Raw genomic sequence first — 54802 nt, forward strand, 5'->3', positions numbered from 1 at the left:
GATCTCCAGTAGGGGGCGAACAGGCCGGAGAAGGCCGGGACGAAGTAGACGCCGCCGTTGTCGTCGACCTGCCGGGCCAGCGACTCGCTCTGCGCAGCGCCGGAGATGATGCCGAGCTGGTCGCGCAGCCACTGCACCGCCGACCCCGTCACCGCGATCGAACCCTCCAGCGCGTACACCGGCTTCTCGGATCCGAACTGGTAGCAGACGGTCGTCAGGAGCCCGTTCTTCGACCGGACGAGCTCCTCTCCCGTGTTGAGCAGGAGGAAGTTGCCGGTGCCGTAGGTGTTCTTGGCCTCGCCGGGGGAGAAGCACACCTGCCCGACCGTCGCCGCCTGCTGGTCGCCGAGCGCTGCGGTCAGGGGCACCTCGCCGCCGAGCGGGCCGTTCGCGCGGGTCGTGCCGTAGGCGTCGGGCGCCGAGGACGGCTTGATCTCCGGCAGCATGGAGCGCGGGATCCCGAACAGCGCCAGAAGCTCGTCGTCCCAGGAGAGGGTCTCCAGGTCCATGAGCATGGTCCGGCTGGCGTTGGTGGGGTCGGTGACGTGCACGCCGCCGTCCGTCCCGCCCGTGAGGTTCCACAGCACCCACGAGTCGGTCGTACCGAAGATCGCGTCGCCCTTCTCGGCGGCCTCGCGGACGCCGTCGACGTTCTCCAGGATCCACTGGATCTTCCCGCCGGAGAAGTACGTGGCCGGGGGGAGGCCGGCCTTGCGGCGGATGAGGTCGCCCTTGCCGTCCCGCTCCAGGGCCGCGGCGATGCGGTCGGTGCGGGTGTCCTGCCAGACGATCGCGTTGTAGTAGGGGCGGCCGGTGCGCCGGTTCCACACCACGGTCGTCTCGCGCTGGTTGGTGATCCCGAACGCGGCCAGGTCGCCGTGTGACAGGTTCGCCTTGTTCAGGGCGGACTGGATGACCGAGCGCGTCCGCTCCCAGATCTCGGTGGGATCGTGCTCGACCCAGCCGGCCCGGGGCAGGATCTGCTCGTGTTCGAGCTGGTGGCGGGCGATCTCGTTGCCGCCGTGGTCGAAGATCATGAATCGGGTGCTGGTCGTGCCCTGGTCGAGGGCCCCGACGAAGTCAGCCATGCGCGCGTTCTCCTGGAGTCGTGGTGGACGGGACGGGGCGGTTCACGCCGCCTCGTACTCGGGCTCGGGCTTCGTGAGCCCCTGCGGGTCCTCCTCGGCGGGGGGCAGGAACCGTCCGATCAGGACCTTGTAGAGCCCGACGCCGAGCACGCCGCCGATGAGCGGGCCGATGATCGGCACCCAGAAGTACAGGTCGCCGTTCTGGTCCCGCCAGGCGGTGCCGTAGCCGGTGAGGAACGAGGCGAGCCGGGGGCCGAAGTCGCGGGCCGGGTTGATCGCGTAGCCGGCGTCGGTGCCCCATGCCATGCCGATCGCGACGACCAGCAGGCCGATCATGAACGGGCCCAGGTTCGCCAGCGGCGGGGAGTTGCGCACGTCGGTGAGCGCCTTGATCACGAAGAGCAGGATGGCGGTGCCGATCACCTGGTCCCGGAACGCGCCCCAGGTGCCGACCGGCAGCGTGCCGTTGCCCGGCAGGGTTGAGAACACGCCCTGGGTCTTGATGGTGTGGCCGGGGTCGACCTTGGCCAGCACCTCGCTGTAGTTCCAGCGGACGATCAGCGCCGCGACGAACGCCCCCGCGGTCTGCGCGGCGATGTAGGGCGCCGTCTTGCGCCAGGAGAACTCCTTGAAGACGGCCAGGGCGACGGTGACGGCGGGGTTGAGGTGGGCGCCGCTGATCCTGGCCGCGACGTACACGCCGAGCGTGACGCCGAGGCCCCAGGCCCAGGCGATGCTGTCGTGGTCGCCGATCTCGGCTCCGGCGACCTGGGCGACGACGCCGACGCCGAACAGGATGAGGATCAGGGTGCCGGCGAACTCGGCGGCGAGCTCGCCGGCCAGTGCGGGGATTCGGGTGCGTTCCGCCATGGGTACTCCTCGGGAGGTGGGGTGGACGCGAGCCCCGTGAGGCTGGCTGGACGGTAAGCCGGGACGGAACGCCTGACAACGGGAGCCTGCCGACAATGTCGAACACTTTCGTCCCGGCGCGGCGGCGGTTACCCTCCACCCTGTGCACCAGATCACACAATCCGGGCAGTTCAGGACGCATCGGACGATGATCGCGGCGGCTGCCGACATTGTCGGCATGTCGCCGGTGGACCTACCATCGGCTCCATGCCCGGACCTGTGCAGTCGATCGAGCGGGCGGCCGCGATCCTGCGCCTGCTGGCGGCGAGCTCGGGACGGCTCGGGGTCGGCGAGATCGCCAGTTCGCTGGGCCTGGCCCGGGGCACCGCGCACGGCATCCTGCGCACCCTGGAGCGCGTCGGCTTCGTCGAGCAGGACGGCGGAACGGGCAAGTACCAGCTCGGCGCCGCGCTGCTGCACCTCGGCACCAGCTACCTGGACGTCAACGAGCTGCGGTCCCGGGCCATCAACTGGGCCGACGCGCTCGCCTCGCGCACCGGCGAGGCCGTCCGGATCGGGACGCTGCTGGACGGGAAGGTCCTGGTCGTCCACCACGTGTTCCGCCCGGACGACACCCTCCAGGCCATGGACGTCGGCTCGCTGCTGCCGCTGCACGCCACCGCGCTCGGCAAGGCACTGCTCGCGCACGACGCCAACGCGGCGGCGTCCATCCGCGACACCGTCCTCGAGTCCTACTGCCGGCGCACCGTCACCGACCCCAAGGAGCTCGCACGGGCCGCCTCCCGCGTCCGGGAGAACGGCTGGGCCGCCGAGGCCGAGGAGCTGTCCATCGGCGAGGCCGGGATCGCCGCCCCGATCCGCGGGCACGGCGGGCTCGTCGTCGGGGCCATCGGCATCTCCGGCGCGGTCGAGCGGATCTGCGACTCCCGCCGCGTCCCCGACCCGAGGCTCGTGGCCTACGTGCGCGACGCCGCCCGCGCCGTCTCACGGGATCTCGGCGGCTCGCGCTGGTGACGCCCCGCCGTCCGTCTCGCCGTCCGTCCCGACGCCGCCGCGGCGGCGTGGGGAGGCGCGTCCTGGGGGAGGGGGCCGACCGTGACCGAACGGTACGTGATGTCGATCGACCAGGGCACCACGTCCACCCGGTGCATCCTGTTCGACCACGGCGGCCGCCTGGTGTCGGTGGCGCAGCGCGAGCACCGGCAGCACTTCCCGAAGCCCGGCTGGGTCGAGCACGACCCGATGGAGATCTGGCGCAATCTCGAGCGCATCGCACCGGAGGCGCTCGCCCAGGCCGGCGCGACGCCCGGCCAGGTCGCGGCGGTCGGGATCGCGAACCAGCGGGAGACGACCGTCCTGTGGGACCGGCTGACCGGCGTCCCGATCGGCCGCGCCATCGTCTGGCAGGACATGCGGACCGGCCCCCTCGTGGACGAGCTGGCCCGCGCCCCCGGCGCCGCGATGGTCACCGAGCGCAGCGGGCTGCCGCTGGCCACCTACTTCTCGGCCCCGCGCGTGCGCTGGATGCTGGACCACACGCCGGGCCTGCGGGAGCGCGCCGAGCGCGGCGAGGTCCTGTTCGGCACGATGGAGAGCTGGCTGATCTGGAACCTCAGCGGCGGCGTCGACGGCGGCGTCCACGTGACCGACGTGACCAACGCCAGCCGCACGCTGCTGATGGACCTGCGCACCCTGTCCTGGGACGACGGCCTGCTCGACTTCTTCGGGGTGCCGAAGGCGATGCTGCCGGAGATCCGGTCGTCCACCGAGACCTACGGGACGGCCCGCCGCGTGTTCCCCGGCGTGCGCGTCGGCGCCGCCCTCGGCGACCAGCAGGCCGCGCTGTTCGGGCAGGCGTGCTTCTCGCCGGGCGAGACCAAGTGCACCTACGGGACGGGCGCGTTCCTGCTGATGAACACCGGCACCACGCCGGTGAGGTCGGACAACGGGCTGCTCACCACCGTCGGCTACAAGATCGGTGACGAGCCCGCGGTGTACGCGCTGGAGGGCTCGATCGCGATCACCGGGGCGCTGGTCCAGTGGTTCCGGGACGGCCTCGGGCTGATCAGCACGGCGCCGGAGATCGAGACGCTGGCCCGCACCGTCGGGGACAACGGCGGCTGCTACATCGTCCCGGCCTTCTCCGGGCTGTTCGCCCCGCACTGGCGCAGCGAGGCACGGGGCATCATCGTCGGCCTGACCTCCTACATCACCAAGGGCCACCTGGCGCGGGCCGTGCTGGAGGCGACGGCCTGGCAGACCCGCGAGGTCGTGGACGCGATGAACGCCGACTCCGGCCTCTCGCTGAAGGAGCTGAAGGCCGACGGCGGCATGACCTCGGACAACCTGGTCATGCAGATGGTCGCCGACGTGCTGAACGTGCCGGTCGCCCGGCCGATGGTGGTGGAGACGGTGTCGCTCGGCGCCGCCTACGCCGCCGGGCTCGCGGTCGGGTACTGGGCGGGGCTGGAGGGGCTGCGCCGCAACTGGCACCGCGCCGCCCGCTGGGTCCCGGCGATGGAGCCCGCCTGGAGGGCGGCCGAGTACGACAACTGGAAGCGCGCGGTTGAGCGCACGTTCGACTGGATCCGCGCGGGGGAGGACCCGGCCGCGGCGCCCTAGGCTCGGCGCCGCCCTAAGCCCGGTGCAGCCCTAAGCCCGGTGCAGCCCTACGCCCGGTGCCGCTCGACGAGCTGCCGGACGATCACGTTGCGCTGGATCTCGTTGGTCCCCTCGCCGACGATCATGAGCGGGGCGTCCCGGAAGTAGCGCTCGACGTCGAACTCGGTGGAGTAGCCGGCCGCGCCGTGGATGCGGACCGCGTTGAGCGCGATCTGCATCGCCGCCTCCGAGGCGTACAGCTTGGCCATGCCCGCCTCCATGTCGCAGCGCTCGCCCGCGTCCAGGCGTTCGGCGGCGTCGAGGGTGAGCAGCCGGGCCGCCCGCAGCTGGGTGGCCATGTCGGCGAGGTAGTTGCCGATCGACTGGTGCTGCCAGATCGGCTTGCCGAAGGCCTCGCGCTGCTGGGCGTAGCGCAGGGAGTCCTCCAGGGCGGCGCGCCCGACGCCGAGGGCGCGCGCCGCGACCTGGATGCGGCCGACTTCGAGGCCGCGCATCATCTGAGCGAAGCCGCGCCCCTCCTCGCCGCCGAGGACCGCGTCGAGCGGCGCCTCGTAACCGGCGAAGGACAGCTCGCAGCTCTCCACGCCCTTGTAGCCGAGTTTCGGCAGGTCGCGGGAGACGGTCAGGCCGGGGCCCTTCTCGACCAGCAGGATGCTGATGCCCCGGTGCCGGGGCGAGGCGGCCGGGTCGGTCTTGCACATCAGCGCGATGAGACCGGACGTGCGCGCGTTGGTGATCCACATCTTGGCGCCGTCGACGCGGTACCGGTCGCCGTCCCTGCGCGCGGTCGTGCCCATGGCCTGGAGGTCGGAGCCGCCGGACGGCTCGGTGAGCGCCATCGTGGCGCGCAGCTCGCCGGTCGCCATCCGGGGCAGGTAGCGGTCCTTCTGCTCCTCGGTGCCGTACACGGCGAGCAGGTGGGAGACGACCGTGTGCCCGCCGAACGCGCCCGCGAGCGTCATCCAGCCGCGCGCCAGCTCCTCGGTGACCAGCGCGTAGCAGGCCTTGGAGACGTTGGCGTCGCCGTACGGTGCGGGCACGGCGAGTCCGAAGACGCCGAGCCGCTTCATGCGGTCGATGAGGTGGGCGGGGTAGGTTCCCGCGTGCTCCAGGTCGCGGGCGACCGGGCGGACCTCCTTGTCGACGAAGTCCGCGACGACCTCGACGATGGCGCGCTCCTCGTCGCTGAGCGTGAACACGGCTCCACCCCCTCCGGTTCTGTGTTTCATATATTTGATAGGAAAATACCGGCTGTCAACGGGAGGGCGGGCCGCCGCCCGTCCATAATGTGAACCCACCACCAGGCGCACGGGAGACGATGAGAGTGGCACTTTCCGGTGACCGGGCCCTCGGCCGGCGCCGCCAGCTGAGCGACGAGGTGGCCGCCTACGTCCGCGAACTCATCATGTCGGGCCAGGTCAGGCACGGGGAGTTCCTCCGACTCGAGCGCATCGCCGAGGACCTCGGGATCAGCGTGACCCCCGTCCGGGAGGCCCTGCTGTCGCTGCGCGGCGAGGGCTTCGTCACGCTGGAGCCGCGCCGCGGGTTCATGCCGGCGCCGCTCACCCGCCAGGACGTCCAGGACCTGTTCGAGGCGCAGGCGTACTTCGCCGGCGAGCTGGCCGCCCGCGCCGCCGGAAGGATCACCGAGGCGGAGCTGGAGTCGCTCGACCGCACGCAGGCGCTCCTGGAGGAGGCGTCCAAGGCTCGCGACTCCGCGGCCATCGAGCGCGCCAACCACCAGTTCCACCGGATCGTCAACCTGTGCGCGGGCTCGCCCAAGACGTCCTGGCTGCTCCAGCTCGTGGTGCGGTACGCCCCGCGCCGCTTCTACTCCAGCATCGAGGGCTGGACGCAGGCGTCGGTCGACGACCACCACCTCGTGCTGGCCGCGCTGCGAGCCGGGGACGCCGACGCGGCGCGGCAGGCGATGCGCGCCCACATCCGGCATGCGGGGACGCTGCTCGTGGTGCACCTGGAGGCGCAGGGCTTCTGGAACGAGCAGCCCGGCTGATCCACCGGGACCCTTTCCCCGGCTTTCCGGTTCGCATATCGTATAAAAAATTTCCAGGAGGGTTGATGGACGACCGGGACTCCGAACCGGCGCGCGGCGCCGTGGTCGCCACCGCCGACCACGGCGCGACGCGGGTGCTGACGCTGAACCGGCCCGAGGCCCGCAACGCGATCGACATCCCGATGCGCGAGCGGCTCGCGGACGAGGTGCGGCGCGCCGCGGACGACCCCGGCGTCCGGGCCGTGGTGCTGACCGGCGCGGCGGGGACGTTCTCGGCGGGCGGCGACGTCCGCTCGATGGCGCGCGCCGGACCGGACGCCGTCCGGGCGCGGCTCGACCCCGTGCACGAGACCGTCCGGCTCATCGCGACCTGCGGGACGCCGTTCATCGCCGCGGTCGAGGGCGCCGCCGCCGGGCTCGGCGTGTCCCTCGCCGCCGTGTGCGACCACGTGGTCGCCGCCGAGGACGCCCGGTTCGTCGCCGCGTTCGGCAAGGTCGGCCTCGTCGCGGACGGCGGCCTGCTCTGGACCCTCCCGCAGCGCGTCGGCATGGGCCGCGCCAAGCAGATGCTGGTGTTCGGCCAGACCGTGCCCGCGCCGCGCGCCTACGAGATCGGACTGGCCGACTCCCTGGCGCCGCCCGGCGCGGCCCTGGACGCCGCGCTGGAACGCGCCGCCGAGGCCGCCGCGCTCGCCCCGCTGTCGGTCGCCGCGGCCAAGCGCCTCCTCGCCCGGACCGACCAGAGTCTGGACCGCCTGCTGGACGCGGAGCGGGAGGAACAGACAGCGCTGTTCGCCAGCGCCGACTTCACCGAGGGCCGGGCCGCGTTCGCCGAGCGCCGCCCGCCGCGCTTCGAGGGCCGCTAGGGAGGACCGGGACGTGAGCAGGCTGCAGCAGACCCACGGGCTCACGGACGAGCAGCGGGAGATCATCGCGACCGTCCGGGCGTTCGTCGACAAGGAGATCCTCCCGGTCGCGACCGGGCTGGAGCACGCCGACGCCTACCCGCAGGCGATCGTGGACGGGATGCGGGACCTCGGGCTCTTCGGCCTGACCATCGCCGAGGAGCACGGCGGGCTCGGGGAGTCGCTGCTGACCTACGCGCTGGTGGTGGAGGAGCTGTCGCGCGGCTGGATGAGCGTGTCGGGCATCGTCAACACCCACTTCATCGTCGCGTGGATGATCGCCCAGCACGGCACCGCCGAGCAGAGGGCGCACTACCTGCCGAGGATGGCGACCGGCGAGATCCGGGGCGCGTTCTCGATGTCGGAGCCGGGCTGCGGGTCGGACGTCTCGGCCATCAGGACCCGCGCCGTACCGGACGGGGACGACTACGTGATCGACGGCCAGAAGATGTGGCTGACCAACGGCGGTTCGGCGAACCTGGTGGCGACGCTGGTCAAGACCGACCCCGCCGCCGGCCACCGCGGCATGACCGCGTTCCTGGTCGACAAGGAGCCCGGTTTCGGCGAGGTCGCGCCCGGCCTCACCGTCCCCGGCAAGATCGACAAGATGGGGTACAAGGGCGTCGACACCACCGAGCTGCTCTTCGACTCCTACCGGATCCCGTCCGCGCAGGTCCTGGGCGGGACGCCCGGACGCGGCTTCTACCAGATGATGGACGGCGTCGAGGTCGGCCGCGTCAACGTGGCGGCGCGCGGCTGCGGCGTGGCCCGCCGCGCCTACGAGCTCGCCCTGGCCTACGCGCGGCGGCGCGAGACGTTCGGAAAGCCGATCGCCGAGCACCAGGCCGTCCTTTTCCGCCTGGCGGAGATGGCCACCAAGGTCGAGGCGGCGCACCAGATGATGGTGATGGCGGCGCGCCGCAAGGACTCCGGCGAGCGCAACGACCTGGAGGCCGGGATGGCCAAGTACCTGGCCAGCGAGTACTGCAAGGAGGTCGTGGAGGACGCGTTCCGCATCCACGGCGGCTACGCCTACTCCAGGGAGTACGAGATCGAGCGCCTGTACCGGGAGGCCCCGATGCTGCTGATCGGCGAGGGCACCGCCGACATCCAGAAGATGGTCATCGGCCGCCGGCTGCTGGAGGAGCGGTGACCGGTGCGGCCGCCGGACCGCCGCTCGCGGGGATCACCGTCGTCGCCCTGGAGCAGGCGGTCGCGGCGCCGTTCGCCACGCGGCAGCTGGCCGACCAGGGCGCCCGCGTCATCAAGGTGGAGCGCGTCGACGGCGGCGACTTCGCCCGCGCCTACGACACGGGCGTGCGCGGCGGGCTCGGCACGCACTTCGCGTGGCTCAACCGGTCGAAGGAATCGGTCGCGCTCGACCTCAAGCGCGAGGAGGGCCGCGCGGTGCTCGCCGACCTGGTCGCGCGCGCCGACGTGTTCCTGCAGAACCTGGCGCCCGGCGCGGCCGCCCGGCTCGGGTTCGGCGCCGAGGAGCTGCGCGCCCGCGACCCCCGGCTGATCGTGGTCGAGATGTCGGGCTACGGCTCGCGGGGGCCGTACCGGGACAAGCGCGCCTACGACATGCTGGTCCAGGCCGAGGCGGGGCTGATCTCGGTCACCGGCACGCCGGAGACGCCCGTCAAGGCGGGCTCGCCGCTGGCCGACATCGCGGCCGGGATGTACGCCTTCTCCGGGACGCTCGCCGCGCTCGTGCGGCGCGGCGCGACCGGTGCGGGCGCGTCCATCGAGATCACGATGTTCGACGCGGTCGCCGAGTGGATGGGGCAGGCGATGTACACGACGCTCTACACCGGCTCCCCGCCGCCGCGCACGCGGCTGAGCCACCCCGTGATCGCCCCGTACGACGCCTACCCGACGTCCGACGGCGCGGACGTGGTGATCGGCGTCCAGAACGACCGCGGCTGGGCGGCGCTGGCCGCCGGCGTGCTGGAGCGGCCCGACCTCGTGACGGACCCCGAATACGCGACGAATCGGGCAAGGGTCCGCAACCGGGAGAGGGTGGACGCGCTGGTCGCGGGCGTCACGTCCCGCATGGGACGGGAGGAACTGCTGCGGCGGCTCGACGAGGCGGGAGTGCCGAACGCGTCCCTGAACGACGGGCACGGACTCGTCGCCCACCCGCAGCTCGCCGAGCGGGACCGGTGGCGGGAGGTGGGCTCGCCGGTCGGCGGCATCCGGGCCCTGCTCCCGCCGATCACGTTCGCCGACGCCGAGCCGCGCATGGACCCGATCCCGGCGCTCGGTGAGCACACCGACGCCGTGCTGCGCGAGCTGGGACGCGACGACGCCGCCATCGAGGCCCTGCGCTCCGCCGGCGCGGTCGCCTGACCTCCGCGCCGGCGCCGGTCTCCGACGGCGACGCCCCGAAGGCCGGCGGATATCGTGGCGGCATGGCCAGTCAGACCCCCGCCTCAGCCCCCGGTCGCCGCAGGGAGGAACTGCGCGACTTCCTGCGCACCCGCCGCGCCCGCCTCGCCCCCGGCGACGTCGGCATGCCCGACGGGGGACGGCGCAGGACGCCGGGCCTGCGCCGCGAGGAGGTCGCCGTCCTCGCGGGGGTCGGGGTGTCCTGGTACACGTGGCTGGAGCAGGGCCGCGACATCAAGGTGTCCGGGGACGTCCTCGACGCGATCGGGCGGGCCCTGCGGCTGGACGGCGCCGAGCGCGAGCACCTGTACCTGCTCGCGGGGCTGAACCCGCCCCGGGCGGAGGCCGGCCCCGCCGTGCCGATCACGCCCGAGCTGCGGCGGGTGCTGGACGCCTGGTCCCCGCGCCCCGCCTACGTCCGCGACCGCCACTGGAACTTCGTCGCGATCAACGACGCGGCCCGCGAGGTGTTCGGGTACGGCGACACCGACCACAACTGCCTGGTCACCTACTTCACCAACGTCCGGTACCGGTCGATGCACACCCACTGGGCCGCCGCCGCGCCCGACGTCGTGGCGCGGTTCCGCGCCGACGCCGCCCGCTACCCCGATGACCCCGAGTTCGAGCGGATCGTCGAGGACCTGCTGGCGGTCAGTCCCGAGTTCGCCGAGCTGTGGCCCCGCCACGAGGTGAGCGCGGGCGCCCAGGCGGTCAAGGGCATCAGGCACCCGGACGCGGGGGAGCTGGTCTTCGAGGGCACGCTGCTGCCGCTCGCCGACCGTCCGGGCCACCACCTGGTGCTGCACAACCCGCGCCCCGGCACCGGCACGCAGGAGCGCCTCGAACGGCTGATGGCGCGCCGCGAGCTCGCCGCCGCGGGCTGACCCGGCCCGCCCAGGGTGGTGGTCCCACACCCAGGATGAGCAGAGTCTGTTCGCCCTCCGGTCCGTCCAGCACGATCGTCCTCATGAGGAACGAAGGAGACATCATGAGGACGCGGGACTTCGCGGGCACGCCGGTGGGCGCCGTCGGCCTCGGGTGCATGGGCATGAGCTGGGCCTACAGCGAGTCCGAGCGCGACGACGACGCCTCGGTGGCGCTGATCCGGGAGGCGCTCGACCTCGGCGTGACGTTCCTGGACACCGCGCAGCCCTACGGCGACGGCCACAACGAGGCCCTCGTCGGGCGGGCGCTGGCGGGGCGCCGGGACGAGGCGGTCGTCGCCACCAAGACGGGCCTGGTCGTGGAGTCGCCGGCCACCCGGGAACTCGTCCGGAACGGAACGCCGGAGCATGTGAAGGCGTCCGCCGAGGACAGCCTGCGCCGCCTCGGGACGGACGTGATCGACCTTTACTACCTGCACCGGGTCGACCCGCGGGCGCCCCTCGCCGACACGTGGGGCGCGATGGCCGAACTGGTCGCCGAGGGCAAGGTCCGCAGGCTGGGCCTGTCGGAGGTCAGCGTCGCGCAGGCCGCCGAGGCGCACGCGATCCACCCGGTCGCCGCCGTCCAGTCGGAGCTGTCGCTGTGGACCCGCGACGCCGTGGGGGCGCCCGGGGGGATGGCCGGCACCCTGCCGGGCGACGCCTCCGGGACGGGGGACGGGCCGGGCGACGTGGTCGGCTGGTGCGCCGCCAACGGCGCGGTGTTCGTGCCGTTCTCGCCGCTCGGCCGCGGCTTCCTCACCGGGACGGTCACCGCGGCCGACTTCGAGGACACCGACTTCCGCGGCGGCAACCCGCGATTCCAGGAGGAGGCGCTGAAGGCCAACCTGCGCATCGTCGAGGTGGTCAAGGCGGTCGCCGCGCGGCACGGCGCCACGCCGGCCCAGGTCGCCATCGCCTGGACGCTGGCGCAGGGCGAGCACGTCATCCCGATTCCCGGCACCAAGAAGCCGAAGTACCTGCGCGACAACGCCGGCGCCGCCGGCCTGGACCTCACCGAGGCCGACCTCGCGGAGCTGGACGGCGTCCCCGCGGCCGTCGGGGGGCGTTACTGATGCGGGCCGTCACGATTCCCGAGTTCGGTAGCGCGGACGTGCTGCGCCAGGCCGAGGTGTCCATCCCCGAGCCCGGGCCGGGTCAGGTGTCCATCGACGTGGCGTACGCGGGCGCGAACTTCGCCGAAGTCCTCTACCGCCGGGGCGTCGTGAACGTGCCGCTGCCGTTCGTCCCCGGCATCGAGGTGTCCGGGCACGTCCGGGCGGTCGGGCCGGACGTGGAGGGGCTGCGCAGGGGCCAGCCCGTCGCCGCGCTGACGATCGTGGACAGCGGCGGCTACGCCGAGGTCGCGGTCACCTCCGCCGACCTCGTCGCGCCGCTCGACGGCCTCGACCTCGGGCTGGACGTCGCGGCGGCCGTCCCGTCCAACGGGGCCACCGCCTTCCTCGTCCTGGACCGGGTCGCGCGCATCGAGCCGGGCGAGACGGTGCTGGTGCACGCGGCCGCCGGGGGCGTCGGCAGCCAGCTCGGCCAGGCCGCCCGGCTGCTCGGCGCGGGCCGGGTGGCCGGCACGGTCGGCGGCCCCGCCAAGATCGAGACCGCGCGCGGGTTCGGCTACGACGACGTCGTCCTGCGCGACGCGCTGCCGGGCGAGGTCGCGGGCCTCACCGGCGGGCGCGGGTTCGACATCGTCGTGGACATGGTGGGCGGCCCCGCCCGCCGCGCGAGCCTGGACGCCCTCGCCCCGATGGGCCGGATGGTCGTGATGGGCAACGCGTCCGGCGCCGACGACGTGGGCATGTCGGCGAACGAGCTGTGGTTCGCCAACAAGACGGTGTCCGGGTTCAACCTCGCGGCGTTCGCGGGCGTCGCGCCGGCCGACGCCGGACGCGCCCTGCGCCGCGCGGTCGCCGCCGCCGCGTCCGGCGACCTGCGGGTCCAGGTCGAGGCACTGCCCCTGGAGCAGGCGGCCGAAGCGCACGAGCGCATCGAGTCGGGCGCCACGACCGGCAAGCTCGTCCTGGCGGTCAAGGGCTGACCTTCAGGAGTCGTCCCCCGGCCTGCGGGCGGTCATCGCGCCGCGTTCCGGCCGGGGGCCGGGGCCTGGGCGGCCAGGGCCAGCAGTTCGTCGACCGTCCACTGGTCGTAGGCGTGCTCGCCGTACTTGGCCGCGACGAGCCTGCCGTCGGAGCCGATCAGGAAGTCGGCGGGCAGGCCGAAGCGGCCGCCGTCGGGCAGCAGCCTGGGAGCGCGCTCGCGTCGCCGCAGGACGTCCCAGGTGCCGCGGACGACGGCGCGGAGGACCGTCCCCCACACGCGCGGGGCGAGCAGCGCGCGCCGCGCCGACTCGACGCCGAACTCGGCGTACAGCCGCTTCGCCGGGTCGCCGACCACGGGGAACGGCAGGTCGCCGACGTACTCGCGCAGCTCCTCCGCGGTGGAGTGGAAGACCACGACCTCGCTGATCCCGGCGGCCTCGATCTCGCCGTGCCGCAGCACGATCGAGCGCAGGTGCAGGTTGCAGATCGGGCAGCCGGCGAACCGGCGGAACTGCAGGTGGACGAGGCGGCCGGGGTCGGGGACGGGAACCGGCGGCCCGGAGACCGGGGTCAGCTCCCGCGCGGGGACATGGGAACCGGGTGCCAGATGCATGGGCGGTCCTTTTAGGAGTATGACGTACGCCTACGAGGGTAAGCGTATGTCATACGCTGTCAAGCGCCATGCCTCGACCACGCTCCCTCAGCACCGAGCGGCTCGCGGGAGCCGCGCTCGCCGTCATCGACCGGGACGGCCTCGCCGGGCTCTCCATGCGCGCCGTCGCCGAGGAGCTCGGAATGAGCACCATGGCGCTCTACCGGTACGTGCGCGACCGCGAGGAACTGGAAGGGCTGGTCGTCGACCTGGTCTACGCCGAGGTCGACGCCGCGCCGCCGCCCGCCGGGCCGTGGGAGGCGCGGGTCGAGACGATGGCCCTGCGGCTGCGGGACGCGTTCGGCGCCCACGCCGCGATCATGCCGCTGACGCTCACCCGAAGGCACGAATCGGCGGGATCGCTCTGCTGGGGCGAGACGGTCGCCGGAATCCTCGCCGACGCGGGCTTCGCCGGCCCGCGCGCGGCGATCGCGCTCCGCGCGCTGATCGCCTACATCGTCGGCGCGATCCAGCTGGAGCACCTGGGCGGGCTGGAGGGGGAGGGGACCGCCGTGCTCGCCGGGCTGCCCGCCGACGCGTTCCCCCACCTGTCGCGGACCGCGCGGCACGGCCGCCGGATCGGCCCCGACGAGGAGTTCCGCGGGGGCCTGGCGGCCGTGCTGCGCGGCCTGGGCGAAGGCCCGTCCTAACCGTTGCGGGCCCCGTCGCCCGCCAGGTACGAGCGCTGCGCGGCGATGGCCTCGGCCGCCTGCCGCACGATGGAGCCGATCAGGTCGGCGCAGTCCGGCAGGTCGTCGATCACGCCGACGACCTGCCCCGACGCCATCACGCCGAGGTCGGGCCGGCCGTCCACCATGGCGGCCTTCAACAGCATGGGCGTGTTGGCGGCCATCAGGACCTGCGACCACGACAGGTCCTTGCCGTGCTTCATCGCCTTCCCGTCGGCGATCATCTCCCGCCACGACATGCCGGACAGCTTCTTGAACCGGGCGCCGTTGCGCAGCGCCCGGACGAGCCCGCCGACGCGGCCGGAGTCCTCCAGCGCGTCGACCAGGCCGCTGCGCAGCACGCGGTGCGGCATGCCGTCCACCTGGCGCGTCACCACGGTCTCGCCGGTCCGGAGGTAGACCTGCTTGACCGCGTCCGGAACCGAGCTGTCGGACGTCAGCAGGAACCGGGTGCCCATCGCGACGCCCGCGGCGCCGTAGGCGAGCGCGGCGGCGAGGCCGCGCCCGTCGAAGAAGCCGCCGGCCGCGATCACCGGGATGTCGACGGCGTCCACAACCTGGGGGAGCAGCAGCGTGGTGGCGACGGGGCCGGTGTGCCCGCCGCCCTCTCCGCCCTGCACCAGGACGGCGTCGGCCCCCCAGCCCGCGACCTTCTCCGCGTGCCGCCGCGCGCCGACCGACGGGATCACCACGAGCCCGGCGTCCTTGAGCTTGGCGATCAGCTCCCGCCTGGGCGCGAGCGCGAAGGAGGCGACCTTCACGCCCTCCTTGATGAGCAGGTCGATGCGGTCGCCCGCGTCCCCGGCGTCGGCCCGCAGGTTGACCCCGAACGGGGCGTCCGTGCGCTCCTTGACCTCGTGGATCGCGTCCGCGAGCTGGTCGAGCGTCATCGTCGCCGACGCCAGCACGCCGAGCCCGCCCGCGTTCGCCACGGCCGTGACGAGCCGCGGCCCGGCCACCCATCCCATGCCCGTCTGGACGACCGGGTGCCGCACACCCGTCAGCCGGGTCAGCGGAGTGTCGAGCACCTGCCCGGCGCCCGCCCCGCTCACGCCTGCTCCTTGCGAGGAGGCGACCCCCCGGTTCGCTTCGCTCATGCTGGGACCTCCCGCTCGCGCAGTCCCTTGGGGTCGAGGACCTCGCGCATGATCCGCAGTTCCTCGGCGTCCGGCAGCCGCGTCTCGGGCACCTCGGCCGGGACGGCGAGCTCGAAGCCGGTGGCCGCGACCACGTCCTCGACGCCCACGCCGGGGTGGACCGAGCGCAGCCGCATCCGTCTCTCGGGGGTCTCGAAGTCGAGCACGGCCAGGTTGGTCACCACGGCGCGGATCTCGTGCGCGCCCCGGTCCCAGCCGACGCCGCTCACCATGTCGACCTTCTCGGTGAACACGCGCGCCGAGTGCTTCGGCACCCAGTAGCTCGTCGTGTTCAGCAGCGTGTTCCCCGGCCCGCCGCGCACGCCGAGGAGCTGCCGCGAGGGCTGCTTCCAGTCGCCGATGCACGAGATGTTGGTGTTGCCGTGCGCGTCGATCTGGCTCGGCCCCATCACCACGTGCCGCCGCCCGTTCAGGACGAGCCACAGGTGGTCGCGGAAGGGCAGCCAGCCCTCGACCGTCCCTGCCTGCGCGCCGAGCGGGACGGGCTCGGCGCTCAGCGACGGCCCGCCGTCGGTGGTCAGGAGGTCGGGCGCGAACGTCGCGCGCGCCAGCCGGGACCCCAGCATCGGGACGAACCCGGCCACCGCGGCCGCGACGATCTCCCCGTCGCCCCGGAACAGGTCCGCGCACGCGGCCGCGCACACCTCGGCCCTCGTCGCCTCGCTCATCGCGCCTCCTCCCGCCAGACCCGGACCGCGTCCTGGTAGGCGGCCTCGTCGCCGGAAAGGAACCGCTCGCTGAAGGCCGCCCACCGGTCGGGATCGGCCGCCGACTGCGCGTACAGCTTCTGGAACGCCTCGTCCCGCCCGAAGTCGGGCAGGCAGTCGGTGAAGTGCGCGCCGTTCGGGGTCTCCACCACGCCCGCCACCTGCGACCGGCTGATCAGCAGCGACTGCACCGGCCCCTCCTTGGCGAAGTCGGCGGTGTCGACGAGCCGCTCGCACGACACGTAGGTCCGGTCGGCCGCCTTGGCGAACAGGTCGTCCATGTACGGGTCGGGGCCGAGGTACTGGGCGTTGCCGCGCGCGTCGGCGCGGTTCATGTGCACCAGCGCCGCGTCCATCCGCAGGGCGGGGACGGCGACGAGCTCCTGCCCGTCCTCGTAGGGCGACCGGACCGTCCGCAGTTCCGGGTTGACCCTCATCACGTCGGAGCCGAGGCCGACCGGGGTGGGCAGGAACGGCAGCCGGTGCGCCGCCGCGTACAGCCCGAACATGAATATGCCCTCGTCGTACTCGGTCAGCTCGATGGCCCCGGACTGGCGCGCCTGCCGGAAATGCGGCTCCAGCGGGATCGAGTCCATCGTCACGAACGCGGTGACGAGCCTGCGGACCTTGCCCGCCGCGCACAGCAGCCCCACGTCCGGCCCGCCGTAGGCGACGACGGTGAGGTCGGTGACGGGGGAGCGCAGGATCGCCCGCACCAGCGCCATCGGCTTGCGCCGCGAGCCCCAGCCGCCGATCCCGATCGTCATGCCGCTCTCCAGCGACCCCGCGATCTCCTCGACGGACATCACCTTGGAACTCATCGGCCCCCCTTGGCGACGAAGGCGTCGCGGTGCTCGTCGCCCGCGCCGACCAGGTTCAGCTCGAACGTGAACCCCTGCTCGTAGCGGTAGCTGCGCCTGACGTCGACCGGGTCGATGCCGTTGAGCGACTCCTTGGCACGCCGGATCACGTACCGGTCCTTCGCGGCGATGCCGGCGGCGACCTCCATCGCCTTGGCGCGCAGCTCCCCGGCCGGGACGACCTCCAGCACCGAGCCGTGGTGGTGCAGCTCCTCGGCCGTGACGTTGCGGCACGTGTAGACCATCGCCCGCATCAGGTGCTGCGGGACGAGCCGGGCGAGGTGGGTGGCGGCGCCGAGCGCGCCCCGGTCGACCTCGGGCAGCCCGAAGTAGGCGTCCCGCGAGGCGATCACGATGTCGGCGTTGCCCGCCAGGCCGACGCCGCCGCCGAGGCAGAAGCCGTGCACCGCGGCCACGACCGGGACCTCGCAGTCGTAGACGGCCGCGAACGCCGCGAAGCAGCCGCGGTTGGCGCCGACCAGCGCGGCGTGGCCCTCGGTGCTCTGCATCTCCTTGATGTCGACGCCCGCGTTGAAGCCCCGGCCCTCGGCGCGGAGCACGACGGCGCCGACCCCGGGGTCGCGGCCCGCCGCGAGCACCGCGTCGGCCAGCTCGTACCAGCCCGCGACGGTCAGGGCGTTGACCGGCGGCGCGTCCACGACGATCTCGGCGACCCCGTCCAGGGTCGTGGTGGAGACTCCCATGCGCTACCTTTCCACCAAACATTTGTTAGAACAGACGGTAGCAGAGCCGTCCGGAGGAGGCGGAATGTCATCGGAGCCGGAGGGCGCGGGGTACTCGGAACCGGAGGCGGCATGTCACTGACGCTCGACCTGGAGGGCAGGACCGTCGTGGTGACGGGCGGCGTCCGCGGGGTGGGCGCCGGGATCAGCCGCGCCTTCCTGGAGGCCGGAGCCGACGTGGTCGCGGTCGCCCGCCGCGAGCCGGAGGCGGTGCCCGAGGCCGGAGGGCGGGCCGCCCGGTTCGTCTCGCTGGACGTGCGCGACCCCGACGCCGTGCAGGCCTTCGCGGACGGCCTCGACCGCGTGGACGTGCTCGTCAACAACGCGGGCGGCGCCCCGTACCTGCCGGTGGCCGACGGCTCCCTGCGCACCCACGTCAAGATCATGGAGCTGAACCTGACGGCCCCGCTGATCATGGCCCGCGCGCTGCGCCCGCGGATCATGGAGGCCGGGGGCGGCTCGGTGATCAACATCGGCAGCGTCAGCGGGGTGCGCCCCTCGCCCGGCACCGCCGCCTACGGCGCCGCCAAGGCGGGGCTGCACAACCTCACCCAGTCCCTGGCCGTCGAGTGGGCGCCGCACATCCGGGTCAACACGCTGGTCCTCGGGATGGTCCGCACCGAGCTGGCGCACCTGCACTACGGGGACGAGGACGGCGTCGCCGCGGTGGCGGCGACCGTCCCGCTGGGCCGCCTCGCCGACCCCTACGACATCGGCGCCGCCTGCGTGTTCCTGGCGTCCGACCTGGCGTCCTACGTGACCGGCTCGTCGATGCAGGTGCACGGCGGGGGAGAGCGCCCCGCCTTCCTGGACGCCGCCACCGTCATCAAGGAGGAAACGCGATGATCTGCAAGGACCGGGTGGTCGCCGTCACCGGCGCCGGACGCGGCCTCGGCCGCGCGCACGCGCTGGAGTTCGCCCGGCAGGGCGCCCTCGTCGTCGTCAACGACCTCGGCGTCGCGCGCGACGGCACCGGCGACGCCTCCGAGGGCCCCGCCCACGACGTCGTGCGGGAGATCGAGGCGCTCGGCGGGCGGGCGGTCGCCAGCACCGACGACATCGCCACCGACGAGGGCGCCGCCGCGCTGGTCGCCGCGGCGACCGGCGCGTTCGGGCGGCTGGACACCCTCGTCAACAACGCCGGGTTCCTGCGCGACCGGATGCTGGTCAACCTCGGCGAGGACGAGTGGGACGCCGTCATGCGCGTGCACCTCAAGGGCCACTTCCTGCCGCTCAAGCACGCCGGGCGGTACTGGCGGGCCGAGAGCAAGGCCGGCCGCGCCGTGGACGCGCGCGTCGTCAACACCTCCTCCGGCGCCGGGCTGCTCGGCAGCGTCGGCCAGGGCAACTACTCCGCCGCCAAGGCGGGCATCGTCGGGCTGACCCTCGTGGCCTCCGCCGAGCTCGCCCGCTACGGCGTGACGGTCAACGCGATCGCGCCCGCCGCCCGCACCCGGATGACCGAGGAGGTCTTCGCGCAGACGATGGCCGCCCCCGCCGAGGGCGAGTTCGACGCCATGGCGCCCGAGAACGTCTCGCCGCTCGTGGTCTGGCTCGGCTCCGCGCAGTCGCGGGACGTCACCGGGCGGGTGTTCGAGGCCGAGGGCGGCAGGATCTGCGTGATGGACGCCTTCCGCCACGGCCCCGCCGCGGACAAGGGCGCGAGGTGGGACCCGGCGGAGGTCGGCGACGTCGTCACGGACCTCCTGGCGAAGGCCCCCGCCCCCGAACCCGTCTACGGAGCCGGCTGACCGGCGGCCGCCGCCCGGCGCGGCGGGTCGTCGTCAGCGCGGCCGGTAGTCGTTCAGGTACCAGCGAACCTTCTCGGCGTACGGCCGGACCCGCGCCGGGACGCCGCCCGACTTCACGACCGTCGTGGCGGAGGTGCGGTAGGCGGCGGCCAGGTTCAGGGCCGGGTCGCCCGGCACGTTCTTGAGGTCCTTCCCCCAGTAGCACAGGAACCGGCCCATCGCGGGGATCGACAGCTCCGGGGTGATCTGGGCGGGCCTCGGCTCGGGGTTGTCGAGGCCGCCGGGCTGCCAGAACGCCAGCACATGCGGCGTCCACCGGGCGATGCCGTACTCGTCGTGCGCCGGGTCGGACAGGTGCGGGTCGTAGCCGCTCTCCGCCTTCAGCATCGCCGCGATCAGCGCCGGGCTCAGCCCGCGCAGCTCGCACCACGTCCCGGCCTGGACCACCAGGTCGCGGTAGCGGGCGGGGACGTCGGACCCCGCCCGCAGCCACTGCCTGTTCCGCTCCTGCGGGGGAGTGCCGCCGTCGCCCCGGTGGGGGAGCCCCGCGAACGCGACGGCGGCCACGGCCACCGCGGCGGCCGCACCGGCCGCCGCGACCGCCGCCCGCCGGCCGCGCCGGTGCTCGCCCGGCGGGCGCCCTCTCGGCGCGAGCGCGCCGGTGCGCGTCTCCCCGGAGGCCCGCGCCAGCGCCTCCCCGAAGTCCGCCGCCGTCGCCCAGCGCCTGTCACGGTCGGGATCGAGCGCGCGCATCACGGCCGCGCCGACCCCGGAGGGGACCGCGGCCAGGGTCTGCCCGAGCGGGCGCGGGGGCATGGCCGGCGGCTCCCCGGTCAGCAGGTGGTGGGTCAGCGCGCCCAGGCCGTAGACGTCCGCGCGGCGGTCCGGCGCGCCGTCCACCTGCGTCTGCTCGGGCGCCATGTAGCCGGGCGATCCGGCGGGCAGCGTCAGCCTCGACAGGTGCTCCCCGGTGCGCGCGATGCCGAGGTCGGCGATCATGATGCGCTCGCCGCCGCCGGGGGCCGACCGCAGCAGCACGTTGGACGGCTTCAGGTCGCGGTGCACGATGCCGAGGTCGTGCAGCTCCTGCACGCCCCGGATGATCTCCTGTGCGGTGCGCAGCGCCTCGCCCGGCGGGAGCGGCCCGCCGGCGAGCCGCTCGGCCAGCGTGCCGCGGTCGGCGTAGGTCATCACGAAGTAGGGCCGGCCGTCCGGCAGCTCCCCGATGTCGAAGACCTGCACCAGCCGGTGCGAGTCGGCGCGGCGCAGCAGCCGCGCCTCCTGGACGAACCGGTCCCGCACGTCGGTGCGCAGGGTCCAGTGGCCGGCCAGGATCTTGATCGCGACGGGGGAGTCGAGGTCGGGGTCGTGCCCCAGCCAGACCGAGGCGAAGCCGCCGGATCCGAGGTGGCTGTCGATCCGGTAGCGCCCGGCGGCGATCGGGGTCTCCACGTCTCCCAATCATGAATGACGGGCCGGGCCCCGCGCAGTGGCTTTGGGTGAAGGATCAGGCGCGGATCGTGGCCGGGGGAGGAGGAATGCGGCTTACCGGCACGGCGTTGTAAGGGCCGGATAATGGATCGCACTGGCCGGGGTGTTCCGGCTACGGTGCGAAGGTTGTGGGGTGAGCGGGGCCCTGGGGGCCTGGAACCCTATCCTTGTCGATGGTTATGGGGACGAGTGTGGAATCGCCGCTCGCCGGCCTGCGCGCGCGCCTGCCGCAGTTGATGCTGCGCGACCAGCACCGGCTGCGCCGCAGGATCGACGGCGCCCAGAAGACGCGGGACGCCGCGCGCCGGGCGAAGGTCGCCGAGGAGATCGCCGCCGAGGTCGAGGCCGCCGAGCGGCGGGTCGAGCGGCGGCGTCTCGCCGTGCCCGAGATCACATATCCGGCGCAGCTGCCGGTGTCGCAGAAGAAGGACGACATCCTCGCCGCGATCCGCGACCACCAGGTCGTGATCGTCGCGGGCGAGACCGGCTCCGGCAAGACGACTCAGATCCCCAAGATCTGCCTCGAACTGGGCAGGGGCGTGCTCGGCTCCATCGGCCACACCCAGCCGCGGCGGCTCGCCGCGCGGACGGTCGGCGACCGCATCGCCGAGGAGCTCGGCACCGAACTCGGCGAGACCGTCGGCTACAAGGTGCGCTTCACCGACCGGTCGAGCGACGACACGCTCGTGAAGCTGATGACCGACGGCATCCTGCTCGCCGAGATCCAGACCGACCGGCTGCTGCGCCAGTACGACACGCTCATCATCGACGAGGCGCACGAGCGCAGCCTGAACATCGACTTCCTCCTCGGCTACGTCAGGGAGATCCTGCCGCGCCGCCCCGACCTCAAGGTGATCATCACCTCCGCGACGATCGACCCGGAGCGGTTCTCCGCGCACTTCGGGGACGCGCCGATCGTGGAGGTGTCCGGGCGCACCTATCCGGTCGAGGTCAGGTACCGCCCCGTCACCGACCCGGACGACCCGTCCGCCGACCCCGACCGCGACCAGGTCCAGGCGATCGTCGACGCGGTCGACGAGCTCGGCCGCGAGGAGCCCGGCGACGTCCTGGTGTTCCTCAGCGGCGAGCGGGAGATCCGCGACACCGCCGACGCGCTCACCAAGCACTTCACCCGCCGGCGCGGGACGACCGAGGTCCTGCCGCTGTACGCGCGGCTGTCGTCGGCCGAGCAGCACCGGGTGTTCCAGCCGCACCGCGGGCGGCGGGTCGTGCTCGCCACCAACGTCGCGGAGACGTCGCTGACCGTCCCCGGCATCAAGTACGTCGTCGACCCCGGCACCGCGCGCATCTCCCGCTACAGCCACCGGCTGAAGGTGCAGCGGCTCCCGATCGAGCCGGTCTCGCAGGCCTCGGCGAACCAGCGCAAGGGCCGCTGCGGCCGCGTCTCCGAGGGCGTGTGCATCCGGCTGTACTCCGAGGAGGACTTCGAGTCCCGCCCGGAGTTCACCGAGCCGGAGATCCTGCGGACCAACCTCGCGTCGGTCATCCTGCAGATGACCGCGCTCGGCCTCGGCGACATCGCCGCGTTCCCGTTCGTGGAGCCGCCCGACCGCCGCAACGTCAAGGCCGGCGTGGAGCTCCTGCACGAACTCGGCGCGATCGACCCCGCCGAGAAGGACCCGCGCAAGCGCCTCACCCCGCTCGGCCGCCGGCTGGCCCAGCTGCCCGTCGACCCGCGGCTCGGGCGCATGATCCTGGAGGCCGACCGCAACGGCTGCGTCCGCGAGGTGCTGATCATCGCGGCGGCGCTGTCCATCCAGGACCCGCGCGAGCGTCCCGCCGAGAACCAGCAGGCCGCCGACGAGCGGCACCGCCGGTTCGCCGACCCCGGCTCCGACTTCCTCGCCTACCTGAACCTGTGGAACTACCTGCGCGAGCGGCAGGCGGAGCTGTCGGGCAGCGCGTTCCGCCGCATGTGCAAGAACGAGTTCCTGCACTACCTGCGCATCCGCGAGTGGCAGGACCTGCACGGCCAGCTCAAGCAGGTCGCCAGGTCCCTCGGCGTCACGCTCAACACCGCCGACGCGCCGCCCGACCGCATCCACACCTCGCTGCTCGCCGGCCTGCTGTCCCACATCGGGCTGATGGACGTCGACAAGAAGGACAAGCAGCGGCGCGGGCAGGAGTACCTCGGCGCCCGGGGCGCGAAGTTCGCGGTGTTCCCGGGGTCGTCGCTGTTCAAGAAGCCGCCGCGCTGGGTGATGTCGGCGGAGCTGGTCGAGACGTCCCGGCTGTGGGGGCGGATCAACGCCCGGATCGAGCCCGAGTGGGTCGAACCCCTCGCGCAGCACCTGGTGAAGCGCAACTACAGCGAGCCGCACTGGTCGAAGAAGCAGGCGGCCGTCATGGCGCGCGAGAAGGTCACCCTCTACGGGGTCCCGATCGTCGCCGACCGCCGCGTCAACTACGGCGCCATCGACCCGGCCCTGTCGCGCGAGCTGTTCATCCGGCACGCGCTCGTCGAGGGCGACTGGGAGACCCACCACCGGTTCTTCCACGACAACCGCGCCCTGCTGGACGAGGTGGAGGAGCTGGAGCACCGCGCGCGGCGCCGCGACATCCTCGTCGACGACGAGACCCTCTTCGACTTCTACGACGCGCGGATCCCCGAGGACGTCGTCTCCGGGCGGCACTTCGACGCCTGGTGGAAGAAGGCCCGGCGCGCCGACCCCGACATGCTCGGGTTCGAGAAGTCGATGCTCATCAACGAGTCGGCGGGCGGCGTCAGCGAGTCCGACTACCCGGACGTGTGGCAGCAGGGCGCGCTGCGGCTGCGGCTCACCTACCAGTTCGAGCCGGGCACCGACGCCGACGGCGTCACCGTGCACATCCCCGTCCAGGTCCTCAACCAGGTGCGGCCCGCCGGCTTCGACTGGCAGGTGCCGGGCCTGCGCGCCGAACTGGTCACCGAGCTGATCCGGTCGCTGCCGAAGCTGCTGCGCGTCAACTTCGTCCCGGCGCCCGACTACGCCCGCAAGATCCTCGATCGCGTCGCGCCGCGCACCGAGCCGCTGCTGGACGCCCTGGAGCGCGAGCTGACCGCGATGACGAGCGTGCCGGTCGCGCGGGAGGCGTGGGACCCGTCCCGGCTGCCCGCCCACCTGCGCATCACCTTCCGGGTCCTGGACGCGGCGGGCCGGACCCTCGGGGAGGGCACCGACCTGGACGAGCTGAAACGCCGCCTCGCCGGGAAGGTGCGCGGGACGCTGTCCAAGGCCGCGTCCACGATCGAGCGGTCCGGGCTCACCGCGTGGACGATCGGCGAGCTGCCCCGCACCTACGAGCGCAACCAGGCCGGGTACGACGTCAAGGCATATCCGGCGCTCACCGACGAGGGCGACGCCGTCGCCGTTCGCATGTACGAGACGGAGGCCGAGCAGCGCCGCGCGATGTGGCTCGGCACGCGGCGGCTGATCCTGCTGAACGCGCCGTCGCCGGTGAAGCTCATCCAGAGCCGCCTGACCAACCAGGGCAAGCTGGCGCTCAGCCACAACCCGCACGGCTCCGTCGCGGCGCTGTTCGACGACTGCGTCACCGCCGCCGCCGACCGGCTCATCGCCGAAGCGGGCGGGCCCGCGTGGGACGAGGACGGCTTCCGCACCCTGTACGACCGGGTCCGCGCCGACCTGCACGACGCGACGGCCCAGATCGTCGCCTTGGTCGAGCGGATCCTCGCGGAGTCGCACGAGATCGACCGGCGGCTGCGCGGTACGGCGAGTCTCACGCTCGTGCCCGCGCTCACCGACGTCCGCGGCCATCTCGGCACGCTGGTGCGGCCGGGGTTCGTCACCGCGACCGGCTGGGCCCGGCTGCCGGACCTGCCGCGCTACCTGCGCGCCCTGCAGGTGAGGCTCGACAAGCTTCCCGAGAACCCGGGACGCGACCGCATGCTCGCGCACCAGGTCGAGGTGCTGGCGCAGGAGTACGACCAGGCGTTGCGCCGGCTTCCCCCGTCCCGGCGCGAGGAGGAGCCGGCCCGGCAGATCCGCTGGATGCTGGAGGAGCTGCGGGTCAGCCTCTTCGCCCAGCAGCTCGGCACGCGCTTCCCCGTCTCCGACAAGCGCATCCGCAAGGCGATGGCCCAGCTCTAGACGGGCGTGCGCGCGAACAGCTCCAGGTGCCCGCACCGGCGGCACCGCAGGGCGTCGATCTGCCAGCGGGGCCGGCCCATGCGCTTCGCGCCGCCGAGGAAGCCCTTCTCCAGCGGGCCGAGGATCCAGCGGGCGTAGCCCTTGGAGTGCTCGCCCGCGTCCTCGATGAAGCCCGGTTCGAGGTCGTCGCCCTCGCACTGCGTGCACGTCGGCTGCGTCATGCCGGGAGGGTAGCGGGTCACGCGGGCGGGGGAGCGGCGGGACGACGCGTGATCATGTCGGGTGATACTGGGACATGGCCTTGCGGGAGTACTACCCACCGATCGAGCCCTACGACTCCGGGCTGCTGGACGTCGGCGACGGCGACCGCGTCTACTGGGAGACCTGCGGCAATCCCGACGGACTGCCCGCGGTCTTCCTGCACGGCGGGCCCGGAGGGGGGCTGCTGCCCGACCACCGGCGGTTCTTCGACCCGGCCCGGTACCGCGTCGTCCTGTTCGACCAGCGCAACTGCGGCCGGAGCCTGCCCGGCGCCGGCGACCCCGCGGTGCCGCTCGACCGCAACACCACGCCGCACCTGGTGGCCGACATGGAGCGGCTGCGCGAGCACCTGTCGATCGAACGCTGGCTCGTGTTCGGCGGCAGCTGGGGGAGCACCCTCGCGCTCGCGTACGCGCAGACGCACCCCGACCGGGTCGCCGCCATGGTGCTGCGCGGCATCTACCTCGTCCGTCCGTGGGACGAGCCGTGGGGGCTGACCCCCACCGGCGCGGCGCGGCTGTTCCCCGCCGAGTGGGCCGCGTTCCGGGACGCGATCCCGCCCGCCGAGCAGGACGACCTGCTGGCCGCCTACGGCCGCCGCGTCGGCCACCCGGACCCGGCCGTCCGGCTCCCCGCCGCCCGCGCCTGGGCCGCGTGGGAGATGGCGGCCAACACGCTCCTGCCCGTCCCGCCGCCGGAGTTGGACGACGCGGTGACGGTGGCCTTCGCCCGCATCATGCACCACTACATCGCGAACGGAGGCTTCCTCCCGCCCGAGGGGCTGCTCGGGGGCGTGGACCGCGTCCGGCACATCCCCGCGGTGATCGTGAACGGGCGCTACGACGTGAAGACGCCGCTGGAGCAGGCGTGGGACCTGCACCGCGCGTGGCCGGAGGCGAGATTCCACGTCGTCGAGGACGCCGGGCACGGCGGCGGCGAGCCCGGCACGCGGGACCGTCTCATCGAGGCCACCGACGAGTTGGCCGCTCACTTTCCGGCGAAGTGGGCGCCCCCACATGTACCACCCAAGTCACTGCAGTGACGGGCAGGGGTGCGTAAGGTTCATTCCATGCCTAACAGCGATGAGCGCGACAATAGCGGCCCCGAGGAGACGGCCGCGGCTCCCCAGGGCGCGGTCTCCGAGGGCACGGTGCACAAGGGCACGGCGTACCAGGGCACGGGGGGCGGGGCGCCCGCCGAGACCGCGGTCGCGCGCATGGGCGACCCGGTCACGGTCTGGCCGTGCGCCAACTGCGGTCGCCCCGTCCCGCAGCCGGTCGGCGCCGCCCGCACCGTCCGCTACTGCCAGGACAACGACGGCGCCTGCGCCCGCGAGGCGCGCGAGCGCCGCGACCGCGGCCGGGACGCGCCGGGCCTCACCGGGCAGGTCGCGTCGGCGTGGGAGATCGTCGAGCGGATGGAGCGGGCCGCCGACGCGCTCGCCGACTCGCTGACCTCCGAGCTGAGCGTCGCCGGCGTGGAGCGCCGCGTCGCCGAGGTGCGGGCCGAGGCCGCCCGCGAGCTCGCCATCGCGCAGAGCGAGCGCGACGCCTCCCAGCGCAAGGCCGAGGAGGCGTGGCACGAGGCCGTCTCGTCCCGCAAGCGCGCCGACACGGCCGAGGGGGAGGCGAGCCGCGCCCGCGAGGAGGCCAGGCTCGCCACCGCCAAGCGCGACGCCGCGCAGCAGGCGTGGGAGGAGGCCCACCAGATCGCGCAGCAGTCCATGACGGCCAAGCTCGCCGCCGAGAGCGAGCGCGACCGGGTCGCGGCCCGGGAGACCGAGCTGCTCGCCGCGCTGGAGGCCGCCCGGGCCGAGCTCGTCGGCCTGCACGCCAAGCTCGCCGAGGCGGAGAGCGCCGCCGAGACGCAGCGCGTGGAGGCCGCGGTGGCCAAGCAGGGCGCCGAGGACCTGCGCAACGCCATGCGCGACACCGAGGCCCAGCGGCAGCGCGCCATGCAGGCCGCCAGCAAGGCCGAGGCCGAGCGCACCACCGCGATGCGCGCCCAGTCGGAGGCCGAGGCGGAGGTCGTCCGCGCCAACGCCCGCGCCGACGAGGCCGTCAAGGAGCGCGACACCGCCCTGTCCCAGGCCGCGGCCGCGACGGCCGAGCGGGACGAGCTGAACACCAAGGTGAACGACCAGGCGGTGCAGCTGCGGCAGCTGTCGCAGTCGGTCGCCGAGCAGCAGGCCGCCCTCACCGCACTCGCCGAGGAGCGCGACGCCGCCCGCGCGGAGGCCGACCGCGCCCGCCGCCAGATCGACCAGCTCACCCACAACACGCTGTCGTCGAACTTCCCGCCCGGGGGGCGGATGTCAGGCGGCGGCCACCCGGCGCCCCCGCCTGGCGTGCCGCCCACCGGAGCCCCCGCCCCGGGCCCGGGGCCCGGCATGCCGCCGGGCCCGCCGCCGATCGGCGGCCCCTTCCCGGCCGGCGCCCCGGCCCGCCCCGGCGCGCCGGCGCCTCTCGGGGCCCCCGTCCCGAACCAGCCTCCCGTCCCGAACGGGACGCCCGCCTCGACCACCGGCGGCCACCTCGCCCCGGGCGGCAACCCCCCGAACCAGGTCCGCCCCCTCAACGGCGCGGACCGGGAAGACCCCCTGTTCACCGGCCCCTGACCGTCGACGCCCGGGCCGGCCGCGCCGTCCCGGGCTCAGCCGAGGCCGGCCACCAGAAGCAGAGCAAGCGCCAGCGCCGCCACCGAGGCGGACATCAGGACCTGGTCGCGCTCCTTCGCCGCGGTGCGCCGCGGCGCGGGGACCCTCCGGCGGCTCTGCCCCATGTCCACCGCGGCGCGGCGGGCGTGCTCCCAGTAAGCCCCCGTGTACACGGCCAGCGCCGCCAGCCCCACGATGAGTAACCCGTCTCCGCGCATCGATCGGCCTCCCGTTTTCCGCGGAAGCTCAGATTGAACAGCGGATCCGGCGCGCGTGACAGTGTCGGACGGCACAATTCGCCGAAACAGGCGGACTCGGGCGGCTGCGCCGTCGGAACGTCAGCCGGACGGTCAGCGCCCGAACGTCTCGGGATCGACCTCGATCCAGATCTGCTCGGCGCGGCCCAGCAGCCGCCCGTCGGCCCCGTACAGGGCCGTCGCCGCGTGCATCTTGCGGCCCTCGCGGCTGCGCGCGAACCCCATCACCACGCACCGCTCACCGGCGTCCGGCACGTCCATGACCTGCGCCGTCATCGTGCCGAGGACCGCCGGGCGGCCCGCGACGTCGAACGACCAGCCGCCGGGGCAGTCCAGCACGGCCCACACCAGCTCCCGCTCGGGCACCCGCTCGGGGATCCACGGTGCCGCGACGGTGCCCTCGGCGACGGGGCCGGGTTCGAGCCGCAGCCCGTCGCCGGGCTCGCGCTCCGGCCCGCAGACGAAGCAGCCGGGGAACGGGTGGTTCTCCGCCGCCCGGTACTTCTCCGCCGCCTTGAGCGCCTCCTCGAACGGGACGGCCGCGATGGGCGGCACCACGATCGCGCCGGCCAGCGCCTCGGCGACGAGCCGCTCGCCGTCCCACAGCCGCGCGCTGTGCCCGCGCTCGTCCTCCACCGTGACGGCGAGCTCGGTCTCCAGCGGCGGCGGCCGCCGCAGCGTCACGGTCACCGTGTCGATCGGCACCCGCCCCGCCAGGCGCCCCGCCACGTACCCGCCGTTCCCGGACCCCTCCGGCCCGTGGAACCGCCTCTCGATGATCATCTCTATGTCCCCCGTGCTCACGTACACCAAACCAAAACGGGACCGATCATATTGAGCCCCACCGACATCCCACCCCCCGGGGGTAGCCGGGCGCCGCGCGCGCTACACGGCCCGGGAAGGCTGCGGCCTGCCCGGACGGGTGGTGAAGAAGACCGAGAGGGAGCCCCGCAGCCGGGCGCGGACGGTGTCCTCGTCGACGGGGCCGTCCGCGGGGACGGGGGTCCGGTCGAGGGCGCGGGCGATGAGCAGGTCGACGTTGCGGTCGGCGACGAGGACCGAGCACGTGTCACACCCGTACCAGGGATAGAGCATGTTGAGGACGGCCACGGCGGTGTCGTCGTCCGACAGGTGCGTGGTGTCGAGCTCGACCTCGAACATCTCGGTGTCGTCGGGATCGAGCGTCGGGTAGTAGAGCCACTGCGGCGCGGCGACGCCGCAGAAATCGCATACCCGGTCGAGCGGGGCGGGCTCTCCGACCGCGAGCTCCAGCTCGTGGTCCCACGGCTCCACCCGCCGGTTGTGGCGGTAGCCGACGCCGTCGAGCGTGCCCTCGCGGTTGTGCGTCACGTCGTGCACCTCGCCGCCGCAGCGGGCGCACATGAAGCCGAGGTCCTCCATGTCCCTCCCCGATCCCTGGGGCACCGGCTCTCACAGTATCCGGCCGGACGCCTCGCTCGTACCAGGCCGCGGCGTTCGGGTACGGTGATGACCCTTCACCGACGCATCCGCCCCGGCGACCCCGGTCTCCCGCGTCCGCACGCCGCACATCTCCCGCGTGCCCACATACCGTGCTCTCGAACGGGAGGTCCCGTGCCCGACGTCGTGCTGAACGCCGACAAGATCGATCTGGTGCGCGAGCGGCGGACGCTGCTCGACCGCGTCACGCTGACGGTGCTGCGCGGCGAGCACTGGGCGCTGATCGGCCCGAACGGGGCCGGCAAGAGCACGCTGCTCGGCGTCCTCGGCGCCTACGCCCACCCGACGCGCGGCACGGCGGAGATCCTCGGGCGCCGGCTCGGCCGCGTGGACGTCCAGGAGCTGCGCAGGCTGATCGGGCAGGTCAACCCGCGCCACCCCCTGGAGTCGGCGCGGACGGTCCGCGAGATCGTCCTGACAGGCGCGACGGGCACCATCGAGCTCGTCCCGCGCTGGACGCCCGCCGAGGGGGAGCTGCGCCGCGCGGACGAGCTGATCGCGCTGATGGGCCTCACGCACCGCACGGACGCGCGCTGGCCGAACCTCTCGCAGGGGGAGCGGGGACGCGCGCTGATCGCGCGGGCGCTGATGCCCGACCCGCCGCTGCTCCTGCTCGACGAGCCCGCCACGGGCCTGGACGTCGCCGCCCGGGAGCGGCTGCTCGCCGCCCTCGACCAGCTGCGCGCCGAGCGCCCCGACCTGACCACCGTGCTCGTCACGCACCATCTGGAGGAGCTGCCGGTCAGCACCAGCCACGCGCTCCTGCTGCGCGAGGGCCGGGTGCTCGCCTCCGGACCCTCCGGCGAGGTCCTCACGACCGAGCTGGTCAGCGCGTGCTTCGACCATCCGATCACCATCAGCCGGCACGGCGGGCGCTGGGCCGCGACCGCCGGACGGGTCTGACCGGCCGTCGCGCACTCCCGGGGCCGGCTAGCCGCCGACGACGCGGTGCTTGGCCAGATGGGCCAGGACCGCCTGGTTCGCCTCCCACCCGTCCGGAAACTTGACCGGCACGCCGAGGTGCACCGGCTCGGCGGACGGATGCGCGTCCAGCAGCTCGGGGATGCCCGCGCGCGCCACCACGACGCACGCGTGGCGGTGCCGCGACGCCAGCACGCACAGCCGTCCCGACTCCAGGTGGAACGCGGTCGCGTCGCGGCGCCCCGACAGCGGGTGCAGCACGACCGTCACGTCGTACTCGCGGCCCTGGAGCCGGTTGGCGGTGTCGACGGTGATGCCCTCGCCGTGCGGGCCGAGCGCGGCGCGGATCGCGGTGACCTGGTCGCGGTGGGCCGCACCGATCGCGACGCGCGCGGCGTCCACCGGTTCGGAGCCCAGTTCGGAGTGCGCGACGGGGCCGCGCTGCAGCAGCCGGACGGCGAGCGCCGCCGTCGCGCGCACGGCTTCGGAGTCGGTGCGCAGGGTGTGCCGGGCGGGCAGCTCGTAGAGGGCCCACCCGGTGGCCGCCGCCTCCTCCAGCGCGTGGTCGTAGGTGGTGCCCATGCCGCGCGCGGCGAACTCCAGCCTCCGGTCGCCCGGGCCCGTCCCGGCGCGGAACCCGGTGAACGGGTAGAACGCCTCCGACACCACCGGCGCCGCCGACGCGGGCAGCCGCCAGGACACCGGCAGCCGGTGGACGGGAAGCTCCGGGTTGTGCGCGAGCAGGACCGACACGGCGCTGCGCATCGGGTCCCAGGTCAGGCCCGCCCAGCGTTCGACCTCGACGGTGGAGAAGGGGTCGAGCTGGCCGGGGTCGCCGACGAACAGCGCCCGCTCGAACCGCCCGGCGATGCGCAGCAGCAGGTCCGAACGCATCTGGTACGCCTCGTCGACGATCGCCCACGGCCACGACCCGTCCGAGAGCGTGGCCCACTTCGCGCCCGTCGCGATGACGACGGTGCGGTCGGCGAGGTCGTCGGCCTTCTGCGCCACCCGCACCGACGGGTGCGCCATGACCCGCTCGGACGGAACGTAGCCGGACGCCGACAGCCGCCCCAGCGTGATGCCGGGGTGCTTCGCGGCGATCCGGTCGATGAGGTCGTCGACCTGCTCGTTGGTCTGCGCCACGATCATCAGCCGCTCGCCGGCCTCGGCCAGGTGCGCGGCCGCGCGGACCACCAGCGTCGACTTGCCCGCTCCCGGCGGGGAGTCGACCACCACGCCGCGGTGCCCGCCGCCGAGGTCGGCCAGGACGCCGTCGACGACCCGCGCCGCGGCCTCGCCGGGTTCCAGGGGCGGCTCCGGGTCCCGCGCCGCCACCGGCGCCAGATGGCGGCCCGCGTGCTCGGTCACGACCATTCCTCTTCGGCGTCCTCGTCGGTGGGCACGTACTCGACGGGCGGCCCGCCGTGCGTCCACGGCGTGTCCTCCCGGTCGGGGAACCTCGCCACGCCGAACGAGCCCTCCGTCAGCGAGGTGAAGCACACCCGGTCGCCGACCTCGGGGACGGCGCCCGCCTCGGGGGTGAGCTTGCGGCCCATCCCGCCGGTCAGCTCCAGCAGCACGCCGCCGTCGTCCAACTCCACGATCCTCCCCTTGAGCGCCGGTCTGGCGGCGCTGCACACGGTCGTGCCGACGTCGAGCCGCACCGGGTCGCGCGTGCCGACCCGCAGCAGCGGGCGCAGCTTCGGCCGTTTACCCGTCTCGTCCAGCCGGGTGGGGTCGCACTCGGTGACCGTTCCGCCGAACGCCTGGCCGGCCAGCCGGTGCTCGGCCATCACCAGGGGATCGTCGAACGCCCGCTGCGCGTCGTAGGCGTCCTGCGCGCGTTCGAGGTCGTGCAGCCGCCGCGCCGCCCGGACGGGCGGGTCGCGGCGCGCCTGAGGATACGCCTCGCCGAACGTCTGGTGGTAATAGGTGAAGGCGTCCCGGTCGCGCTCCCAGCGGCGCGGGACGCTCGCTCCTTCCGGCAGGGCCCGCAGCAGCTCGACGGCCCGCCACATCAGGTCCCAGGTCGGGGTGAGCTGGCTCGCGACCGCGGCGCGCAGCCGCTCCTCGGCCGCCGGGGCTCCGTTCGACCGGTCGTAGCCGGCGATCGCGGGGGCGAGGACCTCGTTGTCGAACGTCGGGTCGGTCGTCGGGCCCGCGGGCGGGCAGACGACGGGGTCCTCGGCGCGGGCCGCCGCGGCCGGCCCGTCGAGGCCGTCCGGCGGGTCGATCCAGCCCATCAGCGCGGCGAGGTTGCCGTCCTCCAGCGAGCTCTGGCCCGTCGCCCAGTGCAGCCGCAGCAGCTCGGTCGCCGCCCCCAGCAGCGACGACCCCGGATGGTCGTGGCGGTCGGCGAACCACGTCAGCCACCGGCCGAGCACCGGTACCGCGGGGTCGACCGCGTACGGGCCCTCGGTGCTGCGGAACCGCGTCGACCGGCCCACCATCCGCAGGAACGCGACGCCGCCCCGGTTCGGGACGAGCAGCTGCGGCGCGTCCCCGTACCGGATCCGCTCCTCGCCGTCCTTGCCGGGCGGCAGCTCCTCGACCGGGCCCCGGCTCGTCTCGATGTGGTTCAGGACGAGCTTGGCGAGGCTCGCCGCGAAGGCGAACCGCAGGTCGCGGTTGCGCGGCTGCGGGACCACGAGCAGGGTCGCGTCGTCGGGGTCGCTGCCGAGCATCACGGCCAGGGGCGCCGCCGCCTCCCCGGCGAGCTTCAACGGGACGAGCACGAGCGGGGCGCCGGAGACATGCCAGTGCCGCACGGTCGCGAGCGGCTGCGCGACCCCGGCGGCCGCCGCCTGCAACCGCGCGAGCGAGGACAGCGCACTCATGGGCGGATCACGCGGCCCCGTGCAGCGCCTCGTCGCGCAGCCGGGCCGCGGCGCGCAGCTGCTCGGCCGTCTCGGCCAGGTCGTCGGAGGGACGCAGCGACCCGTCCGCCAGCGCGAGTGCGGCGCCGATCGTGTCGATGCCGCCGAGGTCGTCGCGGACGGACCGGCCGAGCGCGCCCGTCGAGCCGCACGCCCGCGCCTCGTCCCGGCAGAACAGCGCCATCTCGCAGCCCGCCATGCACTCGGGCGCGTACCGCGCCTCGACGGCCCGCACGGACTCCGCGAGCGCGTCCCCGGGCGCGAACGTCAGGTCGTCCGGCAGCTCGGCGAGGATGTCGTCGACGCGGGTGAGGCGCGCGAGCTGCCGTTCCAGGACGGCGAGCTGGGGACGCACGTCCAGCGGCGTCGCGGTGGGCCGGTTCGAGAAGTTCTCCGGGCAGACGAGGAACACCTCGTGCGACACGCGCGCCGGGTCGTGCCCGAGCTCGGCCGCCAGGCGCCGCAGCGCCAGCACGTACACCGCCGACTGGCGGGCCGCCGCCGCGACCTGCTCCGGCTCGGCCTGCCCGTCCACGACCGCGAACGACTTGATCTCGATGACGTGCATCCGGCCTTCGAGCTGGAACGCGATCACGTCCGGCTCCAGGTAGGCGGGCCGCCCGGCGATCTCCAGCCGCAGCAGCGGATGGTCGAACAGCGTCCCCTCGCCGGTCTCCAGCGCGCGGGCGACCAGCCGCCGGGTGCGCGAGTGCCGCAGCTCCCGGCCCTCGTTGCCCGCGACCACCTCCAGGTCGTCGTAGGCGACCTCGGGGACGGCGAGGCCGAGCCGCTCGCGCAGCAGCGTCAGCAGCTCCGCGCAGCCGTCCGCCTTCACCTGCGCCTCGAACGCGTTCCCGCGCGTGATCGCGAACTGCGACTGGCCGAACGGCGCGGGGAAGCCCAGGGCCCGCGCGACCGCGTCCTTGTCGACGCCCGCCGCGTCCATCACCCCGCGGCGGGCGCAGCCCGGATTGGACGTGAGCGCGGCGATCGTGCGGGCGTCGTGGTTGCGCGGGGGCGCGTCGCCGCGCAGCCGGTCCAGGTCCGGCGCGGTGTCGGTCATCGGTCCGTCTCTCCGTTGATGGCGGGGCGCCGGCCGGGATCCCGCAGGGCCCGCAGCCGGGTGCCGAACAGCCGTTCGGCGTCGTCGAGCCGCTCCCGGGCGCGTGCCGCGGCCGACTCGCGCCGCCGCCGGTCCGAGGCGCGGTGCACGTCCAGCTCGGCCCGGGCGGCCTCGGCGAGCACGGCCGGATCGACTGTACCGACCGTACCGGTGGCCGCACCGGGAATGTTGGACGCGAAACGCCACAGCAGCCGCTGCACGTCCGGCGACGGCGACCCGCGTCCGGCGTGCTCGGCCAGGCGCAGCGCGCAGGTGAGGAAGTCGGTGCGCGGGCTGAGCGGCCCGACGACGCGCTGCTCCAGCGGCCACGTGCTCACGGTGAGCAGGCCGCGCGCGGGGGCGAGCAGGTCGGCGGTCAGCGCGGCGCACAGGTAGTAGGGGCGCGCGTACGGCGCGGTGCGGAAGGAGCGCTCCTCGTCGCGGCGCAGGCTCGTCAGGCTGCTCCCGGGGATCTCGCCGGGGAAGAACGCCGCGTACACCGACCCGATCAGCTTCGGCGCGGCGGGCGCCCCGAGCAGGGTGAGGGCCTGGTGGACCTGCTCCCGGACGGGCAGCAGGCCGCGCGGGCCGGCGTGCGCGTCGCGGCGGGCGCCGGGCCCGGTGGTCTCGCCGAGGACGGCGTCGTCCCACGCCGCCTCGCCCCGGCGCAGTTCGGCGCGCAGCTCGCGGGCCCGCACCCGGTCGCCGGCGGCCATGGCCCGGCGCACGGCGGCGCGCAGCTCGGTGATGCGCGCCTCCAGCTCGTCGGGGGTCGGGACGCCGGGGGGCCGGGACATGCGGCAGACAGTACAGGTACTTCCCGACACTTCCAGTGTTTTCCAGTTTTATGGGGTCCGGACGGGGTCAGCGCGGCCTGCGCCACACGAGGGAGTAGCGCCACAGCAGGTGCCTGCGGAACACGGCGCCGGGCAGCAGCCGCAGCGCCTCGTCCCGCACCTCGCCCCACGTCATGTCGGGGTCCATGACCGGGGCGTCGGGGTCGCCCGCGCGCCGGCGGTTGCGGAACCGGTGGAAGTAGTGCGCCGGGAGGCCGGCCGCCGCGTACGCCCGGTCGCGCGGCCCCTTGTTGCTCGCCAGGCCGATGACCACCAGGGTGCCGCCCGGCCTGACGGCGCCGCGCATCGCCGTCAGGCCCTTGACGAAGTCCATGTGGTGGATGGCGGCGACGCTGCAGACGAAGTCGTAGAAGTCCTCCGGCAGGTCGTATTCGAGGAGGCCCGCCTCGACGAAGTCGACGTTGCCGACGCCCTCGCTCGACCGCGCCGCCTCGGCGACCATGTTCGGCGACCGGTCGAGCCCGGTGACGTGCACCGCGCGGGGCGCGAGGCGGCGCGCCAGCAGGCCGTCGCCGCAGCCGACGTCCAGCGCCTCGCCGCATCCGCGCGGCACGTTGCGCAGCACGACGCCGTGGTAGTGCGTGTTGTGGTTCCAGTAGTCGCCGGTCATCGTCACCGCCGGGTCAGGAGCGCGGGTCGCGGCGGAGGGGGTGCCCCTCCGGCACCTCCACAATAACGATCTTGACGCCGTCGGGGTCCTCGATCCACATCTCGACCAGTCCCCACGGCTCCTCGCGCGGCTCCCGCGTGACGCGGGCGCCGGCGGCCGCGAGCCGGTCGTGCTCGTCCCGGACGTCGCGGACCTGGAGCCAGAGCATCGGCGACGACCCGGTCCGGCCGCCGCCGTGCCCCGACACCTCCAGCAGGCCCGGACCGAGGAAGAACACCACGCCGGGGGAGTCGGCCGGACCGAACTCCCGGTACACGGCGAGTCCCAGCACGTCGCGGTAGAAGCGCTGAGTCAGCGCCGGGTCGGCGGGGCGAAGCAGGATGCGGCTGCTCAGTACGTCCATGGCACCATCCTGACCCCGGCGCCGCCCGGCGCGCGTACCGGCGCGCCCGCCCGCGCGAGTCGGCCCGGTGCCGGCCCGGTTCAGTCCGCGAAGCTCGCGCGGTAGGTGGCGGCCATGTCCTCGTCGCCGTGCCCCTGCTCGATCGCGCGCCGGAAGCGCTCGCCCGCCGCGTCGTTGACGTCGACGCGGACGCCCGCTGCCGCGGCCGAGTCGTGGATGAGCCGGGTGTTCTTCTCGGCGTTGCGGACCGCGAAGCTCGGCTCGAAGTCGCCGTCGAGCATCGCCTTCATCTTGACCTGCAGGTAGGGGCTGTCGAGCGGGCCGCCGGTGAGGACCTCGCCGAGCAGGGACGGGTCGAGCCCGAGGCCCTGCGCCAGCGCGACCGACTCGGCGACGACCGACGTCAGCGAGATGGCGTAGCTCACGGCGGCCAGCTTGAGCCGGGTGCCCGCGCCGCCCGCGCCGTCCTCGTCCAGCCACACCGTCTTGCCGCCGACCGCGCCGAAGACCGGCTCCAGAACCTTGCGCGCGTCCTGCGGCCCGGCCGCGAGGATGATGAGCTTGCCCTGCTCGGCGGGCTGCTTGGTGCCCTGAACGGGCGCGTCGACGAACGCCAGCCCGTGGCCGTCGGCGAACCGGGCCAGCCGGGGCACGTCCGCGACGCCGACCGTGCCCATCTGCGCCCAGACCTGCCCGGCGCTCAGCCCGGGGGCGGCCTCGTCCATCACCGCCAGGGCGGTCTCGGCGTCGTTCAGCATGGTGATGACGACGTCGGCGTCCCGCACGGCCTCGGCGGGGGAGGCCGCGACGGCGGCGCCGTCGGCGGCGAGCGGCTCCGCGCGGGCGGCCGTGCGGTTCCAGACGGCGACCCCGTGGCCGTTCCGCAGCAGGTTGCGGGCCATCGCGGCGCCCATGATCCCGGTGCCGAGCACTGCGACCTGAGTCATCTGCCCCTCCTTATGGACTGCTTATGGACTGTTCGATACATAATCGTGCGGGACGAGGCTCGCACATCGCGGTCCGATCCGCATCCGCAGGGTCCTTACCCGCCGGGAGGGCGGGATGCGCCGCCGCGCCGTCCGACCGGCGGGGCGGCCGGTCAGCCGTAGGCGGGGCTGTCGCCCGGCGCGTCGGCGTACACGGCGGTGTAGGGCACGGCGAAGGCGTCGAGGGTGCGGTCGAGATGCGCCGACCACCAGCTCACGAGCGTGGCGGGAGCGCGCTCGCCCGCGCCGTCCTCGCCGAGGTAGCGGTGCCGCAGCGGGGCGACGTCGCAGAGCCGCTCCCACCATTCGCGGTGCACGGCCGACTGGATCTGGCCGGCGTCCAGCGGGAAGGCGGAGCGGTGCCCGCGCACGAACGCCTGGACGCGGTCGAGATCGAGGCCGCGATCGTCCTCGCAGGCGAACAGCCGCGCCGCCGAGCGCACGACCTCTCCCGCGACCGGGCCCGTGGTGAGGCCGTCCCAGCCGAGCACGGCGGTGACGTTGCCCGACCCGCCGTAGCGGAGGTGCTCGGCATGGAACGAGCCGTGCAGGTGCCCGACCGTGCTCACCTCGATGTCGGGCGGCTGGTGCCCGGCGAACTCGGTGAGCAGGGCGCGGCGTTCCCGCAGGCGGCGCGCGGTCAGCGCGTCGAAGTCGGTGCCGTCCCCGTCCGGGACGTCGCGCAGCATCGCCTCGACGGCGGCGGCCGCGTCGGCGGCCCGCGGAGCCGGCACGAGCATGCTCTGCTGGACGGGCGGCGTGAGCTCGTCGAGCGCGGCGTGCAGGCGTCCGAGCAGCTCGCCGAGGGCCTCGCACTGGGTGAACGTCAGCTCCAGGCCGTCGCGGCCGCGGCCGCCGACCCACGGATACAGGACGTATCCGCGGCCGGCGGCCGTGACCAGCGTTCGGCCGTTCCGCGCCGGCACGGGCGCGTGGACCGGAAGGCCGGCCGCGTCGAGCGCGGCCGTGACGCCGTGCTGGAACAGCAGGCGGCGCCGGTCGGCGCCGGTGTGCTCCCTGAGGAAGAACGCCCCGCCCGCCGCGTCGACGCGCCAGCTCCGGCCGCCCGGCCCGGCCACCAGCGGGGTCGCCGTGCCCGGAGCGCCGATCTCCCAGCGCTTCAGCAGCCGCGGTGGAAGCGGATCCGCGCCGGTGGCGCCGTCGTCCGCCGCCTGCCCGCCGTCGCCGGCCCGGTGTTCGGCGTCGGCCCTGTCTCTGGCGTCAGCACTCTGGGACGTCGGCACCTCGGCACCTCGGCTGCTTCGGACGGACGGCGGTCGAATGAGTGTTCTACGCCGACGCTACACGTCCCGGCCGCGGCGCGAAAGTGAACCGCGCCGCCCCGCGTCTCAGACGCGTTCGAGGACGACGACGGGGATGTCGCGGTCCGTCTTCTTCTGGTACTCGTCGTAGTCCGGCCACGTGGCGGCCATCTTCCGCCAGAGGGGCGGCTTCTCCTCGGGTGTCGCCGTGCGGGCCCGCGCGGTGAACTTGTCGCCCTTCACCTGCACCTTCACCTCGGGGGTGTCCTGCAGGTTGCGGTACCAGAGCGGCGGCTCGTCCGCTCCGCCCTTGGACGCCACGACGAGGTAGGCGTCGCCTTCCGTCTGGTAGATGAGCGGCGTCGTGTGCTCCTTGCCGCTGCGCCGTCCGGTGGTGGTGAGCAGGAGGGTGACGGTGCCGTTCCAGTCGTGTCCCTCCGCACCGTCGGTCGCCTGGTACCGCTCGACGTGTTCCTTGCCGTACAACATGGTTCTCTCCTCATTTCGCCCTGGCCATGGGGGCGCCCCTCTGTAACCCGCGAGTCGGGGCCGCCCTTCCCGGGATCACTACCCTGGCGTGGTGGATGATGCGGCGGAGGTGGCGCGGCGGTGCGCCGAGACGATGTACGCGCAGGACAAGGTGGCGCAGGACCTCGGCATGCGGATCACCGAGATCGCGCCGGGGCGGGCGCGGCTGCGGATGACGGTGGCCGAGACCATGGTGAACGGGCACGGGATCGCCCATGGCGGCTATCTGTTCCTGCTCGCCGACTCCGCCTTCGCCTACGCGTGCAACACCTATGACTCCGTGACGGTCGCGGCGTCCGCCGACGTGGTGTTCGTCGCGAGCGCGCGCGGCGGCGACGTCCTGGAGGCGACGGCGGTCGAACGCACCCGCTACGGGCGGAGCGGCGTCTACGACGTCACGGTGCGGCGCGTCCCCGGCGGGGAGGTCATCGCGGAGTTCCGCGGCGGGAGCCGGAGCCGGGACCAGCGCGTCATCGACGGCGGCGCGCCCTGAGGCGCACGGGTCACAGCTCGTTCAGGACGCGGGTGAGGTAGCGCGCCGTCTCGTCGGGGCGCTCGGCGGTGATGCACAGGTTGTTCATCGCGCGCATGTAGGTGTCGACGTCGGTCGGCTTGTCGAGGTAGAGCGCGCTGGTGAGCTGCTCCAGGTAGACGACGTCGGACAGGCCGGGCTCGGCGAAGCGCAGGATCGTGAACGGGCCTCCCGCGGCGGCGTGCCCTCCCGCGCCGAACGGCACGATCTGGAGCGTGACGTTGGGCAGTTCCGACACCTCGATCAGATGCCGGATCTGGTCGCGCATCACCTCGCGGCCGCCGAGCGGACGGCGCACGACCGCCTCGTCCAGCACGGCCCACAGCGTCGGCGCGTCCGGGGAGGTGAACCGCTCCTGCCGGGTGGTGCGGATCTGGACGCGGCGCTCGACCTCCTCGTCACTGGCGTCGGAGTATCCGAGCCGGATGACGGCGCGCGAGTAGTCCTCGGTCTGCAGGAGCCCGGGGACGAACTGCAACTCGTAGGTGCGCAGCAGGGAGGCGGCCTCCTCCAGCCCCAGATACACCTCGAACCAGCTCGGGAGGATGTCGCCGTACCGGTGCCACCAGCCGGGGGTGTTGGCCTCCTTGGCGAGCGCCAGCAGCGGGGCGCGCTCAGCGGGGTCGGAGACCCCGTAGAGGGTGAGCAGATCGGCGACGTCGCGCTCCTTGAAGCCGACCCTGCCCAGTTCCATTCGGCTGATCTTGGAGTGCGAACCGCGGATCTCGTAGCCCGCCTGCTCGGTGGAGATGCCGCGCGACTCGCGCAGCCGCCGCAACTGCGCGCCGAGGAGAATGCGCAGGACAGTGGGCCCGCCGCGGCGCGGATAATCGATCAGCCGTCCGGCCGGATCACCTTCGGCCGGAGGTGTTGGGGCAGCTGAATCCTGGGACAAGGGGTCACCAGCCAGTCGACGGGTCTGCTCGCGGGCGGAACGGCACCGCACTATGTTAGAGGATGCTCGGACGTTTTTGGGAAGTAGGAATACCGCCTTGCGGTCCGGGTGTGCCCGAACGGCGGTTGACGTGCGCGAAGCCGCAGCGGAGTCCCCGTGACCAGTGCTGTCGGTGGCGATGCGGCTGCGGAACGTTGCAGAGCCGTTGCATCGGAGTCGCCGCCGAGGTCATTTTCCCGGCACTGGGGCCGACGGCGGAGCATGAATTGCGGATGGCTCTCCCGCAAAGGGGGCGTCCAATCCTGACAGGCTATTTCGCGGGCTGTCGTCGTCCTCGTGAATGTCCCCTGACCACTTATTTGGCCAACATTCCCCGGAGTATGTTCCGCGAGCCGGCCGGGCGAGTGATGAAGCTCTCGTCCCGCGCGGGCGCGATTCCGAGCGCCCGCGGCGTTCACCCTTCAGAGCGGCGGTCGCGGCCGCCGTTCGACAGGCGAGTACGTCCCACGCAACTGGGAGGACCCATGAATGTGACCCGTGAACGACCGGAGATCCGGTTCCTGACCTCGGGCGACGTCTCGGCCCACGAGCGCGCGGCGGCCGAGCGCGCCGTCCGGGAGGCGCTGACCGGCATCGGCGGCGTCACGTCCGTCCAGGTCACGCTGAGCGTGGTGGCCGACCGGTCGCTGCCGCGCCCCGCCCTGGCCCAGGCCGTCGTCGAGCTCGACGGCCGGCGCGTGCGCGCGCAGGCCGCCGCCCCCCGCATCGACGAGGCCGTCGACATGCTCCGCGAGCGACTGGCGATTCGGGCGAGTTCCCTGCGGACCGGCTGAGACCTTCCTCCGCGCGAGTTCCCAGAAACGAGCGGCGGCGCCCCGCACGGGGACGCCGCCGTCGATGGCTTCCGGGCCCTCAGGCGTCGCGCCTGGCGAGGACGAGGGCGGCCAGGCCGAGCGGTACGAGCGCGTATGCGAGCAGCAGGCCGGTCGCCGCGCCGGGGGACAGCAGATCGCCGTAGACGGAGTTGTCCGCGCTGAGCCCCGCCATCTGGGCGGGCAGGCCGCCGGGCATGACCGAGCCGACGCGCTCGCTCCACGGCTGAGGCAGGTGGAAGACCAGCAGCGGCAGGACGTGCCACAGGAACACCACCGACACGAGCGTCCCCGCCGTGGACCGCAGGAGCACGCCGAGGGACAGCCCGAGCAGCGCGAACACGGGCACCGCCGTCCCCTCGATGAGGAAGCCGGGCAGGTCGTGGGCGACGGAGGCGTGCTGGTCCGGGAACGGGCGGTCGCCGATGACCAGCCGGGTGCCGAGGAACGAGCCGACCGTCGCGGCCTCCCCGGCGACCAGGGCGACCGTCCCGACCACCGCCGCCTTGGCCGCCGGCAGCGCGCGGCGCCGCGGCAGCACGGTGAGGGTCGTGCGGATCATCCCCGTGCGGTACTCGGACGTGACGGACAGCGCGCCGAGCACCGCCAGGCACAGCGACGCCGCCCACACACTGAGCTCCTGCAGCGGGCGCAGCAGGAGGTCGTCGCGGCGGTCGGCGGCGAGGCCGTCCCAGACGTGCGCCATCTGCACCGCGAGAAGCACGGTGAACCCGGTGAAGGCCGCCGTCGCGGCCAGCACCCAGTAGGTCGAGCGGATCGAGCGCAGCTTGCGCCATTCGGCGGCGACCGCGTGGGCGATCACGCGTCCCTCCGCGTGAACGAGAGGGCGCCGACCGCGAGCGCGGCCACCGTGTACGCGACCAGCAGCGCGATCGCGGCGGCCGGCGCCAGCACGCCGTGGTCGGTCGACGAGCCGGGCGCACCCGCGATCTGGTTGGACAGGCTTCCGGGAAGCGCCGACCAGATCCGCTCGTCCCACGGCGACGGCAGCAACTGGGCCAGGGCGGGCGCCACGAACAGCACGGCCATGCCCGCGGTGATCGTCGCGGCGGTGGAGCGGAGGACGGCTCCCAGCCCGAAGGCGATCAGCGTGATCGCGGCGGTCGTCAGGCCGAGCCACAGCAGATGGACCGCGACGTCCGGCACCGGCCCCTGGAACGTGGCCACGGGACGATCGCCCACGATCGGGTTCCCGGCGGCGGTTCCGGCGGCGAGCGCGGCCAGTGACGCGGTGAGCACCGTCCCCGCCGCCACCGCCCCCTTGGCCGCGTACAAGGCCAGGCGGTTCGGCAGGACGGCGAGCGTCGTCCGGACCATGCCATGCGCGTACTCCGACGTGAGCGTCAGCGCCCCCAGCACCACCGCGCACACCGGTAGCGCCACGACCAAGGGCTGCTCCGCCGGGGCCGCCCTCGCCCTCGCCTTCTTCGCGGCCGGCAGGCCGTCCCAGTAGCGGGTCACGTACCAGGACCACAGAACACAGAGCAGCATGAACGCCGCGATCGTTCCGAGGACGGCGAAGGTCGAGCGGATGGTCCGGAGCTTGTACCACTCCGCGGCGAGCGCGTCGATCACGGCGCCACCGCCCCGAACTCGGTGCTCCCCGCCGTCAGCTCCATGTAGGCCTCCTCCAGAGAGGCGCTGTGCGGCGTCACCTCGTACAGCGGGATCCCGTGCGCCGCGGCCGTGTCGCCGATCGCGGCCACGTCCAGCCCGGTGACCGTGAGGGCCCCGCCCGGCACGGACTCGACCGAGCCCCCCGCCGCGGCGAGCACGCCGCTCAGCTCCGCCGGACGGGGCGAGCGGACCCGCACCCCGCGGCGGAACCGGTCCGCCAGCTCCCGCACCGACGTGTCCGCGATCAGGCGCCCGCGCCCGATGACGACCAGCCGGTCGGCCGTCAGCTCCATCTCGCTCATCAGATGGCTGGACACCAGGACCGTCCGGCCCTCGGCGGCCAGCGCCCGCATCAGCTCGCGGATCCAGCGCACGCCGTCGGGGTCCAGGCCGTTCACCGGCTCGTCGAACATCAGCACCCCCGGATCGCCCAGCAGCGCCGCGGCGATCCCGAGCCGCTGCCGCATCCCCAGCGAGAACCCGCCGACCCGCTTGCGCGCGACCCCGGCGAGCCCCACCTGCTCCAGGACCTCCGCCACCCGCCGCATCCCGATCCCGTTGCTGCGCGCCATCCAGCCGAGATGGTCGAACGCCCGGCGCCCGCCCTGCACCGCGCCCGCGTCCAGCAGCGCTCCCACCTCGCGCATCGGCCGCTTCAGCGCCGTGTACCGCTGCCCGCCGACCAGTGCTTCACCGGACGCCGGACGGTCCAGACCCAGCACGATGCGCATCGTCGTCGACTTGCCCGCCCCGTTCGGGCCGAGGAACCCCGTCACCGTCCCCGGCCTCACCGTGAACGACAGGCGGTCCACCGCGGTGGTGCCCCCGTAGCGCTTCGTCAGCTCGCGTATCTCGATCATGCAGTCGAGGGTCGTACGCGGCCGCCCCGCGCACATCGGAACGCGGGCGGGAACCGCGCGTGCGACCGTGCTCCGAGAACGTCCCGCCGCCTCCACCCCAGGTATGACGGACACCGGACCGAGGCGCGGGCACCGCCCGTGCCGCTACCTTTCGTGACGTGGACGAATCCGAGCTGCGCTCCCCGCTCCCGCGGCTCAGCCGGCGCGGCCTCATCGGCCTCGACGCCGGGGCCGCGCTCCTCTACGCCCTCGTGCTCCTCGCGCTCCCGGCGGGCACCGGCGCCCCGCCGCTCCTCCTCGTCCCGCTCGTCGCCGCGGCGGCCCTGCCCCTCGCGGTTCGGCGCCTGTGGCCCGTCCCGGTCTTCGCCGCCGTCCTGTCCGCCTCGACCGCCGCGCTGATCCTCGGCCTGCCCTGGGACACCTACGCCGCCGCGGGGTTCGCCCTCTACCAGGTCGCGCTCACCCGGCGGCGCCGCCGCTGGGTCCCCACGCTGCTCATCGGCGTCGTCAGCGCCGTGTTCATCTTCGCCGGAGCCGTCGCCGGTCCTGTCGGAGCGCAGGCCGAGATCCTCGGAAGGGTTCTGCTCGGGGCCTCCGTGCTGGGCGCGTCCTGGACGCTCGGCCGGCTCGTCCGCGAACGCCGCGCCCACGCCGCGCACGCCGCCCGCCGCCTCGCCGACGAGGCCGTCTCCGGCGAGCGGCTCCGCATCGCCCGCGAGCTCCACGACGTCGTCGCGCACAGCATGAGCCTCATCGCCGTGAAGGCCGGCGTCGCCGTCCACGTCGCCGAGGCCCGTCCCGAGGAGGCCCTCGACGCCCTCCGGGTCATCGAGACCACCAGCCGCGGCACGCTCGCCGAGATGCGCCAGCTCCTCGGCGTCCTGCGCACCGGCGCCGCCGACGCCGACCTCGCCCCGTCCCCGGGCCTCGCCGACCTGCCCGGCCTCGCCGAACGCGCCGCCATGGCCGGCGTCCACGTCGACCTGGACGTCGACGCCGGGGAGCTCCCCGACGGCGTCGCCCTCTCCGCCTATCGCATCGTCCAGGAGGCGGTCACCAACGTCGTCAAGCACGCGGCCCCCGCGGGCTGCCGCGTCCGCGTCCGCGCCGACGGGCTCCGCATGCGCATCGACGTCACCGACGACGGGCCCGGCTTCCGCGTCCTGCCGGGCGGCGGCGGGCACGGGCTCATCGGCATGCGCGAACGCGTCATGATGTACGGCGGCGACTTCACCGCCGGCCCGCGTCCCGAAGGCGGCTTCGCCGTGTCCGCCGCCTTCCCGTACGACTCCTAGGAACCCCGTTGGATCTGAGCGTCCTCGTCGCCGACGACCAGGCCCTGCTGCGCGGCAGCTTCCGCGTCCTGATCGACACCGCGCCCGGCCTGCGCACCGTCGGCGAGGCCGGCACCGGGGCCGAGGCCGTCGAACTGGCCGCCCGGGAACGCCCGGACGTCGTCCTCATGGACGTCCGCATGCCCGAGATGGACGGCATCGAGGCCACCCAGCGCATCTGCGCGGACATCCCCGGCGTCCGCGTGCTGATCCTCACGACGTTCGACCTGGACACCTACGTGTACTCGGCGCTGCGGGCCGGGGCGAGCGGCTTCCTGCTGAAGGACACCCCGCCCGCCGACCTGCTGTCGGCGATCCGCGTCGTCGCGTCCGGCGAGTCGCTGCTGGCCCCGTCGGTGACCCGGCGGCTGATCGCCGAGTTCGTCCGCCGCCCCGGCCCGGCGCAGCCCCCGCCCGCCGCGCTGGACACCCTCACCGAGCGCGAGCGCGAGGTCCTCGCCCTCATCGCCCGAGGGCTGTCCAACACCGAACTCGCCGAGCACCTCCACCTGAGCCCCGCCACCGTGAAGACCCACATCGGCCACCTGCTCGCCAAACTCCACGCCCGCGACCGGGCCCAGCTGGTCATCACCGCTTACGAAACCGGCCTCATCCGCCCCCGCTGACATCTGCCCGGACCAGGCCGGGCCCCGGTGCCGGCGTGGTGGTCACAGGAGTGCCGGGGCGAGGCGTTCGTACTGGTCGGCGGCCGAGGCCAGGTCGGGGGCGAACACCGTGACGCAGACATGGTCGGCTCCCGCGTCGAGGTGCTCCTGGATCCGCTTGGCCACGGCCGTCTCGTCGCCCCAGTTGAAGCATGCGTCGATGACCTCGTCGGACCCGCCGCCGGAGACCGCGCCGTCGTCGTAGCCGAGCGTCTTGAGCGAGCGGATGTAGGGGGACCCTGGGAGTTCCAGCATCCCGGTCCCTCTCGCGAGTGCGCGCGCCTTCACCGGATCCGTCTCAAGGATGGCGGTCTGCATGACGACGAGCAGCTTGCCCTCGCCGAGCCTTCCCCGGGCCTGCCTGGTGTGCTCGACGGGCATCGCGGCGGGGAGCGCTCCGTCCGCACGGTCCCGGGCCAGCTCCTGCATCTTCGGGCCCAGGGCCGCGAGCAGCCGCGGAAAAGGCTTCTCGGGCACCGGGGCCGCCTCGACGGCCGCGTCCATGCCGTCGAGGTACTCGCGCATCCGGTTCAGCGGACTGGACCACTTCTGCCCGCTCCGCTCCACGATCGCCCCCATGCTGACGCCCACACCCAGCGCGAGGCGCCCGGGGTAGGCGTCGGCCAGGACCGACGCGGCCCCCTGCATGGCGGCGGGATGCCGCGCCCACAGGTTCGCGATCGCCGAGCCGGCGACGATCCGCTCCGTCGCGGCGAGCATCACGCCCAGCTGCGTGAACACCTCCCGGCCGCCGATGCCCTCGTTCACCCATACCGCTCCGTAGCCCGCGCGCTCCACGCGCTGCGCCGCACGCCGCCACTCGTCGGCCGGCGCGATGGGCGTCACGAGCCCGACGCCGATCCTGCCGAGCCCGGCCCGCGCCGCGTCCACCGCCGTCATCGGTCCTCCTATAATCGGAACGAGCAACCCGCTTAGGACGTTACCGGAACGTCCGCCCCGTTTGTCAACCGACCAAGGAGGCGCCCGGTGAGCGGACGGCCCCAGCGCGCCGACGCGCGCCGGAACCGCGAACGCATCCTCGAAGCCGCCTTCGAGGCCTTCGCCGCGGACGGCCGCCTCGTCCCGCTCGACGACATCGCGCGCCGGGCGGGGGTCGGGGCCGGGACCGTGTACCGGCACTTCCCGACCAAGGAGGCCCTGTTCCAGGCGGTCGTCACGGACCGCATCGAGCGGATCGTGGACGAGGCGCAGGCCCTCGTCCGGGCGGAGGAGCCGGGGGAGGCCTTCTACGGCTTCCTCATGTGGGTCGTGGAGCGCGCGATGTTCAACCACGCCCTGTGCGACGCTCTGGCCGCGGACCTGCGAACGCTCGACGCCCGCGGCCTGGAGGAGCAGTTCGGCTCGGCGCTGGAGGAGCTTCTGCGGCGGGCGCAGTCCGCCGGCGAGGTCCGTCCGGACGTCGACGTGGACGACGTCCGCACCCTCATGGTCGGGGCCATGCTGATGGAACGCCGGCGGCGCCCCGAGGGCAGTCCCGGCCGCATGACGGCGCTGGCGTGCGACGCGCTCCGACCCGTAACGAAAGGCGACGAAACGTTGTCCCCGGAGCGTAACGAAAGGCGGTGCGAGGTGTGCGGGAAGCCCTTCACCTCGGCGCCGACGGGCCGCCCCGCCCGCTTCTGCGGCACCGCCTGCCGCCAGAAGGCGCACCGCCGCCGGAAAACCGCTTGAGCCGCGGCGCGCCCCCGCGCCACGCTGGCCAGATCATGCGCACACGCGAGATCCGCGCCCGCCACGACCGCGACTCGATCACCGTCTACCAGGCGTACTCACCGGAGATCGGCGTCCCGGCCGCCGAGCACGGCACGTTCGTCCCGCCGTTCTCCCGGAACCGCATGACCTGGATCAAACCGTCGTTCCTGTGGCTCATGGCCCGCAGCGACTGGGCGCGCAAACCAGGTCAGGAGACGATCCTCGCCGTCCGGATCAGCCGGGCCGGCTGGGAGGAGGCACTGGGGCTGGCCGTCCCGACCGATCCCGACCGCCGCGTCTTCCGGAGCTCCGAGGAATGGCGCCGCCGGTTCGCGGAGGCGGTCGTGCACGTCCAGTGGGACCCCGAACGCTCCCTCGACGGCCGGAAACTCGAAGCGCGCAGCATCCAGATAGGCCTCAGCCGCCACATCGTCGACCGCTACGTCGACGATTGGATCCTCGGCATCGAAGACCTCACCCCGCTGGTCCGCAAGATCCACGGACTTCGCAAGGCCGGGCGCACCCCTCAGGCCAGAGCCCTGCTCCCCAAGGAACGCCCGTATGCCCTGACACCCGCCCTGGCGGCCCGCCTTGGGGCCTCCCAGTAGCCGATAGTGCTCCGCGCGTACCGTCAATTGGCAGAGGTGTCGGGGCAGGCGCTGCGCATCATCGCGTGCGATAGGCATCCAGGCGGTCGGCCAGTTCGCGCGGTCGGCTCAGAGCGACGAGGTGCCCTCCGGGCATCTCGTCCACGCTGATCCCGAGCCGTTCAGCGACCACTCGCCTCTGGAACTCCAGCGGGAAGAGTCGGTCGTCGCGTGATTGCAGGAACACGGTCGGAGTGCTGGGCCACTTGTTTAGCGGCCACGGCTCCGCGAACGGGGTGGACGACTGCACGGTCTCCTGCGACAGCGCCACGGCCTTCACGTCGTCCGGCACGTCGTGGAAGAAGCACTCCTCGACGTCGAACTCCGCGGACGGTGTCCGTCCCTCCCGGATCGCCTGGTCGGACATCGCCTTCGCCTGCCCGGTGTTCCCCCACCAATCACCGCCCGTCTCGCCTGGCGACGGGACCATGGCGTTGAGCAGCACCAGAAGGTCGACGGGCACACGCTCGCAGACGAGCGGCGCTGTGAATCCGCCCATCGACTGCGCCACCAGGATGACGTCCGTCCGATCCCCGATCGCCTCGACGACCGTGTCGGCGTACTCCGAGAGCCCCGCGGCGTCGTCCCCGGCCGGAAGCTCGACGGCTACGGCATCGTGCCCCCGAGCGCGCAGCTCCGGCACCAGCCGATGCCAGAACCAGGCCTGCCCGCCCGCGCCCGGGATGAGTGTGTACGTCGCCATGTTCATCGACCTCCGTAGTGCGGCGGCAGCGACACTAGCGAGCCGCACGGACATTCCCCTTCCCCCTCAAGCCCCGATCAAGGTCGGACGCCTGAATGCGAGAACCATCCCGGCGCGTCGCTCGCTTCGAACGTGTGTTCGTATTAGCTTGTCGTCCCGTGCTGATCGATGAACCGGTCTCGGCTGAGACCACGCCCACGGGCCGCCCCTCCCACATCACCGGCCCCCGAGGCCGCTACCACGTGCGCCGCGTCCTGGAGGAATGGCAGGCCCCGGGCCAGGCGAGGTTCTACCGCCTCCAGGTCGCGACACCCGACGGCCCCGCCATCGCCGAGGTCATCGCCCCGCACAGCCCGGGCCCCTGGACCCTCCACCAGGTATGGCCCTGACCCGTCACCCTTGGTCCCAATCAAGCCAACCCACCCGCACGCGGACGCCGTCCCCAAGCCGAGCACCCAACACCCCACCCAGCCGCACTTCCGCCCGTCGGCCGAGGCTCCCTCAAGCCACCAGATGGGCTCTGACATCCCAGGCCCGATACACGTCGCCTTCGCCATGGCACGGCGTCCGACCAGGCCGGTCCCGCTTGTGCGCAGGCGCCATCTCTGGCGTCGGCGTCCAGCGACACCCGTAAGTCGCGCTGCCCACTGGGGGCCGGTGGTTCCTCTAACCGTCGGGTGTGGTCGTGACGCTGCCGGGCTCGGTACCCGTTGTTCACCACGGTTCGGCCCTCCGGACAGGCCGTGGCCATCGGTGCGCGGATGCCGTATCCGGGGGCGGCGTCCAGCGACGCCCGTCCGCCGTGCTTCCTGCCCGGCGGTCGGGGTCCCCTTTCAGGGCGTCTCGCGGCACGACGCTGCCGACCTCAGCGATCCCGCTCCAGTCGGCCTGCAGCCTGTCCGACCTCGGGTCGGGGCTTCGGACGGCCGGGCGGCGATGACGTCCGGGCCGCGAACGGGCATGGTGCCGACCGCCATGGCGGCGGGTGTGCCTGTGCCGGTCCCGCGCTGCCGTGATCGACAGATCTTCATCGACCTTCTTGTGCGAACCGGGCCTTGGCGGGGCGCACGCGGGCGGCGAAGATCGGCGCCATGGATCTGCTGGAGACTCTGGTCGGCAAGGGGCTGCGCCGTGAGCCGCTGTCCCGGGCCGAGGCGCTCGCGGTGCTGGAAACCTCCGATGACGAGTTGCTCGACGTGGTGGCCGCCGCCGGCAAGGTGCGCCGGCACTGGTTCGGGCGGCGGGTCAAGCTGAACTACCTGGTCAACCTGAAGTCGGGGCTCTGTCCTGAGGACTGCTCCTACTGCTCGCAGCGGCTGGGGTCCAAGGCGGGGGTCCTGACCTACACCTGGCTGAAGCCCGAAGAGGCGGCCGCAGCGGCGGAAGCGGGCGTCGCCGGTGGTGCCAAGCGCGTGTGCCTGGTGGCCAGCGGGCGCGGTCCGACCGACCGGGACGTGGAGCGGGTCGCCGGCATCATCTCGGCGATCAAGGAGCGCGACGAGGACGTGGAGATCTGCGCCTGTCTCGGCCTGCTGTCCGGCGCGCAGGCGGGGCGGCTCCAAGAGGCCGGCGTTCATGCCTACAGCCACAACCTGAACACCGCCGAAGCCGCGTACGCGGACATCTGCACCACGCACGAGTTCAGCGACCGGGTCGACACCGTGCGGCAGACCAAGGAGGCAGGCCTGTCGGCCTGCTCAGGGCTGATCGCCGGCATGGGGGAGAGCGACGCGGACCTGGTGGACGTGGTGTTCGCCCTGCGCGACCTGGACGTGGACTCGGTCCCGGTGAACTTCCTGATCCCGTTCGAGGGGACGCCGATGGCCGAGAAGTGGGCCCTCACCCCGCAGCGGTGCCTGCGCATCCTGGCGATGGTGCGTTTCGTCTGCCCGGACGTGGAGGTGCGTCTCGCCGGCGGCCGGGAGATCCATCTGCGGACGCTTCAGCCCCTCGCCCTGCACGTGGTCAACTCGATCTTCCTGGGCGACTACCTGACCAGCGAGGGCCAGGCCGGCAAGGCCGACCTCGACATGATCGCCGACGCGGGCTTCGAGGTCGAGGACACGGCCACCACCACACTGCCCGAACACCGAAGGCGCTCGAAGACCCCCGCATCCGATGACGAACCCGAACGCGAACACGCTCATGGCCGCGCCGTCGGTCCTCCACGCCCCTCCCCGCCTGCCCGAGCCGATCTGGTAACGGTGCGCCGCCGCGGAGCCGGCACCACTCTGCCCCCCAACGCCTGACCCCGCGCCAGCAGGGAGAGCGACGGGAGGTGCCAGCCGGAAGTGGTGCGGGCGCTGTCGGCTGAAGGAGCGACGGGAGGTGCCAGCCGAGAGAGCCACTGGGAGTGCCAGCCGGGGGAGGCGCGGGTGGCGCTAGCTGGGGAGCGCGTGCGGCGCTAGCTGGGGGGCTGCGGGCGGTGTCGGTCGAGCGGGCGCGGGTGGCGCTAGTTGGGGAGGCCATGGGCGGCGCCGGTCGAGGGAGCCACGGGGGCACTGGTCGGGGGAGCCACGGGGGCACTGGTCGGGGGAGCGACGGGCGGCGTCGGTTGGGATGGTCGAGTGCGTCGCTGGCTTGGTCGATGCGGTCGACCGGGTGGCGAACTTGATTGCCTGGGGCGGTGAGTTCGCGAGCCCCGGCGCGCGCTGAACCCACCGATTTCACACCAGTACTGCTGGTCCCCGAGGCTCGGCTGCTCGGCGCAGGCTTCTTGCCTTCGACCGGGTCGCCGCTCTGCGGTCCGTCCGCTCCTCGTGGCGTGGCTCCTCAGGCTACGAGGGGGTGTGTCTTCGTCTGGCGAGGGAGACTCTCAGCGCCGTGAACCGTGCTTGGCGCCGACACGCTCTCGCCGGGAGCGGCGCCCCGGGGCATGACCCGGGTACGCCGTCTCGGCGGGCGCCCGGTACAAGGACGGAACACGGCGCACCGGGTTTGGAGGTGCCCTGGGTGTAGCTGATTGCTCGGAGGTCAGTGGGGGAGGCGAAGGACGAGGCGCTTGGAGAAGCCACCTCGGTCCGCCGCTTTGGCGGCGCGTCGCTCCTCCAGTTCCTCGGGTGAGAGGCCGTGGAGGGCGGCGAGGGCGTGAAGCACCTCCAGAAGGTCGGCGAGCTCCGCGGGGTCGTCGGACGCGATGTATTCGCCGGCCTCCTCGTAGAGCTTGTTGCGCAGCAACGCCCCTTGTTCCCCAGGGGCCGCGGTCCGTGTTTCCGGGGAACCGCCCGCGTCCCGGATGATCTCGGGGATCCGGTCGCGGACGAGCTTCTCGGATCGGCGCCCGTCCCCGGTCTGGTGCACGGTCCCGCCGTGGCGCCGATCCAGGGACTGGACCCACTTGAGGGCGACCGCCGCCGTCTGGATGAGTTCGTTGCGGAGACTTCGCGGATCGGACTCGGCCAGCGCCTCGTAGAACTCCTCGGTGAGGATGTGACGCCACGTCAGTTCGCCACGCGACCATGCCGCGGCGCATTCCTGCTTCGCCTCCTCGGCGGGTGCGATGAAGCCCGGGCCGGTTCCGTCAGGGAACTCCTGGACGCCCCACTTCCGGTCTTGGGCTTCCCGTTCTGCCGCCACGTCCGCCAGCGCCCTCGCGAGCGATCCCGGTGCCTGCTCGGTCTCCATGCCCGACGACGTTAGCCACTCGGATGGCCCGCCATGGCGTGGTCCGGTTCGCAGCTGAGCAGTTCATGGAGGATGGGCGGGAGCTCGTCCCACAGCCATTCGTTCAGCGTGCCCGGAAAGTCCGCGGGCGGGCGTACGGCCAGGCGGTGCGGCGTCACCTCGGTGATGTGTACGGCGAGAGGGCCGTCGTCCCACATGGACTCGCGGTTGCCCCAGAAACCGGAGAAATCGGCGCTCGTCAGCAGCAACTCCGCAGGCAGGGCATGCTCTCCCGGATGCCTGCCGAGTGGCAGCAGCCGTTGGGCGGTGGTGCGCAGGACGTTCAGCGCGGCCAGGTCGTGCGGGCAGGCGACGCCGGTGATCTGCAGTTCGGGCAGGCCGAACCGGCACAGCCCCCGGGTCGTGAGGTAGACGCAGGAGCAGCCGTCGATGTCGTCCTCGTCGGCGGTGCAGCGGCCAGAGTTCCGGTAGGGCGGCAGGGCGGCGCCGAGCCAGTCGTCGGCGAGGGTGAACTCGTCGAATCTTCCGAAGGGCACGACGGGCAGGACCTGGCCCGACAGTGGGTCCACCAGGACGCCGCAGACCGATTCGGCGACCGCCTTCGCCGCGGCCCGGGCGAGGTGAGGCCCTAACGGCAGGTCACCGGCCGGCAGGACGGACGTGACGGCGATGTGGTGCGTCGCCTGGCGGAGCCTTTCGGTGTCGTCGGCGTCCGCGCCGGTGATGCCGGAAAGGTCCCAGGGGGAGCTCGCGGCGGGGTGGCACGTGAGCGCGAGTCGGGGAGAGCCGAGCCTTTCCGAGATCGCCGCCGCGAAGGAGCCGGAGAACCTCCGGAGGATCGCCGCCGCCAGGTCGTCGGGGTTCCTGTCGGTCGCGACGACGAAATCGGCGGTCGTCTCTTCGGGGACCGTGATGGTGACGCGCATTGCAGCCTCCTCGTGGCAGGTGGACCGGCGTGCGAGGTCCAGCATCGGGGAGGCCGCCGGGCGGGCCGAGGCGAACGGGATTCTGTGGATAAAGGCAGCCGGGCTTCTGCGTGGAAGGCTGGGGGGATGGACGCGATACGTCGGCTCGGAGTCGGGCTCGCCGCGCTGGGGCGGCCGGCCTACATCAACGTGGGAAGCGCCGGGGAACTGCCGCCCGGACGGAGCGTGGAGGCGATGCGCGAGGCGACCTGGAGCGTCCTCGACGCTGCGTACGCGGCAGGCGTCCGATGGGTGGACACTGCGCGCTCCTACGGCCTGGCAGAGGAGTTCCTTGGCGGCTGGCTAGAGGCACGTGCTCCCGAAGGGATCCGCGTGTCGAGCAAGTGGGGCTACGCCTACGTGGGTGAGTGGAAGACCGACGCGAAGGTGCATGAGGTCAAGGAGCACAGCCTTAGCCGTTTCCAGACCCAGCACGAAGAGACGCGAAGACTTCTGGGCGGGCACCTGGCCGTTTACCAGGTGCACTCACTCACCGAGGAGAGTCCGCTGTTCCAGGACGTCCCCCTGCAGGAGGCTCTGGCCCAGTTGGCCGGTGAGGGGGTCCGCGTCGGGTTCTCGACGTCTGGACCACGGCAGGCGGACACGATCAGACGTGCCATCGGGTTGGAGGCGGCCGGTCAGAGGCTGTTCAGCACGGTCCAGTCGACGTGGAACATCCTGGAGACCTCCGCTGAGGACGCGCTGCGCGAGGCCCACGAAAACGGACTGCATGTGCTGCTGAAGGAAGTGCTGGCCAACGGCAGGCTCGCTGTGCAGCCCCCCGTGAGGGTGCAAGACGTCGCGTCCAAGCACCATGCGGGGCCGGACGCTGTGGCTCTGGCGGCGGCGCTCAGCAAGCCTTGGGCCCGGACCGTCCTCATCGGCGCCGTGAGCCCGGCCCAGTTGCGGGCGAACCTCGCGGCGACAGAGGTGCTCCTCGACGAGGGCGACCTGGAGGAGCTGGCTGGGCTGAACGTCCCGGCGGAACGCTACTGGGCCGAACGGAGCGCGCTTTCCTGGGCGTGAGCGGTCGGACGAACCCCCGTGCCGTGGCACGATTTGAGCACCCTCACCATGATCGGATCGCCGTGCCCCCGCAGCCCGAACCGCCCCAGATGATC

Annotated in this window: 56 protein-coding genes (1 of these 56 cut by a window edge); 26 read left to right on the plus strand and 30 right to left on the minus strand. The window is 73.4% G+C overall.

Annotation, left to right across the window (positions count from 1 at the left end; all coding sequences use genetic code 11):
• Together glpK (AB0C87_RS37205) and AB0C87_RS37210 are read right to left on the minus strand one after the other, a co-directional pair.
• A partial coding sequence (gene glpK, locus AB0C87_RS37205; protein ID WP_360581551.1) for a glycerol kinase GlpK occupies window positions 1–1088 on the minus strand: 1088 nt, incomplete at its 3' end.
• Window positions 1089–1130: 42 nt separating this feature from the next.
• Entirely contained in the window at window positions 1131–1958 is an 828-nt protein-coding gene (locus AB0C87_RS37210) for an MIP family channel protein (RefSeq protein ID WP_353834719.1), read from the minus strand.
• A gap of 246 nt (window positions 1959–2204) precedes the next feature.
• Here AB0C87_RS37210 and AB0C87_RS37215 point away from each other — a divergent pair, with 246 nt between their 5' ends.
• Both AB0C87_RS37215 and glpK (AB0C87_RS37220) read left to right on the plus strand, forming a co-directional pair.
• Window positions 2205–2972, plus strand: coding sequence for an IclR family transcriptional regulator (locus tag AB0C87_RS37215; RefSeq protein WP_345187363.1), 768 nt, complete (start codon window positions 2205–2207; stop codon window positions 2970–2972).
• 81 nt (window positions 2973–3053) lie between these two features.
• The gene (gene glpK / locus AB0C87_RS37220; protein WP_360581552.1) at window positions 3054–4580 is read left to right on the plus strand and encodes a glycerol kinase GlpK; all 1527 of its coding nucleotides are present in this window, start codon (window positions 3054–3056) and stop codon (window positions 4578–4580) included.
• Window positions 4581–4627: 47 nt separating this feature from the next.
• On the opposite strand, the gene AB0C87_RS37225 is transcribed toward glpK (AB0C87_RS37220), so the two are convergent.
• Window positions 4628–5779, minus strand: coding sequence for an acyl-CoA dehydrogenase family protein (locus AB0C87_RS37225; RefSeq protein WP_360581553.1), 1152 nt, complete (start codon window positions 5777–5779; stop codon window positions 4628–4630).
• Between the two features lie 125 nt (window positions 5780–5904).
• Between AB0C87_RS37225 and AB0C87_RS37230 the strand changes: the two genes are divergently transcribed.
• The 7 genes from AB0C87_RS37230 (at window position 5905) to AB0C87_RS37260 (ending at window position 12869) form a co-directional block, all read left to right on the plus strand.
• Window positions 5905–6594, plus strand: a complete 690-nt coding sequence (locus tag AB0C87_RS37230; RefSeq protein ID WP_345187370.1) for a GntR family transcriptional regulator — start codon at window positions 5905–5907, stop codon at window positions 6592–6594.
• Between the two features lie 65 nt (window positions 6595–6659).
• Window positions 6660–7460: an enoyl-CoA hydratase/isomerase family protein gene (locus AB0C87_RS37235; protein ID WP_360581554.1), complete on the plus strand. Its 801-nt coding sequence runs from the start codon at window positions 6660–6662 to the stop codon at window positions 7458–7460.
• A 13-nt stretch (window positions 7461–7473) separates the two neighbouring features.
• Window positions 7474–8652, plus strand: coding sequence for an acyl-CoA dehydrogenase family protein (locus AB0C87_RS37240; protein WP_345187376.1), 1179 nt, complete (start codon window positions 7474–7476; stop codon window positions 8650–8652).
• Window positions 8649–9851, plus strand: a complete 1203-nt coding sequence (locus AB0C87_RS37245; RefSeq protein ID WP_360358247.1) for a CaiB/BaiF CoA-transferase family protein — start codon at window positions 8649–8651, stop codon at window positions 9849–9851. Before AB0C87_RS37240 ends, AB0C87_RS37245 begins: the two co-directional genes overlap by 4 nt.
• 62 nt (window positions 9852–9913) lie before the next feature.
• A complete protein-coding gene (locus tag AB0C87_RS37250; protein ID WP_345187381.1) occupies window positions 9914–10774 on the plus strand; it encodes a helix-turn-helix transcriptional regulator in 861 nt (286 codons plus the stop codon).
• Window positions 10775–10878: 104 nt separating this feature from the next.
• Complete coding sequence (locus tag AB0C87_RS37255; RefSeq protein WP_360581555.1) at window positions 10879–11889, plus strand: aldo/keto reductase; 1011 nt, start codon at window positions 10879–10881, stop codon at window positions 11887–11889.
• A complete protein-coding gene (locus tag AB0C87_RS37260) occupies window positions 11889–12869 on the plus strand; it encodes a zinc-binding dehydrogenase (RefSeq protein ID WP_360581556.1) in 981 nt (326 codons plus the stop codon). The genes AB0C87_RS37255 and AB0C87_RS37260 overlap by 1 nt, the downstream gene beginning before the upstream one ends.
• A 32-nt stretch (window positions 12870–12901) precedes the next feature.
• Here AB0C87_RS37260 and AB0C87_RS37265 read toward each other — a convergent pair whose 3' ends face one another.
• Entirely contained in the window at window positions 12902–13483 is a 582-nt protein-coding gene (locus AB0C87_RS37265; RefSeq protein WP_360581557.1) for a peroxiredoxin-like family protein, read from the minus strand.
• A 68-nt stretch (window positions 13484–13551) separates the two neighbouring features.
• Here AB0C87_RS37265 and AB0C87_RS37270 point away from each other — a divergent pair, with 68 nt between their 5' ends.
• The gene (locus tag AB0C87_RS37270) at window positions 13552–14172 is read left to right on the plus strand and encodes a TetR/AcrR family transcriptional regulator (RefSeq protein ID WP_360581558.1); all 621 of its coding nucleotides are present in this window, start codon (window positions 13552–13554) and stop codon (window positions 14170–14172) included.
• On the opposite strand, the gene AB0C87_RS37275 is transcribed toward AB0C87_RS37270, so the two are convergent.
• From AB0C87_RS37275 to AB0C87_RS37290, 4 genes are read right to left on the minus strand one after another with little or no spacing between them, the layout of a single operon-like run.
• Window positions 14169–15263: a nitronate monooxygenase gene (locus AB0C87_RS37275; RefSeq protein ID WP_360581559.1), complete on the minus strand. Its 1095-nt coding sequence runs from the start codon at window positions 15261–15263 to the stop codon at window positions 14169–14171. The genes AB0C87_RS37270 and AB0C87_RS37275 overlap by 4 nt on opposite strands.
• A gap of 41 nt (window positions 15264–15304) precedes the next feature.
• On the minus strand, window positions 15305–16036 hold the full coding sequence (locus tag AB0C87_RS37280; protein WP_360581560.1) for a CoA-transferase: 732 nt from the start codon (window positions 16034–16036) through the stop codon (window positions 15305–15307).
• Window positions 16033–16896 (minus strand): CoA-transferase, encoded by an 864-nt coding sequence (locus AB0C87_RS37285; RefSeq protein WP_360581561.1) that lies wholly within the window; start codon window positions 16894–16896, stop codon window positions 16033–16035. The genes AB0C87_RS37280 and AB0C87_RS37285 overlap by 4 nt, the downstream gene beginning before the upstream one ends.
• Window positions 16893–17639 carry an enoyl-CoA hydratase family protein gene (locus tag AB0C87_RS37290; protein WP_345187400.1) on the minus strand — a complete coding sequence of 249 codons (747 nt, stop codon included), beginning with the start codon at window positions 17637–17639 and terminating at the stop codon, window positions 16893–16895. The genes AB0C87_RS37285 and AB0C87_RS37290 overlap by 4 nt, the downstream gene beginning before the upstream one ends.
• 111 nt (window positions 17640–17750) lie before the next feature.
• On the opposite strand from AB0C87_RS37290, the gene AB0C87_RS37295 reads away from it, so the two are divergent.
• Complete coding sequence (locus AB0C87_RS37295) at window positions 17751–18524, plus strand: SDR family oxidoreductase (RefSeq protein WP_360581562.1); 774 nt, start codon at window positions 17751–17753, stop codon at window positions 18522–18524.
• A complete protein-coding gene (locus AB0C87_RS37300; protein WP_360353272.1) occupies window positions 18521–19429 on the plus strand; it encodes an SDR family oxidoreductase in 909 nt (302 codons plus the stop codon). Before AB0C87_RS37295 ends, AB0C87_RS37300 begins: the two co-directional genes overlap by 4 nt.
• A gap of 33 nt (window positions 19430–19462) precedes the next feature.
• On the opposite strand, the gene AB0C87_RS37305 is transcribed toward AB0C87_RS37300, so the two are convergent.
• On the minus strand, window positions 19463–20881 hold the full coding sequence (locus AB0C87_RS37305) for a serine/threonine-protein kinase (RefSeq protein WP_360353270.1): 1419 nt from the start codon (window positions 20879–20881) through the stop codon (window positions 19463–19465).
• Between the two features lie 218 nt (window positions 20882–21099).
• Between AB0C87_RS37305 and hrpA the strand changes: the two genes are divergently transcribed.
• Complete coding sequence (gene hrpA, locus AB0C87_RS37310) at window positions 21100–25032, plus strand: ATP-dependent RNA helicase HrpA (RefSeq protein ID WP_360581563.1); 3933 nt, start codon at window positions 21100–21102, stop codon at window positions 25030–25032.
• Here hrpA and AB0C87_RS37315 read toward each other — a convergent pair.
• Entirely contained in the window at window positions 25029–25253 is a 225-nt protein-coding gene (locus tag AB0C87_RS37315; RefSeq protein WP_353834736.1) for a hypothetical protein, read from the minus strand. The two genes, hrpA and AB0C87_RS37315, sit on opposite strands and share 4 nt — an antisense overlap.
• A gap of 80 nt (window positions 25254–25333) precedes the next feature.
• Here AB0C87_RS37315 and pip point away from each other — a divergent pair, with 80 nt between their 5' ends.
• Both pip and AB0C87_RS37325 read left to right on the plus strand, forming a co-directional pair.
• A complete protein-coding gene (gene pip / locus AB0C87_RS37320; RefSeq protein ID WP_353834738.1) occupies window positions 25334–26335 on the plus strand; it encodes a prolyl aminopeptidase in 1002 nt (333 codons plus the stop codon).
• 27 nt (window positions 26336–26362) lie between these two features.
• Window positions 26363–27910: a chromosome segregation ATPase gene (locus tag AB0C87_RS37325; RefSeq protein WP_360581564.1), complete on the plus strand. Its 1548-nt coding sequence runs from the start codon at window positions 26363–26365 to the stop codon at window positions 27908–27910.
• A gap of 35 nt (window positions 27911–27945) precedes the next feature.
• On the opposite strand, the gene AB0C87_RS37330 is transcribed toward AB0C87_RS37325, so the two are convergent.
• The 3 genes from AB0C87_RS37330 to AB0C87_RS37340 form a co-directional block, all read right to left on the minus strand.
• Window positions 27946–28167 carry a hypothetical protein gene (locus AB0C87_RS37330; RefSeq protein ID WP_360581565.1) on the minus strand — a complete coding sequence of 74 codons (222 nt, stop codon included), beginning with the start codon at window positions 28165–28167 and terminating at the stop codon, window positions 27946–27948.
• 132 nt (window positions 28168–28299) lie between these two features.
• Window positions 28300–28989 (minus strand): hypothetical protein, encoded by a 690-nt coding sequence (locus AB0C87_RS37335; protein ID WP_345186057.1) that lies wholly within the window; start codon window positions 28987–28989, stop codon window positions 28300–28302.
• A 102-nt stretch (window positions 28990–29091) separates the two neighbouring features.
• Window positions 29092–29607 carry a hypothetical protein gene (locus AB0C87_RS37340; RefSeq protein WP_345186055.1) on the minus strand — a complete coding sequence of 172 codons (516 nt, stop codon included), beginning with the start codon at window positions 29605–29607 and terminating at the stop codon, window positions 29092–29094.
• 192 nt (window positions 29608–29799) lie between these two features.
• Here AB0C87_RS37340 and AB0C87_RS37345 point away from each other — a divergent pair, with 192 nt between their 5' ends.
• Entirely contained in the window at window positions 29800–30588 is a 789-nt protein-coding gene (locus AB0C87_RS37345) for an ATP-binding cassette domain-containing protein (protein ID WP_360581566.1), read from the plus strand.
• Window positions 30589–30615: 27 nt separating this feature from the next.
• Here AB0C87_RS37345 and AB0C87_RS37350 read toward each other — a convergent pair whose 3' ends face one another.
• From AB0C87_RS37350 to AB0C87_RS37390, 9 genes are all read right to left on the minus strand, one after another.
• Window positions 30616–31977 carry an AAA family ATPase gene (locus AB0C87_RS37350; protein WP_360581567.1) on the minus strand — a complete coding sequence of 454 codons (1362 nt, stop codon included), beginning with the start codon at window positions 31975–31977 and terminating at the stop codon, window positions 30616–30618.
• Window positions 31974–33446 (minus strand): hypothetical protein, encoded by a 1473-nt coding sequence (locus AB0C87_RS37355; RefSeq protein ID WP_345186048.1) that lies wholly within the window; start codon window positions 33444–33446, stop codon window positions 31974–31976. Before AB0C87_RS37355 ends, AB0C87_RS37350 begins: the two co-directional genes overlap by 4 nt.
• 7 nt (window positions 33447–33453) lie before the next feature.
• The gene (locus tag AB0C87_RS37360; RefSeq protein WP_345186045.1) at window positions 33454–34548 is read right to left on the minus strand and encodes a hypothetical protein; all 1095 of its coding nucleotides are present in this window, start codon (window positions 34546–34548) and stop codon (window positions 33454–33456) included.
• Window positions 34545–35384, minus strand: coding sequence for a hypothetical protein (locus AB0C87_RS37365; protein WP_353832644.1), 840 nt, complete (start codon window positions 35382–35384; stop codon window positions 34545–34547). The genes AB0C87_RS37360 and AB0C87_RS37365 overlap by 4 nt, the downstream gene beginning before the upstream one ends.
• A 67-nt stretch (window positions 35385–35451) precedes the next feature.
• Window positions 35452–36054 carry a class I SAM-dependent methyltransferase gene (locus tag AB0C87_RS37370; protein ID WP_360581568.1) on the minus strand — a complete coding sequence of 201 codons (603 nt, stop codon included), beginning with the start codon at window positions 36052–36054 and terminating at the stop codon, window positions 35452–35454.
• Between the two features lie 13 nt (window positions 36055–36067).
• The gene (locus AB0C87_RS37375; RefSeq protein WP_345186038.1) at window positions 36068–36457 is read right to left on the minus strand and encodes a VOC family protein; all 390 of its coding nucleotides are present in this window, start codon (window positions 36455–36457) and stop codon (window positions 36068–36070) included.
• Window positions 36458–36537: 80 nt separating this feature from the next.
• Entirely contained in the window at window positions 36538–37404 is an 867-nt protein-coding gene (locus tag AB0C87_RS37380; RefSeq protein ID WP_345186036.1) for an NAD(P)-dependent oxidoreductase, read from the minus strand.
• 152 nt (window positions 37405–37556) lie between these two features.
• Window positions 37557–38687 carry a phosphotransferase gene (locus tag AB0C87_RS37385; protein ID WP_360581569.1) on the minus strand — a complete coding sequence of 377 codons (1131 nt, stop codon included), beginning with the start codon at window positions 38685–38687 and terminating at the stop codon, window positions 37557–37559.
• Between the two features lie 105 nt (window positions 38688–38792).
• A complete protein-coding gene (locus AB0C87_RS37390) occupies window positions 38793–39194 on the minus strand; it encodes a nitroreductase family deazaflavin-dependent oxidoreductase (protein WP_345186030.1) in 402 nt (133 codons plus the stop codon).
• A gap of 133 nt (window positions 39195–39327) precedes the next feature.
• Between AB0C87_RS37390 and paaI the strand changes: the two genes are divergently transcribed.
• A complete protein-coding gene (gene paaI / locus AB0C87_RS37395; RefSeq protein WP_345186077.1) occupies window positions 39328–39726 on the plus strand; it encodes a hydroxyphenylacetyl-CoA thioesterase PaaI in 399 nt (132 codons plus the stop codon).
• Window positions 39727–39736: 10 nt separating this feature from the next.
• Here the strand turns inward: paaI and AB0C87_RS37400 are convergent, their stop codons facing one another.
• Complete coding sequence (locus AB0C87_RS37400) at window positions 39737–40603, minus strand: helix-turn-helix transcriptional regulator (RefSeq protein ID WP_345186073.1); 867 nt, start codon at window positions 40601–40603, stop codon at window positions 39737–39739.
• 581 nt (window positions 40604–41184) lie between these two features.
• On the opposite strand from AB0C87_RS37400, the gene AB0C87_RS37405 reads away from it, so the two are divergent.
• Complete coding sequence (locus AB0C87_RS37405; RefSeq protein WP_345186027.1) at window positions 41185–41493, plus strand: hypothetical protein; 309 nt, start codon at window positions 41185–41187, stop codon at window positions 41491–41493.
• A gap of 79 nt (window positions 41494–41572) precedes the next feature.
• On the opposite strand, the gene AB0C87_RS37410 is transcribed toward AB0C87_RS37405, so the two are convergent.
• From AB0C87_RS37410 to AB0C87_RS37420, 3 genes are read right to left on the minus strand one after another with little or no spacing between them, the layout of a single operon-like run.
• Entirely contained in the window at window positions 41573–42355 is a 783-nt protein-coding gene (locus AB0C87_RS37410) for an ABC transporter permease (protein WP_353832647.1), read from the minus strand.
• On the minus strand, window positions 42352–43128 hold the full coding sequence (locus tag AB0C87_RS37415; protein ID WP_360581570.1) for an ABC transporter permease: 777 nt from the start codon (window positions 43126–43128) through the stop codon (window positions 42352–42354). Before AB0C87_RS37415 ends, AB0C87_RS37410 begins: the two co-directional genes overlap by 4 nt.
• Entirely contained in the window at window positions 43125–44030 is a 906-nt protein-coding gene (locus tag AB0C87_RS37420; protein ID WP_345186019.1) for an ATP-binding cassette domain-containing protein, read from the minus strand. The genes AB0C87_RS37415 and AB0C87_RS37420 overlap by 4 nt, the downstream gene beginning before the upstream one ends.
• A 158-nt stretch (window positions 44031–44188) precedes the next feature.
• Here AB0C87_RS37420 and AB0C87_RS37425 point away from each other — a divergent pair, with 158 nt between their 5' ends.
• Entirely contained in the window at window positions 44189–45325 is a 1137-nt protein-coding gene (locus AB0C87_RS37425) for a histidine kinase (RefSeq protein WP_360581571.1), read from the plus strand.
• A gap of 8 nt (window positions 45326–45333) precedes the next feature.
• Window positions 45334–45990: a response regulator transcription factor gene (locus AB0C87_RS37430; protein ID WP_345186014.1), complete on the plus strand. Its 657-nt coding sequence runs from the start codon at window positions 45334–45336 to the stop codon at window positions 45988–45990.
• A gap of 42 nt (window positions 45991–46032) precedes the next feature.
• Here the strand turns inward: AB0C87_RS37430 and AB0C87_RS37435 are convergent, their stop codons facing one another.
• On the minus strand, window positions 46033–46929 hold the full coding sequence (locus tag AB0C87_RS37435) for a TIGR03620 family F420-dependent LLM class oxidoreductase (protein ID WP_345186009.1): 897 nt from the start codon (window positions 46927–46929) through the stop codon (window positions 46033–46035).
• 87 nt (window positions 46930–47016) lie between these two features.
• Between AB0C87_RS37435 and AB0C87_RS37440 the strand changes: the two genes are divergently transcribed.
• On the plus strand, window positions 47017–47721 hold the full coding sequence (locus AB0C87_RS37440; protein WP_360581572.1) for a TetR/AcrR family transcriptional regulator: 705 nt from the start codon (window positions 47017–47019) through the stop codon (window positions 47719–47721).
• 35 nt (window positions 47722–47756) lie between these two features.
• Complete coding sequence (locus tag AB0C87_RS37445) at window positions 47757–48350, plus strand: DUF4291 domain-containing protein (protein ID WP_360581573.1); 594 nt, start codon at window positions 47757–47759, stop codon at window positions 48348–48350.
• A gap of 58 nt (window positions 48351–48408) precedes the next feature.
• On the opposite strand, the gene AB0C87_RS37450 is transcribed toward AB0C87_RS37445, so the two are convergent.
• Window positions 48409–49092, minus strand: a complete 684-nt coding sequence (locus AB0C87_RS37450; protein WP_360581574.1) for an alpha/beta hydrolase — start codon at window positions 49090–49092, stop codon at window positions 48409–48411.
• Between the two features lie 158 nt (window positions 49093–49250).
• Here AB0C87_RS37450 and AB0C87_RS37455 point away from each other — a divergent pair, with 158 nt between their 5' ends.
• Window positions 49251–49481, plus strand: coding sequence for a hypothetical protein (locus tag AB0C87_RS37455; protein ID WP_353832652.1), 231 nt, complete (start codon window positions 49251–49253; stop codon window positions 49479–49481).
• Between the two features lie 702 nt (window positions 49482–50183).
• A complete protein-coding gene (bioB, locus tag AB0C87_RS37460; protein ID WP_360581575.1) occupies window positions 50184–51341 on the plus strand; it encodes a biotin synthase BioB in 1158 nt (385 codons plus the stop codon).
• Window positions 51342–52065: 724 nt separating this feature from the next.
• Here bioB and AB0C87_RS37465 read toward each other — a convergent pair.
• Together AB0C87_RS37465 and AB0C87_RS37470 are read right to left on the minus strand one after the other, a co-directional pair.
• Window positions 52066–52716, minus strand: coding sequence for a nucleoside triphosphate pyrophosphohydrolase (locus AB0C87_RS37465; RefSeq protein ID WP_360581576.1), 651 nt, complete (start codon window positions 52714–52716; stop codon window positions 52066–52068).
• Between the two features lie 11 nt (window positions 52717–52727).
• Window positions 52728–53642, minus strand: a complete 915-nt coding sequence (locus tag AB0C87_RS37470) for a hypothetical protein (protein ID WP_360581577.1) — start codon at window positions 53640–53642, stop codon at window positions 52728–52730.
• A 126-nt stretch (window positions 53643–53768) separates the two neighbouring features.
• On the opposite strand from AB0C87_RS37470, the gene AB0C87_RS37475 reads away from it, so the two are divergent.
• Window positions 53769–54707 (plus strand): aldo/keto reductase, encoded by a 939-nt coding sequence (locus AB0C87_RS37475; RefSeq protein WP_360581578.1) that lies wholly within the window; start codon window positions 53769–53771, stop codon window positions 54705–54707.
• Between the two features lie 89 nt (window positions 54708–54796).
• Window positions 54797–54802, plus strand: partial view of a serine/threonine-protein kinase gene (locus AB0C87_RS37480; RefSeq protein WP_360581579.1) — the beginning only. The gene runs 897 nt beyond the window's last position; the window shows 6 of its 903 coding nt (coding positions 1–6); the start codon lies at window positions 54797–54799; its stop codon lies beyond the right edge, outside the window.

Origin of the sequence: Actinomadura sp. NPDC048021 (assembly GCF_040653135.1) — a bacterium.
GTDB classification, from domain to species: Bacteria; Actinomycetota; Actinomycetes; order Streptosporangiales; family Streptosporangiaceae; genus Spirillospora; species Spirillospora verrucosospora.

Bases quoted from the DNA above. Each gene is read 5' to 3' on its own strand.
- paaI (WP_345186077.1), top strand. From the start codon at position 39,328: ATGTACGCGCAGGACAAGGTGGCGCAGGACCTCGGCATGCGGATCACC.
- AB0C87_RS37445 (WP_360581573.1), top strand. From the start codon at position 47,757: ATGCGCACACGCGAGATCCGCGCCCGCCACGACCGCGACTCGATCACC.
- AB0C87_RS37475 (WP_360581578.1), top strand. From the start codon at position 53,769: ATGGACGCGATACGTCGGCTCGGAGTCGGGCTCGCCGCGCTGGGGCGG.
- AB0C87_RS37250 (WP_345187381.1), top strand. From the start codon at position 9,914: ATGGCCAGTCAGACCCCCGCCTCAGCCCCCGGTCGCCGCAGGGAGGAA.
- AB0C87_RS37280 (WP_360581560.1), bottom strand. From the start codon at position 16,036: ATGAGCGAGGCGACGAGGGCCGAGGTGTGCGCGGCCGCGTGCGCGGAC.
- AB0C87_RS37235 (WP_360581554.1), top strand. From the start codon at position 6,660: ATGGACGACCGGGACTCCGAACCGGCGCGCGGCGCCGTGGTCGCCACC.
- AB0C87_RS37255 (WP_360581555.1), top strand. From the start codon at position 10,879: ATGAGGACGCGGGACTTCGCGGGCACGCCGGTGGGCGCCGTCGGCCTC.
- AB0C87_RS37340 (WP_345186055.1), bottom strand. From the start codon at position 29,607: ATGGAGGACCTCGGCTTCATGTGCGCCCGCTGCGGCGGCGAGGTGCAC.
- AB0C87_RS37330 (WP_360581565.1), bottom strand. From the start codon at position 28,167: ATGCGCGGAGACGGGTTACTCATCGTGGGGCTGGCGGCGCTGGCCGTG.
- AB0C87_RS37325 (WP_360581564.1), top strand. From the start codon at position 26,363: ATGCCTAACAGCGATGAGCGCGACAATAGCGGCCCCGAGGAGACGGCC.
- AB0C87_RS37450 (WP_360581574.1), bottom strand. From the start codon at position 49,092: ATGGCGACGTACACACTCATCCCGGGCGCGGGCGGGCAGGCCTGGTTC.
- AB0C87_RS37335 (WP_345186057.1), bottom strand. From the start codon at position 28,989: ATGATCATCGAGAGGCGGTTCCACGGGCCGGAGGGGTCCGGGAACGGC.
- AB0C87_RS37355 (WP_345186048.1), bottom strand. From the start codon at position 33,446: ATGAGTGCGCTGTCCTCGCTCGCGCGGTTGCAGGCGGCGGCCGCCGGG.
- AB0C87_RS37270 (WP_360581558.1), top strand. From the start codon at position 13,552: ATGCCTCGACCACGCTCCCTCAGCACCGAGCGGCTCGCGGGAGCCGCG.
- AB0C87_RS37265 (WP_360581557.1), bottom strand. From the start codon at position 13,483: ATGCATCTGGCACCCGGTTCCCATGTCCCCGCGCGGGAGCTGACCCCG.
- AB0C87_RS37435 (WP_345186009.1), bottom strand. From the start codon at position 46,929: ATGACGGCGGTGGACGCGGCGCGGGCCGGGCTCGGCAGGATCGGCGTC.
- AB0C87_RS37360 (WP_345186045.1), bottom strand. From the start codon at position 34,548: ATGACCGACACCGCGCCGGACCTGGACCGGCTGCGCGGCGACGCGCCC.
- AB0C87_RS37390 (WP_345186030.1), bottom strand. From the start codon at position 39,194: ATGTTGTACGGCAAGGAACACGTCGAGCGGTACCAGGCGACCGACGGT.
- AB0C87_RS37465 (WP_360581576.1), bottom strand. From the start codon at position 52,716: ATGGAGACCGAGCAGGCACCGGGATCGCTCGCGAGGGCGCTGGCGGAC.
- AB0C87_RS37380 (WP_345186036.1), bottom strand. From the start codon at position 37,404: ATGACTCAGGTCGCAGTGCTCGGCACCGGGATCATGGGCGCCGCGATG.
- AB0C87_RS37295 (WP_360581562.1), top strand. From the start codon at position 17,751: ATGTCACTGACGCTCGACCTGGAGGGCAGGACCGTCGTGGTGACGGGC.
- AB0C87_RS37420 (WP_345186019.1), bottom strand. From the start codon at position 44,030: ATGATCGAGATACGCGAGCTGACGAAGCGCTACGGGGGCACCACCGCG.
- AB0C87_RS37215 (WP_345187363.1), top strand. From the start codon at position 2,205: ATGCCCGGACCTGTGCAGTCGATCGAGCGGGCGGCCGCGATCCTGCGC.
- AB0C87_RS37285 (WP_360581561.1), bottom strand. From the start codon at position 16,896: ATGAGTTCCAAGGTGATGTCCGTCGAGGAGATCGCGGGGTCGCTGGAG.
- AB0C87_RS37370 (WP_360581568.1), bottom strand. From the start codon at position 36,054: ATGACCGGCGACTACTGGAACCACAACACGCACTACCACGGCGTCGTG.
- hrpA (WP_360581563.1), top strand. From the start codon at position 21,100: ATGGGGACGAGTGTGGAATCGCCGCTCGCCGGCCTGCGCGCGCGCCTG.
- AB0C87_RS37470 (WP_360581577.1), bottom strand. From the start codon at position 53,642: ATGCGCGTCACCATCACGGTCCCCGAAGAGACGACCGCCGATTTCGTC.
- AB0C87_RS37290 (WP_345187400.1), bottom strand. From the start codon at position 17,639: ATGGGAGTCTCCACCACGACCCTGGACGGGGTCGCCGAGATCGTCGTG.
- AB0C87_RS37210 (WP_353834719.1), bottom strand. From the start codon at position 1,958: ATGGCGGAACGCACCCGAATCCCCGCACTGGCCGGCGAGCTCGCCGCC.
- AB0C87_RS37375 (WP_345186038.1), bottom strand. From the start codon at position 36,457: ATGGACGTACTGAGCAGCCGCATCCTGCTTCGCCCCGCCGACCCGGCG.
- bioB (WP_360581575.1), top strand. From the start codon at position 50,184: ATGGATCTGCTGGAGACTCTGGTCGGCAAGGGGCTGCGCCGTGAGCCG.
- AB0C87_RS37405 (WP_345186027.1), top strand. From the start codon at position 41,185: ATGAATGTGACCCGTGAACGACCGGAGATCCGGTTCCTGACCTCGGGC.
- AB0C87_RS37365 (WP_353832644.1), bottom strand. From the start codon at position 35,384: ATGTCCCGGCCCCCCGGCGTCCCGACCCCCGACGAGCTGGAGGCGCGC.
- AB0C87_RS37300 (WP_360353272.1), top strand. From the start codon at position 18,521: ATGATCTGCAAGGACCGGGTGGTCGCCGTCACCGGCGCCGGACGCGGC.
- AB0C87_RS37260 (WP_360581556.1), top strand. From the start codon at position 11,889: ATGCGGGCCGTCACGATTCCCGAGTTCGGTAGCGCGGACGTGCTGCGC.
- AB0C87_RS37315 (WP_353834736.1), bottom strand. From the start codon at position 25,253: ATGACGCAGCCGACGTGCACGCAGTGCGAGGGCGACGACCTCGAACCG.